Source organism: Streptomyces tauricus (genome assembly GCF_014650955.1).
Classification (GTDB): domain Bacteria; phylum Actinomycetota; class Actinomycetes; order Streptomycetales; family Streptomycetaceae; genus Streptomyces; species Streptomyces tauricus.
Genome location: NZ_BMVY01000001.1, coordinates 918,905 through 974,895, shown reverse-complemented (window position 1 = coordinate 974,895; position 55,991 = coordinate 918,905). Strand labels below are relative to the sequence as shown.

53 protein-coding genes and 1 pseudogene (2 of these 54 running past the window's edge) are annotated in these 55,991 nt (G+C 71.6%); 32 read left to right on the top strand and 22 right to left on the bottom strand.

Translation table 11 applies throughout. The features are described from left to right. Both IE278_RS04150 and IE278_RS04145 read right to left on the bottom strand, forming a co-directional pair. Positions 1-133, bottom strand: partial view of a carboxymuconolactone decarboxylase family protein gene (locus IE278_RS04150; protein WP_189768735.1) — the 5' portion only. 347 nt of this gene lie to the left of the window's left edge; 133 of the gene's 480 nt are visible here — the first part of the coding sequence; it begins with the start codon at positions 131-133; the stop codon falls past the left edge of the window. Between the two features lie 25 nt (positions 134-158). Next, positions 159-1,232, bottom strand: coding sequence for an NAD(P)H-dependent amine dehydrogenase family protein (locus IE278_RS04145; RefSeq protein WP_189768734.1), 1,074 nt, complete (start codon positions 1,230-1,232; stop codon positions 159-161). A gap of 338 nt (positions 1,233-1,570) precedes the next feature. Between IE278_RS04145 and IE278_RS04140 the strand changes: the two genes are divergently transcribed. The 4 genes from IE278_RS04140 (at position 1,571) to IE278_RS04125 (ending at position 5,074) form a co-directional block, all read left to right on the top strand. Next, a complete protein-coding gene (locus IE278_RS04140; RefSeq protein ID WP_055510728.1) occupies positions 1,571-1,774 on the top strand; it encodes a cold-shock protein in 204 nt (67 codons plus the stop codon). 318 nt (positions 1,775-2,092) lie between these two features. After that, the gene (locus IE278_RS04135) at positions 2,093-3,625 is read left to right on the top strand and encodes a DEAD/DEAH box helicase (RefSeq protein WP_189768733.1); all 1,533 of its coding nucleotides are present in this window, start codon (positions 2,093-2,095) and stop codon (positions 3,623-3,625) included. 125 nt (positions 3,626-3,750) lie between these two features. Continuing rightward, entirely contained in the window at positions 3,751-4,182 is a 432-nt protein-coding gene (locus IE278_RS04130) for a hypothetical protein (protein ID WP_107014972.1), read from the top strand. A gap of 121 nt (positions 4,183-4,303) precedes the next feature. Then, positions 4,304-5,074 (top strand): YqjF family protein, encoded by a 771-nt coding sequence (locus IE278_RS04125; RefSeq protein ID WP_189768732.1) that lies wholly within the window; start codon positions 4,304-4,306, stop codon positions 5,072-5,074. 91 nt (positions 5,075-5,165) lie between these two features. Here the strand turns inward: IE278_RS04125 and IE278_RS04120 are convergent, their stop codons facing one another. Next, positions 5,166-7,724: a SpoIIE family protein phosphatase gene (locus IE278_RS04120; RefSeq protein WP_189768731.1), complete on the bottom strand. Its 2,559-nt coding sequence runs from the start codon at positions 7,722-7,724 to the stop codon at positions 5,166-5,168. Between the two features lie 447 nt (positions 7,725-8,171). Between IE278_RS04120 and IE278_RS04115 the strand changes: the two genes are divergently transcribed. The 5 genes from IE278_RS04115 (at position 8,172) to IE278_RS04095 (ending at position 13,506) form a co-directional block, all read left to right on the top strand. Beyond that, positions 8,172-8,489 (top strand): hypothetical protein, encoded by a 318-nt coding sequence (locus IE278_RS04115; protein ID WP_189768730.1) that lies wholly within the window; start codon positions 8,172-8,174, stop codon positions 8,487-8,489. Between the two features lie 157 nt (positions 8,490-8,646). Continuing rightward, positions 8,647-10,347, top strand: coding sequence for a tetratricopeptide repeat protein (locus IE278_RS04110; protein WP_189768729.1), 1,701 nt, complete (start codon positions 8,647-8,649; stop codon positions 10,345-10,347). 92 nt (positions 10,348-10,439) lie between these two features. Next, the gene (locus IE278_RS04105) at positions 10,440-11,996 is read left to right on the top strand and encodes a hypothetical protein (RefSeq protein ID WP_246569818.1); all 1,557 of its coding nucleotides are present in this window, start codon (positions 10,440-10,442) and stop codon (positions 11,994-11,996) included. A gap of 248 nt (positions 11,997-12,244) precedes the next feature. Continuing rightward, entirely contained in the window at positions 12,245-12,907 is a 663-nt protein-coding gene (locus tag IE278_RS04100; protein WP_189768728.1) for a YceI family protein, read from the top strand. A gap of 107 nt (positions 12,908-13,014) precedes the next feature. Then, a complete protein-coding gene (locus tag IE278_RS04095) occupies positions 13,015-13,506 on the top strand; it encodes an ATP-binding protein (protein WP_189768727.1) in 492 nt (163 codons plus the stop codon). 27 nt (positions 13,507-13,533) lie between these two features. Here the strand turns inward: IE278_RS04095 and IE278_RS04090 are convergent, their stop codons facing one another. From IE278_RS04090 to IE278_RS04065, 6 genes are all read right to left on the bottom strand, one after another. Beyond that, positions 13,534-14,790, bottom strand: coding sequence for a GDSL-type esterase/lipase family protein (locus tag IE278_RS04090; RefSeq protein WP_189768726.1), 1,257 nt, complete (start codon positions 14,788-14,790; stop codon positions 13,534-13,536). 50 nt (positions 14,791-14,840) lie between these two features. Beyond that, positions 14,841-15,410, bottom strand: a complete 570-nt coding sequence (locus IE278_RS04085) for a TetR/AcrR family transcriptional regulator (RefSeq protein WP_189768725.1) — start codon at positions 15,408-15,410, stop codon at positions 14,841-14,843. Positions 15,411-15,730: 320 nt separating this feature from the next. Beyond that, positions 15,731-16,666: a hydroxymethylbilane synthase gene (gene hemC, locus IE278_RS04080; protein ID WP_189768724.1), complete on the bottom strand. Its 936-nt coding sequence runs from the start codon at positions 16,664-16,666 to the stop codon at positions 15,731-15,733. Between the two features lie 56 nt (positions 16,667-16,722). Continuing rightward, the gene (locus IE278_RS04075; protein WP_189769128.1) at positions 16,723-16,944 is read right to left on the bottom strand and encodes a hypothetical protein; all 222 of its coding nucleotides are present in this window, start codon (positions 16,942-16,944) and stop codon (positions 16,723-16,725) included. 153 nt (positions 16,945-17,097) lie between these two features. Then, positions 17,098-17,757: a fasciclin domain-containing protein gene (locus IE278_RS04070; protein ID WP_189768723.1), complete on the bottom strand. Its 660-nt coding sequence runs from the start codon at positions 17,755-17,757 to the stop codon at positions 17,098-17,100. A gap of 98 nt (positions 17,758-17,855) precedes the next feature. Continuing rightward, the gene (locus IE278_RS04065) at positions 17,856-19,472 is read right to left on the bottom strand and encodes a sulfite oxidase (RefSeq protein WP_189768722.1); all 1,617 of its coding nucleotides are present in this window, start codon (positions 19,470-19,472) and stop codon (positions 17,856-17,858) included. A 143-nt stretch (positions 19,473-19,615) separates the two neighbouring features. Here IE278_RS04065 and IE278_RS04060 point away from each other — a divergent pair, with 143 nt between their 5' ends. After that, complete coding sequence (locus IE278_RS04060; protein ID WP_189768721.1) at positions 19,616-19,993, top strand: DUF952 domain-containing protein; 378 nt, start codon at positions 19,616-19,618, stop codon at positions 19,991-19,993. Here the strand turns inward: IE278_RS04060 and IE278_RS04055 are convergent. Next, positions 19,963-20,568 carry a CGNR zinc finger domain-containing protein gene (locus IE278_RS04055; protein WP_189768720.1) on the bottom strand — a complete coding sequence of 202 codons (606 nt, stop codon included), beginning with the start codon at positions 20,566-20,568 and terminating at the stop codon, positions 19,963-19,965. The two genes, IE278_RS04060 and IE278_RS04055, sit on opposite strands and share 31 nt — an antisense overlap. 49 nt (positions 20,569-20,617) lie before the next feature. Here IE278_RS04055 and IE278_RS04050 point away from each other — a divergent pair, with 49 nt between their 5' ends. The 4 genes from IE278_RS04050 to IE278_RS04035 all read left to right on the top strand — a co-directional run bounded on the left by IE278_RS04050 (position 20,618) and on the right by IE278_RS04035 (position 24,454). Beyond that, entirely contained in the window at positions 20,618-21,412 is a 795-nt protein-coding gene (locus IE278_RS04050; RefSeq protein WP_189768719.1) for an AzlC family ABC transporter permease, read from the top strand. Continuing rightward, the gene (locus tag IE278_RS04045) at positions 21,409-21,726 is read left to right on the top strand and encodes an AzlD domain-containing protein (RefSeq protein WP_213089702.1); all 318 of its coding nucleotides are present in this window, start codon (positions 21,409-21,411) and stop codon (positions 21,724-21,726) included. The genes IE278_RS04050 and IE278_RS04045 overlap by 4 nt, the downstream gene beginning before the upstream one ends. A gap of 74 nt (positions 21,727-21,800) precedes the next feature. After that, positions 21,801-22,778 carry a pyridoxal-phosphate dependent enzyme gene (locus IE278_RS04040; RefSeq protein WP_189768717.1) on the top strand — a complete coding sequence of 326 codons (978 nt, stop codon included), beginning with the start codon at positions 21,801-21,803 and terminating at the stop codon, positions 22,776-22,778. Positions 22,779-22,918: 140 nt separating this feature from the next. Continuing rightward, a complete protein-coding gene (locus tag IE278_RS04035; RefSeq protein ID WP_189769082.1) occupies positions 22,919-24,454 on the top strand; it encodes a CYTH and CHAD domain-containing protein in 1,536 nt (511 codons plus the stop codon). Between the two features lie 11 nt (positions 24,455-24,465). Here IE278_RS04035 and IE278_RS04030 read toward each other — a convergent pair whose 3' ends face one another. Beyond that, positions 24,466-27,438, bottom strand: coding sequence for a SpoIIE family protein phosphatase (locus tag IE278_RS04030; protein WP_189768715.1), 2,973 nt, complete (start codon positions 27,436-27,438; stop codon positions 24,466-24,468). A gap of 369 nt (positions 27,439-27,807) precedes the next feature. On the opposite strand from IE278_RS04030, the gene rpmG reads away from it, so the two are divergent. The 4 genes from rpmG to IE278_RS04010 all read left to right on the top strand — a co-directional run bounded on the left by rpmG (position 27,808) and on the right by IE278_RS04010 (position 29,239). After that, the gene (rpmG, locus tag IE278_RS04025) at positions 27,808-27,972 is read left to right on the top strand and encodes a 50S ribosomal protein L33 (RefSeq protein WP_107014951.1); all 165 of its coding nucleotides are present in this window, start codon (positions 27,808-27,810) and stop codon (positions 27,970-27,972) included. Positions 27,973-28,018: 46 nt separating this feature from the next. Further along, a complete protein-coding gene (locus IE278_RS04020) occupies positions 28,019-28,279 on the top strand; it encodes a type B 50S ribosomal protein L31 (RefSeq protein WP_189768713.1) in 261 nt (86 codons plus the stop codon). 37 nt (positions 28,280-28,316) lie between these two features. Then, on the top strand, positions 28,317-28,439 hold the full coding sequence (gene ykgO / locus IE278_RS04015; RefSeq protein ID WP_189768711.1) for a type B 50S ribosomal protein L36: 123 nt from the start codon (positions 28,317-28,319) through the stop codon (positions 28,437-28,439). A gap of 233 nt (positions 28,440-28,672) precedes the next feature. Further along, the gene (locus IE278_RS04010) at positions 28,673-29,239 is read left to right on the top strand and encodes a snapalysin family zinc-dependent metalloprotease (protein ID WP_189768709.1); all 567 of its coding nucleotides are present in this window, start codon (positions 28,673-28,675) and stop codon (positions 29,237-29,239) included. Positions 29,240-29,488: 249 nt separating this feature from the next. On the opposite strand, the gene IE278_RS04005 is transcribed toward IE278_RS04010, so the two are convergent. Then, positions 29,489-29,959 carry an ATP-binding protein gene (locus IE278_RS04005; RefSeq protein WP_246569816.1) on the bottom strand — a complete coding sequence of 157 codons (471 nt, stop codon included), beginning with the start codon at positions 29,957-29,959 and terminating at the stop codon, positions 29,489-29,491. Between the two features lie 414 nt (positions 29,960-30,373). On the opposite strand from IE278_RS04005, the gene IE278_RS04000 reads away from it, so the two are divergent. Beyond that, entirely contained in the window at positions 30,374-32,035 is a 1,662-nt protein-coding gene (locus IE278_RS04000; RefSeq protein WP_189768707.1) for a serine/threonine-protein kinase, read from the top strand. A 130-nt stretch (positions 32,036-32,165) separates the two neighbouring features. Here the strand turns inward: IE278_RS04000 and ppk2 are convergent, their stop codons facing one another. Then, positions 32,166-33,140 carry a polyphosphate kinase 2 gene (gene ppk2, locus IE278_RS03995; protein WP_373311898.1) on the bottom strand — a complete coding sequence of 325 codons (975 nt, stop codon included), beginning with the start codon at positions 33,138-33,140 and terminating at the stop codon, positions 32,166-32,168. A 396-nt stretch (positions 33,141-33,536) separates the two neighbouring features. On the opposite strand from ppk2, the pseudogene IE278_RS03990 reads away from it, so the two are divergent. After that, positions 33,537-34,439: pseudogene (locus IE278_RS03990) on the top strand (winged helix-turn-helix domain-containing protein); the annotation flags it as partial. A gap of 158 nt (positions 34,440-34,597) precedes the next feature. Here IE278_RS03990 and IE278_RS03985 read toward each other — a convergent pair. Next, positions 34,598-35,788: a PP2C family protein-serine/threonine phosphatase gene (locus IE278_RS03985; protein ID WP_189768701.1), complete on the bottom strand. Its 1,191-nt coding sequence runs from the start codon at positions 35,786-35,788 to the stop codon at positions 34,598-34,600. A 259-nt stretch (positions 35,789-36,047) separates the two neighbouring features. Here IE278_RS03985 and IE278_RS03980 point away from each other — a divergent pair, with 259 nt between their 5' ends. Next, a complete protein-coding gene (locus IE278_RS03980; RefSeq protein ID WP_246569814.1) occupies positions 36,048-37,124 on the top strand; it encodes a protein kinase family protein in 1,077 nt (358 codons plus the stop codon). Positions 37,125-37,135: 11 nt separating this feature from the next. On the opposite strand, the gene IE278_RS03975 is transcribed toward IE278_RS03980, so the two are convergent. Continuing rightward, positions 37,136-37,747: a hypothetical protein gene (locus tag IE278_RS03975; RefSeq protein ID WP_189768699.1), complete on the bottom strand. Its 612-nt coding sequence runs from the start codon at positions 37,745-37,747 to the stop codon at positions 37,136-37,138. Positions 37,748-37,848: 101 nt separating this feature from the next. Here IE278_RS03975 and IE278_RS03970 point away from each other — a divergent pair, with 101 nt between their 5' ends. The 4 genes from IE278_RS03970 to IE278_RS03955 all read left to right on the top strand — a co-directional run bounded on the left by IE278_RS03970 (position 37,849) and on the right by IE278_RS03955 (position 42,388). Further along, positions 37,849-38,634 carry a cyclase family protein gene (locus IE278_RS03970; RefSeq protein ID WP_189768697.1) on the top strand — a complete coding sequence of 262 codons (786 nt, stop codon included), beginning with the start codon at positions 37,849-37,851 and terminating at the stop codon, positions 38,632-38,634. Beyond that, complete coding sequence (locus IE278_RS03965) at positions 38,631-40,274, top strand: thiamine pyrophosphate-binding protein (RefSeq protein WP_189768695.1); 1,644 nt, start codon at positions 38,631-38,633, stop codon at positions 40,272-40,274. Before IE278_RS03970 ends, IE278_RS03965 begins: the two co-directional genes overlap by 4 nt. Before the next feature lie 108 nt (positions 40,275-40,382). Continuing rightward, positions 40,383-41,612 (top strand): HEAT repeat domain-containing protein, encoded by a 1,230-nt coding sequence (locus IE278_RS03960; RefSeq protein WP_189768681.1) that lies wholly within the window; start codon positions 40,383-40,385, stop codon positions 41,610-41,612. A gap of 128 nt (positions 41,613-41,740) precedes the next feature. Then, entirely contained in the window at positions 41,741-42,388 is a 648-nt protein-coding gene (locus tag IE278_RS03955; RefSeq protein WP_189768679.1) for a CatB-related O-acetyltransferase, read from the top strand. Here IE278_RS03955 and IE278_RS03950 read toward each other — a convergent pair. Both IE278_RS03950 and IE278_RS03945 read right to left on the bottom strand, forming a co-directional pair. After that, entirely contained in the window at positions 42,385-42,927 is a 543-nt protein-coding gene (locus tag IE278_RS03950) for a hypothetical protein (RefSeq protein WP_189768677.1), read from the bottom strand. The genes IE278_RS03955 and IE278_RS03950 overlap by 4 nt on opposite strands. Before the next feature lie 36 nt (positions 42,928-42,963). After that, positions 42,964-43,227 (bottom strand): hypothetical protein, encoded by a 264-nt coding sequence (locus IE278_RS03945; RefSeq protein WP_189768675.1) that lies wholly within the window; start codon positions 43,225-43,227, stop codon positions 42,964-42,966. Positions 43,228-43,515: 288 nt separating this feature from the next. Here IE278_RS03945 and IE278_RS03940 point away from each other — a divergent pair, with 288 nt between their 5' ends. Both IE278_RS03940 and IE278_RS03935 read left to right on the top strand, forming a co-directional pair. Further along, positions 43,516-45,180, top strand: a complete 1,665-nt coding sequence (locus IE278_RS03940; RefSeq protein WP_189768673.1) for an alkaline phosphatase D family protein — start codon at positions 43,516-43,518, stop codon at positions 45,178-45,180. A gap of 196 nt (positions 45,181-45,376) precedes the next feature. Beyond that, the gene (locus IE278_RS03935; protein ID WP_189768671.1) at positions 45,377-46,738 is read left to right on the top strand and encodes an alpha-lytic protease prodomain-containing protein; all 1,362 of its coding nucleotides are present in this window, start codon (positions 45,377-45,379) and stop codon (positions 46,736-46,738) included. Between the two features lie 122 nt (positions 46,739-46,860). Here IE278_RS03935 and IE278_RS03930 read toward each other — a convergent pair whose 3' ends face one another. From IE278_RS03930 to IE278_RS03910, 5 genes are all read right to left on the bottom strand, one after another. After that, positions 46,861-48,054, bottom strand: a complete 1,194-nt coding sequence (locus IE278_RS03930) for a serine hydrolase domain-containing protein (protein ID WP_189768669.1) — start codon at positions 48,052-48,054, stop codon at positions 46,861-46,863. Next, positions 48,051-48,971: a DUF6895 family protein gene (locus IE278_RS03925; protein ID WP_189768667.1), complete on the bottom strand. Its 921-nt coding sequence runs from the start codon at positions 48,969-48,971 to the stop codon at positions 48,051-48,053. The genes IE278_RS03930 and IE278_RS03925 overlap by 4 nt, the downstream gene beginning before the upstream one ends. Beyond that, complete coding sequence (locus IE278_RS03920) at positions 48,968-50,014, bottom strand: DUF6895 family protein (RefSeq protein ID WP_246569933.1); 1,047 nt, start codon at positions 50,012-50,014, stop codon at positions 48,968-48,970. Before IE278_RS03920 ends, IE278_RS03925 begins: the two co-directional genes overlap by 4 nt. A gap of 110 nt (positions 50,015-50,124) precedes the next feature. Next, complete coding sequence (locus IE278_RS03915) at positions 50,125-50,841, bottom strand: hypothetical protein (RefSeq protein WP_189768666.1); 717 nt, start codon at positions 50,839-50,841, stop codon at positions 50,125-50,127. 12 nt (positions 50,842-50,853) lie between these two features. After that, complete coding sequence (locus IE278_RS03910) at positions 50,854-51,042, bottom strand: hypothetical protein (protein ID WP_107014931.1); 189 nt, start codon at positions 51,040-51,042, stop codon at positions 50,854-50,856. A gap of 295 nt (positions 51,043-51,337) precedes the next feature. On the opposite strand from IE278_RS03910, the gene IE278_RS03905 reads away from it, so the two are divergent. The 5 genes from IE278_RS03905 to IE278_RS03885 all read left to right on the top strand — a co-directional run. Next, complete coding sequence (locus IE278_RS03905; RefSeq protein ID WP_189768663.1) at positions 51,338-51,763, top strand: DUF6003 family protein; 426 nt, start codon at positions 51,338-51,340, stop codon at positions 51,761-51,763. Between the two features lie 119 nt (positions 51,764-51,882). Next, positions 51,883-52,623 (top strand): (2Fe-2S)-binding protein, encoded by a 741-nt coding sequence (locus IE278_RS03900; protein WP_213089701.1) that lies wholly within the window; start codon positions 51,883-51,885, stop codon positions 52,621-52,623. Continuing rightward, positions 52,620-53,612 (top strand): FAD binding domain-containing protein, encoded by a 993-nt coding sequence (locus tag IE278_RS03895; RefSeq protein ID WP_189768659.1) that lies wholly within the window; start codon positions 52,620-52,622, stop codon positions 53,610-53,612. Before IE278_RS03900 ends, IE278_RS03895 begins: the two co-directional genes overlap by 4 nt. A gap of 25 nt (positions 53,613-53,637) precedes the next feature. Then, positions 53,638-55,746: a xanthine dehydrogenase family protein molybdopterin-binding subunit gene (locus IE278_RS03890; RefSeq protein WP_189768657.1), complete on the top strand. Its 2,109-nt coding sequence runs from the start codon at positions 53,638-53,640 to the stop codon at positions 55,744-55,746. 107 nt (positions 55,747-55,853) lie between these two features. Beyond that, positions 55,854-55,991, top strand: partial view of a helix-turn-helix domain-containing protein gene (locus IE278_RS03885; protein WP_189768655.1) — the 5' end (the start) only. Its footprint extends 780 nt past the window's final position; only the first 138 of its 918 coding nucleotides appear in the window; it begins with the start codon at positions 55,854-55,856; the stop codon falls past the right edge of the window.

The following is a 55,991-nucleotide window of genomic DNA, read 5'->3' as shown; positions in this document are numbered from 1 at the left end:
ACTCACGGAGCCCGAGGGTCGTATGGGCGTAGACGGCCAGCGAGAAGTTCGCGGCGGCGGGCCCGATACCGGGGACCAGGTCGCCCCACACGTACTCGATCGGGTTCTTGCCCTCGGGTATGTCGACCTTCATCCGGGACTCCTTCGCGTGCGCGGTGTCACTTCCTGCCGAGCCTTCCGACCGCCGGCGCCAGCGGGACGTCGAGCGCGTCGTACAGTCCGGGTTCCGCGGCCACGAGCCATTCGATGGCGCCGACCAGCCGGCCGACCGCCGTGGCGTTCCCGCCCGCCGACCGGTTCTCGCCCTCGTCGGTCGCCTCGACGGTGATCTCGATCCGCGGGCGGCCCTCGATGATCACGCGATGGGCCCCGTCGCCGTTCGGCGGAACGGGCCAGTCGGGCGCGCAGGACGGATGGATCCGGGTGACGTGCTCGATCACGAGCCGGGGCTCACCCTCGACGATGCCCTGCACCTCGAAGCGCACCGCGCCCTGGGTGCCGGCCTCGAACTCGCCCATCGTCCGGGTGCGCACGGTGGCGTCGAGCGGACGGCGCTGCAGGGTCTCGCGGATCTCGTCGAGCTCGACGCCCAGCGCCCTGGCCATCAGCCGTATCTGGCCGCCCCACACCATGGTCGGGATCGACGGGGCGAGCATCAGCGGCTCGTACTCCATGGGCTGCCCCATCCCGACCAGGAACCGCACCGACTCCTCCTGCTCGTACGTGGAGTAGTCGAAGATCTCCTGGCAGCGGATGCCGTCGACGACCGTGCCGAGACCGCTCATCAGCAGGGGCAGTACGTCGTTTCCCCAGCCGGGGTCGACGCCGGAGACGAACAGCGAGCCGCCGCCGTGGGCGACGGCGGCCAGCACGGGGTCACGGAACTCGGGCGGGGCGTTGCGCTGGTCGTAGAGCGGATACAGCGAGGGGGTGACGACCACGGCACCGGCGCGGATCGCCCGGCCCAGGTCGGCCAGCGCCTCGTCGGGCCGGATGTCTCCGGAGGCCGCGTAGACGACGGCCCGGGGGGCCGCGGCCAGTACGGCGTCGATGTCGTCGGTCGCAGCGACCCCCAGGCCCCGGCCGAGACCGCCGAGGTCGCCCGCGTCGCGTCCGACCTTGTCGGGGCTGTGGACGAGCACGGCCGTGAGATCGAGCGCCGGGTGCGCGTCGACCGCACGGATCGCGGCGCGGCCGACATTGCCGGTACCCCAGACCACCGTGGGAATCATGCGCGGAGCGTAACCTGACGAGTCGTCAGTTTCCATAGTCCTGCACGGACCTCGCGCGGAGCGCTCCATGAAGGTTTCGCAAGGGCCGGTGATCCGTCCGGCGATCCGTAGGTAACGGTTTTCCGGGGGTGCGGCCGTGCCGTTGCCTGACGGGCCCTGCGTGATAGTCTTGATCCAGTTGCAGTTGTAGTTCCCGCACACTTCAAGTGCCGCAGGCGAATTCGTATTCGTCGGGCACTTTTGTATTTCCGGCGTTTCATTCCGGACGGGGTCAATTGCGGCGTCACAGGGGTCCACACAGTGCGGGCCCCCGGGTACTGCCCCGAAAGGGATATGACATGGCTACTGGAACCGTGAAGTGGTTCAACTCGGAAAAGGGCTTCGGCTTCATCGAGCAGGACGGCGGCGGCCCGGACGTCTTCGCCCACTACTCGAACATCGCCACCCAGGGCTTCCGTGAGCTCCAGGAGGGCCAGAAGGTGACCTTCGACGTCACGCAGGGCCAGAAGGGCCCGCAGGCGGAGAACATCACTCCTGCCTGATGCTGTAGCGCGCACGGCAGCTGGGGTCCCACTTCGCGGTGGGGCCCCAGCTTGTTGCTTTTTCAAAGGCCTCGGGACCGTCCCGCGGGCCCACCGACGGCCGGTCCGGTCCCCGTGTACTCCACGACCCCGATCCGGCTCTTCGATCCACCCCGGTTTCCACTCCGGGAATTCCCGCCGCCCGACACCGCTTCTCCGGTGTGCCGAGTCGGCCGGGCAGGCCTGTTTTTGTCTTTGTATCCGGCTCGTTCTTGCAATTCGTTCGGCTCGTACATGCCGAGAATTCCTCGATACGTGCCATATCGAGGAAGGTTCTTCATGAACCGCTCAGCTCGTACGAATGATCGTTTCTCAAACAACAACCGCAAGGACGGCTTCGGCGGCTCCGACCGCGGCGGCCGGTCCCGCTCGCAGAGCCAGGGACGCCCCGTCGGCCGCTCAGGCGGCGGCGGACGGCGGCCCGCGCCGCTCCAGGGCGAGTTCGCACCGCCGGCCACCCTCACCCCGGCCCTCCCCGCCGTAGCGACCTTCGGTGAACTGGGCCTGCCCGCCGAGCTGCTGGAGACGCTCACCGGCCTCGGCGTGGAGGAGCCCTTCCCGATCCAGGCCGCCACACTGCCCAACTCCCTCGCGGGCCGCGATGTCCTGGGCCGTGGCCGCACCGGCTCGGGCAAGACGCTCGCCTTCGGCCTGGCGCTCCTGGCCCGCACGGCCGGACGCCGTGCCGAGCCGAAGAAGCCGCTGGCGCTCGTCCTCGTCCCCACCCGCGAGCTGGCCCAGCAGGTCACCGACGCGCTCACGCCGTACGCCCGCTCCCTGAAGCTGCGGACGGCCACCGTGGTCGGCGGTATGTCGATCGGCCGGCAGGCCGGTGCGCTGCGGTCCGGCGCCGAGGTCGTCGTCGCGACCCCGGGCCGCCTCATGGACCTGGTCGAGCGCAAGGACTGCCGGCTGGACCGGGTCGGCATCACAGTCCTGGACGAGGCGGACCAGATGGCGGACATGGGCTTCATGCCGCAGGTCACCGCGCTCCTCGACCTGGTGAAGCCCGATGGCCAGCGGATGCTGTTCTCGGCCACCCTGGACCGCAACATCGACCTCCTGGTCCGCGGCTACCTCCACGACCCGGTGGTCCACTCCGTCGACCCGTCGGCCGGTGCCGTCACCACGATGGAGCACCACGTGCTGTACGTGCACGGCGCCGACAAGTACGCCACCGCCACGGAGATCGCCGCCCGCGACGGGCGCGTGCTGATGTTCCTCGACACCAAGCACGCCGTCGACCAGTTCACCAAGCACCTGCTCGGCAGCGGTGTGAAGGCCGCGGCCCTGCACGGCGGCAAGTCGCAGCCGCAGCGCAACCGCACCCTGGCCCAGTTCAAGAGCGGCGCGGTGACCGTGCTGGTGGCGACCAACGTCGCGGCCCGGGGGATCCACGTCGACGACCTCGACCTCGTCGTCAACGTCGACCCGCCCGGCGACCACAAGGACTACCTGCACCGCGGCGGCCGTACGGCCCGCGCGGGCGAGTCCGGCAGTGTCGTCACGCTCGTCATGCCCAACCAGCGCCGCGACATGACCCGGCTGATGTCCGACGCCCGCATCAGGCCGCAGGTCACCCAGGTCCGCTCCGGCGAGGCCGAGCTGAGCCGGATCACCGGCGCGCAGCGGCCCTCCGGTGTCCCCGTCGCCGGGAGCGGGCAGACCGCGGAGCGCCCCCCGCGCGGCGGCGCCCCCTTCCGGGGCATGGGCACCCGCCCGGGCCGGGCCGGCGGGGAGTCCCGCAGGACGGCCGAGGCGCGCCAGACGGCGGAGGCCCGCAAGGCCGCCAGGATCCGCCGAGGCGTATAGCTCGTACGTACGTGTTATCGCACGTCAGTGCGGGTGCGGGGTGCTTCGGGCGGCGGTGCGCGATGAGATCCACCATTCTGGACGCAGATGCGATCACATTGCCCACATCGGGGAAGTCGAGTCCCATGACTGAATCAGAGTTCCCGCCGGAAAGCCGCCCCGTGGACCTGTATCTGGATCTGCTGCGTGTCCGTATGAACCCGACCGACTACGCCATGCTGCTCCGCATGGTCGAACCCGTGCTCGAAGCGATGCAGGAGCAGCGTGCTGGACCGATCGAGCTGAGCCTCGACGGCGAGGAGGGTTCCAAGGTCTCGCAGGAGGTCCGCGACGAGGCCTCCCTCGTCGTCGCGGTCGCCGTCACCGGGCGCATGGACAACCAGATCGTCGAGATCGAGACCGAGCAGGGCGGCCCCGTCAGGGTCGTGACCGACTCGGGTACCGCCGCCGATCCCGCCCGGTGCCAGGAGATCGCCGACTTCATCGGTGAGCGCCAGCGTCAGGACGAGGAACTGCGCGGCATCGCCGAGGTGAGCGGCCTGCCCACGGACGTCTGACGCCGACTGCCCGGCATCGACAGCCCGCAACCGACCGTCCGGCGCCGCACGCCCGGCGCCCACCTGTGCCAGACACGTCACACGGCACGGGTTCTCGCCATGTCCGGGGTACGGCCCTGCGATGCTGGCGCCCGTGTCGATCATCTCGTCCGTGCCGGAACCCATCACGCCCGACGCCCCGGTCGTCCTCCGCCGTCCGCTGCTCACCCAGCGGTGGCTGGACCTGACCTTCGTGCACTGGGCCGTGGATCCGGCGGCCGTCGAAGGACTGCTGCCGGCCGGAACCGCCCCCGACACCCTGGACGGCGTCACCTACGTCGGTCTGGTCGCCTTCCGGATGCACCGGGTGGGCTGGCTGCGGCTGCCCGGCGTGCCCTACTTCGGCTCCTTCCCGGAGACCAATGTGCGGCTGTACTCGGTCGACGGGTACGGGCGGCGCGGCGTGGTCTTCCGGTCGATGGACGCGTCCCGGCTCGTACCGGTGCTCATGGGCCGCCTCGGGTTCCGCCTGCCGTACGTGTGGTCCCGGATGTCCGTGCGGACCGGCGAGGACACGGTCGGTTACACCAGCGCGCGGCGCCTGCCGGGCCCGCGGGGCGCGTACAGCCGTCTCGTCGTCAGGCCGGGGGAGCGCATAGCGCAGCCGACCCACCTCGAACACTTCCTGACCGCCCGGTGGGGCATGCACAACCCGTTCTTCGGCGACGCCGGATTCCTGCCGAACGACCATCCGCGCTGGCCGCTGCACCGCGCGACGCTGGTCGAGTGCGAGGAGAACCTCATCAGCTCGGCCGGTCTGCCCGCGCCGACGGGAGACCCGGTGAGCGTGCTGTACTCGCCGGGAGTCCCCGTACGCCTCGGCCGCGCCACGACAGGCCCTCCGCGCCGGTGAGAACGACCCCGCTCAGGCCCGTACGAGACCGGTACGAGGCCCGTATGGGACACGTGCGGGACCGGTCGGTCCCGGTGCAGTGGTCGGCTGCTCAGCGGTCGCGGTCGGGCTGTGGGCGGCGGGTGGCGAGGAGGAGGGCAATGTCGTCCGGGCGGTCGGCCACATGCCGGGCCTTGGCGGTGAGCCGGTCGGCGACCCCCGCGAGCGACCGGCCCCCGGGGCGACCGGCGGGGGAACCCGCCCGGGCCAGGGCGACGCGCAGCGCGGTGATGCCCTCGTCGATGTCGACGCCGGGCGTCTCCACCAGGCCGTCCGTGTACAGCGCGAGGATGGCGCCGGGGTCCAGCTGCAGCTCCGTCACCGGATAGTGGGCGTGCGGATCCACCCCTAGGACGACACCGCCGGGGATCTCCAGGACATGCGTGCGGCCGTCCGGGAGGCGGAGGATCGGCGGCGGATGGCCGGCCCGGGCCACCTTGGCGAGACCGGTGAGCGGGTCCAGCCGGATGTAGCAGCAACTGGCGAACAGACCGGGGTCGAGGTCGATCAGAAGATGGTTGGTGCCGCTCATGACCTCGTCCGGCGGCCGGTCGCCGAGCGCGAAGGCCCGTACGGCACTGCGCAGTTGACCCATCGTGGCGGCGGCCTGGACGCCGTGCCCCTGGACGTCGCCGATGACCAGCGCGAGCCCGTCGCCCGACTCGACGACGTCGTACCAGTCCCCTCCCACGTCCATCCCCTGCGTGCCCGGCAGATAGCGTCCGACGGTCTCCACCCGCGGATGGGCGGAGAGCCGCCGGGGGAGGAGCGCCTGCTGGAGTCCGCGGGCGAGGGCGGCCTCGGTGTCGTAGCGCTGGGCCTTCTCCATGGCGTGCGCGATCAGCCCGGCGAGGGCCGTGAGCACCGTGCGCTCCTCGGTGCTGAAGCCCCGGGGGCGGTCGAAGCCGAGGATGCAGGAGCCGACCGGACGCCCGGAGGCGATCAGGGGCAGAAAGGCGCGGGAGCCCTCGGTCGCGTCGAGGGGGACGCCCGGGTAGGCGGTCGCGAGCTGCTGCATCGACTCGAAGAAGAGCGGGCGGCCACTGGTGAGGGTCTCCACTCCCGGCAGCCGCGCGTCGAGGCCGACGCCTTCGAACGGCGCGAGGAATCCCTGGGGGAAGCCCGACTCCCAGGCCAGGTAGAGGTGCCGGTCCTGGAGCAGGTAGATGGCGAGCCGGCCGCCCCCGAAGGCCGGCAGCAGCTCCTGCATGACGACCGCGGACACCTGGCGCGCGGTGACCGCCTCGGTCAGCGCGATCGCGAGGACGATCGGCCGGTACAGCGGCGCCATGGGGGTGACCTTGGCAGCCGCCCCGTCGAGCGGGGGCACACCGTCCGCCGAGGGCCCCTCGGCCGGTGGTACGAGTTCGGGAGCCGGGTCGGCCACCCGGTTGGCGGGCACGATGGTGCAGGTCAGGATGTCGGGCCCGGGATACACGGAGACCGCCAGCCAGTCACCGCCCCCGTGGAACTCCGGGGGAGGGTCCTCGGTGAACCGCAGGGGGCGTACGACGTGGAAGTGCACCGGTTCCAGGGACAGCAGGGCCTCGCGCAGATGGTCCTCGTAGGCGGAGCGCTCCAGCCACGGCACCTCCTCGCCCAGGGGACGGCCCAGCAGCCGCGTCCGCGGGCGGCCCAGGAGCCGGGCGGCCTGCTCGTTCGCGTAGACGATGAGCCCCAGCCGGTCGAGGCAGAAGACGCCCTCGGGGAGCAGATCGGCCGCTCCGTCCGCCGCCGACGCGATGTCCGGGTCGAGGACGAGACCCCGGACCGTACACGGCCCGGGCGTCACGGCCATGTCCTGCGGGGTCCACAGTTCCAGCAGCCGCAGGCTGCCGTCGGGCGCGTGCACCGGCAGGGGCAGGGGTGGCGGTCTTCCCGCGGCGGTCTCCCGTAAGGCGGTCAGGATCTGATGGGAGTCGGCGGCGGCCACGGCGTCCGCGAGGGCCTGCGGGGTGTCCGTGGATCTGCCCGGTGCCACGCCGAGCAGGGCGTGCAGGCGGCCGTCCGCGGTCACGACGTCGGTCGCCGGATCCCAGGTGAACCGTCCGATGCGTCCGGCGGGCGGCTGCGTGGCCGGTGGCCGTACACAGAGCGGTTCACCGTCCCAGGCGATGTCCGGCTCGCCGTCCTGCTCCAGCTTCCACAGGGCTTGTCCCAGGTCCTCGGCCAGCTGTGCCATGCGGTCGCGGTCGGGCAGGACCTCGGTGGCGTCCGACGCCGAGGGCCGCAGAATGGTCAGTACGCCGTACGTCGTCGACCCGCCCACGACCGGCACGTACAGGGAGCCGAACTGGAACGGCAGGCCGGCCGCGAACTGGGGGTAGCGGCGCATCGTTTCTGTCGCGTCCGGGAGCACCACCTGGACACCCAGCCGGAAGGCGTCCGCGACGGGGAACCTGCGGTCCACGTGCAGCCGCCACCAGGGGCGGAACAGCGGTCCTGGCAGCCCGGAGAGCACGGCCAGCCGGAGCAGCCCCGGCGTGCCGGAGCGCAGGTACACCCCGCCCGCGAAGCCGCCGGCCGCGCTGATCGCCTCCGTGGTGATCCCGGTGAGCAGCGGGTCCAGGCGTCCGGGGGTCCGCGTCCCGTGCTCGGCTCTCCCAGTCATCGGCCCTACCTCGTCCGTGCGCCGCCCGGGTGGCTGACACAGCAAGAATGCGCCACGAGGCCCCCCGCCTGCACCCGGGAGAGGCACTGCGCGTATGAATCCGATGAGGCTACCGGGGTGGACGCGAACCGGGGGCGTCCGGTGGGGACTGCTGTTCCCCGGTTCACCCGCGCGAGGCGCCGGGACGCCCGAGGTGCGGGAAAAAGAGGCTGGTCGGGTGCCCTGTCCGCCCTCAAGCGGGACAACCCGCATTTCCCGCCGAAGGAGGGGAACGTGGAACGTGGATCACATACGAGCCGGGAGAGGCGGATCGAACAGCTCGCGGAGCAGATCACGGAGCGGATCCGGTCGAGGGAGCGGTCACATGGGTTCAGGACAACCCGCCGAACCTGTCCCGTACGGCCTGTTCCGCCCTCGACGACCCGGCGCAGCCTCGTAAGGAGTCCCATGACCACGTACGTCATCACCGTCCCCGGCACGTTCGTCAACGGCGTCGAGGACGCCGCGCGCTCCGACATCGAGCGCAGGCTCCGCCCCCGGGACCCGAAGAACACGGACCTGGGGGAGAGCGAGGAGCTGAGCCTGCTGACGGTCGAGGAGGGCGGTATGTTCTCCGCCAGGATCGAGGTCGAGGCGCCCGACCAGTCCAGCGCCGAGACCGAGGCGGTCCAGCTGGTCTCCCGGGCCCTGCGCGACAGCGGCTTCCCCGAGAAGGACGCTCCGCTGGGCCCGGCCTTCGTGACCGGCATCGACCGCGAGTTCTGAGGACGGACCGTCCGGCTCCGGTCCGTCCCCCGTACGACGAGGGGGGACGGACCGCCCGCGGCACTCGCCGGAAAGCGGGACGAATGCGCGCGCATCACCTCTAGGCTCGGAGCAACACACTTCGAGGGCCTCGGCCGTGTACGCGCGGGAGTTGCGGATGGACTACTACGACCTCGGTACGCACGGCCGTGCCGTGACCACGGCGTCCCCGCAGGCCCAACTGTGGTTCGACCGCGGGCTCGTCTGGTCGTACGCCTTCCACCACGAGGAAGCCGTCGCCTGCTTCGAGGCCGCCGCGGCGGCGGACCCCGACTGCGCCATGGCGTACTGGGGCATCGCCTACGCCCTCGGCCCGAACTACAACAAGCCCTGGGAGTTCTTCGACGGCGAGGACCTGGTCCGTACCGTCGACCGCACGCACGCCGCCGTGGAACTCGCCCAGGAGAAGGCGGCCGGCGCCACCCCGGTCGAGCGCGCCCTGATCGCCGCCCTGCGCGCCCGCTATCCGCAGCCGAAGGCCGTCGAGGACTGCTCGGTGTGGAACGAGCCCTACGCGATCAGCATGCGCGCCGTGTACGAACTCGCCCCGGACGACCTGGACGTGGCCACGCTCTACGCCGACGCGCTGATGAACCTCACCCCCTGGCAGCTGTGGGACCTGCGCACGGGCGAGCCCGCCAGCCGTTCGCGCGCGGCAACGGCCAAGGAGGTCCTGGAGCGGGCGATCGCCACCGACGCCGGGGTACGGCACCCGGGGCTCCTGCACATGTACATCCACCTGATGGAGATGTCCTCGGCCCCCGAGACCGCGCTGCCCGCGGCGGACCTGCTGCGCAATCTGGTGCCCGACGCCGGCCACCTCCAGCACATGCCCACCCACCTGGACGTGCTCTGCGGCGACTACCGGCGCGTGGTGGCCGACAACGGAGCGGCGATTGCCGCCGACGAGAAGTTCCTCGCACGGTCCGGGGCGATGAACTTCTACACGCTGTACCGGTCGCACAACTACCACTTCCGGATCTACGGCGCCATGTTCCTCGGACAGTCCAGGACAGCCCTGGAGACCGCCGCGCAACTGGAGGCATCCATCCCGGAGGACCTGCTGCGGGTGCAGAGCCCGCCCATGGCGGACTGGCTGGAGGGCTTCCTCGCCATGCGGGTCCACGTCCTGATCCGGTTCGGCCGCTGGGCCGACATCCTCGAACTGCCGCTGCCCGCCGACCCGCGGCTGTACTGCGTGACGACCGCGATGCTCCACTACGCCCGCGGGGTCGCGTACGCGGCCACCGGCCGGATCGCCCAAGCCGAGACCGAGCGCGCGCTGTTCGGGGAGGCGCGCACCCGGGTTCCGGAGACCCGGATGCTGTTCAACAACACCTGCGCCGACATCCTCGCGGTCGCGTCGGCGATGCTCGACGGCGAACTGGAGTACCGCAGGGGGAATCACGAGGCGGCCTTCGCCGCCCTGGAGCGGTCGATCGAACTGGACGACGGCCTTCCCTACGACGAGCCCTGGGGCTGGATGCAGCCCACCCGCCACGCGTACGGGGCCCTGCTGCTGGAACAGGGGCGCGTCGCCGAGGCGGAAGCGGTCTACCGGGCCGACCTGGGACTCGACGACACACTTCCGCGCGCGCTGCACCACCCCGGCAACGTCTGGGCCCTGCACGGATTCCACGAGTGCCTCGTCCGGCTGGGCAGGACGGGGGAGGCGCGGATCGTGGCCCAGCAACTGAAGACCGCCGCGGCCGTGGCCGACGTACCGATCGAGGCGTCGTGCTTCTGCCGCCTCGACGCCGGGACGCCCTCCGAGGCCGGGCTCCCCGTCACCGAGGCTCCCGGCGCGGGTTGTTGCTGACGGGCCGACGCTCCCCCTTGTCGCCGTTATATGGCTGACCGTACGCTGACAAGTCATAGAACTTCGGACGTGATCGACCGGGGGGAACCGTCATGTCCTGGCAGCACAACGACTTCAGCGACGGCTTTGTCATACCGCCGATGCCGACCGCTCCGCCGCCCGCACCCGCGGACGGCTGGAGAGCCGCGGGCGTGGCGCTCCTGAACCTCTGCGGACTGGGCGTCGGTTACGCGCTGGTGCGCCGCTGGTGGCTGATGGCGGCCTGCTGGGTCGCGACGGCGGTACTCCTTCTGGTGGCGCTGCCCGCGGATCCGGACGGTGTGCCCGGCGGAGCCCTCGTCGCGTACGTCGTCCTGCTCGCGCTCGCGGCCGTCCATGGCGCGGTCGTGGGTCTGCGGACCCGGCTGTCGTGGCCGCCGGCCGCCTGGATCGCCGTCGTCCTCGGGATCGTGCTCCTGGCCGTACCCGCCGGAGGCGTCGCCCTGTACGGCGGCGCACGCGACGAAGCCATCGAGCAGATGCTTCTGGACCGCCTGGAGCGCGCGGACAAGCTGGTCCGGGCGGCCGGGAAACAGCAGTTCCCGACGGCGGAACCGGACTACCGCCAGGCCCTGACCGTCTACAGCGGCCTTCGCGACGACCACCCCGGCTCGCGGGCGGCCGACCGGGTACCCGGCCGGCTCAAGACCTTCTACACCACGGTCGGTTCCGCCTACGAGGAGCAGAACTACTGTGGCGCCGTCGCGCCCCTGAAGTACCTGCGCACGATTCCGCGCACCATGGACGAGAAGGAACTCGGCTCGCTGGCGACCTGGCCCGACGACCGGCTGGCCACCTCGCTCTACGAGTGCGGCTCACGGTCGCTGTCCGGCGGCTCCGCGGACTGGGCGACGCACTACGGCGAACTCCTGACGACGTTCCCGAAGTCCGGGCAGAGCGCGAAGGTGGAGACCGCGGTCGGGACGGCCGTGGACAAGGCCGTGAAGGACGTGGGCGGCGACGACCCCTGCGCGGCCGTCGAGCGCCTCGACAGCCTCAACTCCCAGATCGTCGGACTGCCGGCTGAGCGCGCCGGACAGACCGAGGCCCTCGGCAGGACGGCCGACCGGGCGGAGAGGAACGCCGAGTCGGGCACGTACGCCTGCGGAGTGGACCAGTACAAGGAGAAGAGCTTCGCCGAAGCCGTCACCACCATGAACGACTTCGTCAAGAACGCCGGGCAGCACAAGAACGCGGCCCGCGCCAAGAAGATCGCCATTGCCGCCGAGGTCGCCCAGACCGTGCCCGCCGCGGGCAAGCGCCTGCCGACCACGGCATCGGGCGGGAGCATCTCCGTCACCGTCAAGAACGACAGCCCCGACGACATCACGGTGCTGTACACGGGCCCGGTGACGGGCAGCTTCACGCTCAAGGCGTGCGGGAAGTGCACCTCCTACTCCCTGGCCAGCACGGTGACCCTGGGCTTCGAGCCGTGCAGCGACAGCGGCAGGAACTACCCGCAGCGGACCATCCGGCTGCCCGTCGGCACCACCTACTTCGTGCACAAATCCAAGAGCGGAATCGGAAACTCGCCGGCCTCGGACACCGCCAAACTGTCGTCCGGCTACATCTACACCGAATGCGCGTATACGACGAAGTACGGCTACTGAGAAGTACGGCCACTGACCCGACATCAAAAGGGCGATATGCGCCGGGCGTCAGAATTGCGCTGATCCCGGGTCGGATGCGTGCAGGCCAGGCACTCAGTGCCTTCTGCGGGCCTGGTGACAGGTGTGTGGATTCTGTGACCCATTGGCAGGGCGGGGATGCCGGGCCGATCGGCGGGTAGGAATCCGGTAAACTTGTGGATCTTGGTTTGGCTTGCAGATATATCTATTGCGCAATAGCTAGGTGAGTCATGAATCTTTTTAATCGAGGTGCCTCTCCCCGCCGCTCGGCCACGCTTGTCGAACCACAACGGCCCGCCGGACCGCCCGATTTCCCCCAGGGCGGCCAGTCGGAACCGGACCTGAGAACCCTGACCGGGAACTGGGTCATCGACCCCGCGCACAGCCGGATCGGCTTCTCCGTCCGGCACGCCATGGTCACCACGGTGCGGGGCGCCTTCACGGACTACCAGAGCCGCCTCTTCTTCGACGGCCGCGACCCGTCCCGCTCGGGGGCCGAGATCATCCTGTCCACCGCCAGCGTCGACACGGGTGTGGACCAGCGCGACAGTCATCTGTCCGGCCGTGACTTCCTGGACTCCGGCACCTACCCGCACATGCGTTTCCTCAGCACCGCCGTGAAACTGGCGGGCCCCGACGTCTACCGGATGACCGGCGACCTCACCATCAAGGACAGGACGCGTCCCGTCGTCCTCGAACTCACCTACATCGGCTATGTCACCGACCCGTTCGGTTACGAGCGCGTCGGCTTCGACGGCACCACCACGATCAACCGCTCCGAGTGGGGCCTCACCTACAACACCAGGCTGGCCGAGGGCGGCGCCATGGTGAGCGACAAGGTCCGCCTCCAGCTCGACATCGCGGCCATCCGCACCACCCCGCAGCCCGGCTGACCACCGCCGGACACCCTTCGCACGACTCGTCGATGCCTGGGTGCGCGCCTGCCGGGTACCTGGTCCGTGGACATGCAGGTACGGACGGCTGGAACAGGAGTGATTCGGTGGGGGTCAAGGCAATGGGCTGGGCGCATTCGTTTCCGGTGTCGGGCGGTGTGCGCGCCGGGCGGGAGTGGACACGCGAGCATCTGGAGTCCCTGCCGTGGACCGCGGCCGAGCCGGACACGGTGGACGCCGTCGTACTGACCGTCTCCGAACTGCTCACCAACGCCCACGTCCACGCGCACAGCGACGCGCATCTGGTACTCACCTGGGACGGCGACTGCCTCCATGTGAGCGTCCACGACGAGGACCCGACGCTGCCGCGGCAGCGGGACCCGGCGGCCGGTGAGGTCTCCGGCCGCGGGGTGGGCATCGTACGGATGCTCGCCGACGAGTGGGAGATGCGCTGCCAGCGGCACGGCAAGACCGTGACGGCCTGCTTCCGCCCGGCCGGCGCGGACGCGCGGGACGAACACATGTGGGGCGACCGGTCGCGGGACGACAGTGCGCGGGGTGACTCCTCGCGGGACGGCCAGGTGCGGGGCGACCGCTGAGGTCCGCTCGGGGGCCGTTGTCCGCTGTCAGGCTCTGCCGGCCGCGAAGGCGCCTTCGGCGGTGAAGACCTGTTCCGCGAAGCGTTCGCCGATACGGCGATGGGTGGCCGCGTCCGGGTGGAGCTGGTCCGGCAGCGGCAGTTCGGCGAAGTCGGCCTCGCCGTAGAGGCGGAGCCCGTCGAGGTGGTGGAGGTTCGGGTCCTCCTTCGCCCGCTGGGCCACGATCCGGGCCAGCTCGTCCCGGATGACGCGCAGCGTCAGTTTCCCGGCCGCCTTCTCCGCCGGGTCGCCCATGGCCACGAACCGCAGCTGCCCCTCGCTCATGTTGGCGAGGTCCGGGGCGCTGGGTCCGGGCGTGTCCTCGTGAATGGGGCACAGGATCGGCGAGACGACCAACAGCGGTGTGTCCGGGTGGCCTTCGCGAATGGTGTCGAGGAAGCCGTGGACGGCCGGGGTGAACGCGCGCATGCGCATCGCGTCGGCGTTGACCACGTTGATGCCGATCTTGACGCTGATCAGGTCGGCGGGGATGTCCCGGAGGGTGCGGGCGGTGAACGGGTCGAGCAGCGCGCTGCCGCCGAGCCCCAGGTTGATCAGCTCCACACCGCCGAGTGAGGCGGCGAGGGCGGGCCAGATGGCGGTCGGCCCGGCGGCGTCGGAACCGTGGCTGATGGAGCTGCCGTGGTGCAGCCACACCCTGCGTCCGCGGTCGGTCGCGGGCTCGACGGGGGCGTTGGTGCGCAGGGCGACCAGTTCGGTGGTCTCGTTGTGCGGCAGCCAGATCTCGACCTCCTTGCCGCCGGTCCTGTCGCCGTCGCCGGTGCCGTCGCCCTCGGGCAGGTCGGTGAAGCGGACGGTGCCCACCGGGCCGGTCCGCAGTTCGGCGCTCCCGGTGGTCATGTCGATGGTCAGGGTGTTGCCGTCCCGCACACTGCCCCGGCCTGCCAGGACCCCGTCGACGAGGAGTTCGTACACGCCGTCCGGGCGGGGCGGGGCTCCCGTGTAGACCCGCTTGGTGGGCAGCGTGTCCAGTTCGACGGTGGTGGCGCGGGTGCGGAAGGCCAGCCGTACGCCCGACGGCTGGGACTCGGCCATGGCCAGCTGTCCGTCGGGGTACTGGGCGCGGACCCAGGCGGGCAGCCGGTGCGGCAGTACGCCGTGCTCGGTCCGCTCCAGGTCGATGGCACCCCGCAAAAGGTCCGCGGTGATGGGCGTGGTGATCCAGCCGGTTGTGCCGTCGGTCGTGCTGTCGGCCGGGTCGGCTGAGGTGTTCTCGCTGTGCATGGCTTCGACCTTGTCGGTTCAGGGGGCTTGCCGGGCGGGACTGCCGATGACTACCGGGCGGGCCAGTTCCGCAGGAGTGCGTCGAGGGCGTCGAGGATCCGGGTCCAGGTCTCCTGCGAGTCCGGGGCGCTGTGGCTGAATCCGCCGCCCATCTCCAGGCTGACGTAACCGTGGAACACGCTGCCGAGGAGGCGGACCGCGTGGGTCTGGTCCGGTTCGGTGAGGTCGTAGCCGCGCAGGATGGCCCGTGTCATCTGGGAGTGCCTGCTGCCGGCGCTGGCGGCGGCCGCCTCCGGGGTGAGTCTGAGCTGGGCGGCGGCGTAGCGGCCGGGGTGCTCTCGCGCGTAGTCGCGGTAGACGTTCGCCAGGGCGGTCAGGGCGTCCTTGCCGGCGCGGCCGGCCAGTGCGGTGGCGCCTCGGTCGGCCAGCTCTTCCAGGGCGAGCAGGGCGATGCCGGTCTTGAGGTCCTGGGAGTTCTTCAGGTGCGAGTAGAGGCTCGCGACCTTTACGTCGAAACGTCTGGCCAGGGCGGAGACGGTGACCTGGTCGAAGCCGACGTCGTCTGCGAGTTCTGCGCCTGCTTGGATCAGGCGTGTGGTGGTCAGGCCTGCGCGGACCATGGGGCTCCTCCCGGTCAGTGGGGTCGATTATGCATTTACCTAAAGGGTTTAGGCAAATGATCGATCCCTGAAGGGAGGGGGGTCGTTGGGGGGGTGCGGGTCGGTGGGGGCGGGGGTGCGCAGTTCCCCGCGCCCCTGAAAGACAAAGACTGCGCCGTTCCCCGCGCCCTTCAAAGGCAAAAGACTGCGCCGTTCCCCGCGCCCCTGGAAGCGGCCGGTGGGGGTGGGGCGTGCCGGTTCCCGTGCCCCGCCGCCCCTGGAAGGCGAAAGGTTGCGCCGTTCCCCGCGCCCCTGGGAAGCGGCCCGGCGCGTTCCGTCGGTCAGTGGGGGATTGTGTCGATCAGGTCGCGGGCGCCCTGGCGTAGGAGGGCTACCGCTACCGATGTGCCCAGGGTGGCGGGGTCCAGGCGGCCGGCCCACTCGTGGGCGTTGAGCTGGGTCTTGCCGTCCGGGGTGAACACGCAGGCGCGCAGGGACAGTTCACCGTTGCGCCCGGCCGTCGCGTAACCGGCGATCGGCGAGTTGCAGTGGCCCTGGAGGACGTGCAGGAACATGCGTTCCGCGGTGGCCTCGCGATGCGTGGCCGGATCGCCGAGGGCGCTGACCGCATCGATGACCGTGGTGTCGCCCTCCCGGCACTGCAGGGCGAGGATGCCCGCTCCGATCGGCGGAATCATCGTCTCGGGGGAGAGGATTTCGGTGATCACATCGGTGCGTTCGATGCGATCGAGGCCCGCGACCGCGAGCAGCAGGGCGTCGGCCTCGCCGGCGGCGAGCTTCGCCAGGCGTCGGTTCGCGTTGCCCCGGAACGGCACGCACTGCAGATGCGGGTGGGACGCGGCGAGTTGCGCGACCCGCCGTACGGAGGACGTGCCGATCCGGGTGCCGGGCGGCAGCTCGTCCAGGGTGAGCCCGCCGGGGTGGATGAGCGCGTCCCGGATGTCGTCCCGCTTGAGGAACGCGGCGAACATCGTGCCCGCCGGGAGCGGCCGGTCGGCGGGCACGTCCTTGACGCAGTGCACCGCCAGATCGGCCTCGCCGGCCAGCAGCGCGGCGTCGACCTCCTTGGTGAACGCCCCCTTGCCCTCGACCTGGGAGAGGTCGCCCATCCACTTGTCGCCGGTCGTCTTCACGGGGACGACCTCGGTACGCGTACCGGGATGGAGCGCGGCCAGTTCGGCCCGTACGCGCGCCACCTGCGCCAGGGCCATGGGCGAGTCGCGGGAGACGATGCGGATCAGCTCGGGAGCGTGCATACGCCCCACGATAGACCGTGCGGCACACGCGAACTGCGTCTCGCCCGCATGGGCTCTCAGCGGCCCGGGTGGTCCGGATCGTCCTCCGCCGACGGCAGGGTGTGGGAGCCCTCCGCCCAGTGGTTGACCCAGCCGCAGTACGAGCAGGCGTACCTGTTGTTGAGTCCGCTCACCTGGGCGCCGCACTGGCGGCAGTCCGTCGTGGTGATCTCCGCGCCGGGCGCCGAGGCCGGGACGGCGTCACTGGACCCGGCTTCCGGAGACCGCTCCTGCGTCATGCGGGAAGCGTACCCGCGGGTGCCGCGGCCCCAGAGGGCACGGGGAAGGGGTGGCCGGGACCGTTCGGTCCCGGCCACCCCTGTTTCCTCCCCGTCACGGGAGCCCGGCCGCCGGCCGCCGTCCCCGGTGGGCGGCCGGCCGAGGAAGGTCCGTCAGCTGGTGGGCATCAGGACGGTGTCGATGATGTAGACGTTGGCGTTGGCGGTCTTCACGTTGCCGCAGACGACCTTCGCGGAGTCGTTGACCTTGTAGGACTCGCCCGAGCCCGAGGTGGTCAGCTCCGACTTCTCCAGCGTCGGGAAGGAGCCGTTCTCCAGGTCCTTCGGGGCGAGCTTCTGACCCACGACGTGGTACGTGAGGATCTTCGTGAGCGTGGCCTTGTCGGCGAGGACCTTGTCCAGGTCGGCCTTCGGGATCTTCGCGAAGGCGTCGTTGGTCGGGGCGAACACCGTGATGTCCTTGGCGTTGTTCAGGGTGTCGACCAGACCGGCCTTCTTCACGGCCGTCACCAGGGTGGACAGGGCCGGGTTGTTGGAGGCGGCCGTGGCGACCGGGTCCTGGGCCATGCCGTCGAACGAGCCGGAACCGCTCTTGGGCACGGACGCACAGCCCGGGCCGAACGGCTCGTCGCTCGACGCGGTGTCGCCCGAGCTGCCCATGCTGTCGTCGGACTCGGTGGCGGCGGCCGACGCCTTGCTGGAGGAGTCCGACGAGGCGGAGTCGCTGCCGCTGTCGGAGCAGGCGCTGAGGGACAGCGGGAGAACGGTGGCCGCGGCCACGATCACGGCGATACGGCTGATGCGAGTGTTCATGGTGATTCTCCTATGGGTTGACACAGCCGCAGCTGCGTTCATTCGGGGGTGGGAAAAGTGGCTCTGGAGATGTGGCTGGGGAGAGTGGGCTCTTGGTTTCACTCGACGGTGACCACGACCGAGTGCCGGCCGCTCGCGCCGTCGGGGACGGTTCCGGTGCGCTTGTCGGTCTGCACCTCGCCGGTGCGGTCCGTGGCCCGGACGGTGAGGGTGTGACCGCCTTCGGTGGCCCGCCAGTCGAAGGACCACTGACGCCAGGTGTCGCGGGAGTCCTCGGCGGCGAGCCGCGCCTCCTGCCAGGGGCCGTCGTCGACACGCACCTCGACCTTGTCGATACCGCGGTGCTGTGCCCAGGCGACCCCCGCGACCATGACCGAACCGGCCCTGGGGCGGGCGAACGGCTTGGGGGTGTCGATCCGGGACTGGGTCTTGACGGGCGCCTGCCGCGCCCACTTCCGCTTGACCCAGTAGGCGTCGTAGTCGTCGAACGAGGTGAGTTCGACGTCCTTGATCCACTTGCAGGCCGAGACGTAACCGAACAGGCCGGGCACCAGCATCCGGACCGGGAAGCCATGGGCGAAGGGGAGCGGTTCCCCGTTCATCCCTACGGCGAGGAGGGCGTCGCGGCCGTCCATGACGTCCTCGACCGGGCTGCCGATCGTCATGCCGTCGACGGAACGGGCCACCAACTGGTCGGCGCGGCCGCCCTTCGAGGGCGGTTTCACCCCGCACTCGGCCAGCAGGTCGGCGAGCCGTACGCCGATCCAGCGGGCGTTGCCCACGTACGGGCCGCCGACCTCGTTCGACACACAGGTGAGCGTGATGTCGCGCTCGATCAGCTCGCGCCGCAGCAGGTCGTCGAAGGTGAGCGTGACCGGTTTGGTGACTCCCTTGCCGTGGATCCGCAGCTTCCACGTGCTCGCGTCCACCTTGGGCACCACCAGTGCGGTGTCCACGCGGTAGAAGTCCTTGTTCGGGGTGGTGAAGGGACTGACGTCGCGGATCCGCAGCTGGGCTCCCTTGGGCACCGCGTTCGCGGGAGACGCCGGGGCGGGCAGTACGACGTCCGCCCGTGAGGCCGCCGCTTCGCGGCTCTTCGATCCGCTCAGGGCGCGGCCCAGCAGCCCGGTTCCGGCGGACGCGGCGGCGGCAGCGGTCGCCAGGATCACGAAGCCCCGGCGGTCCCAGCCGGCGCCGTCGGACGAGTCGTCCCGCGGCGAAACCGCGTCGTCGGGTGCGGGGCCCCTGATCCGCAGCTTGCCGATCAGGAAGAAGAGCAGCGCCGCGGCGACCACCGCGCCCACCACGGAGGGCAACGCGTCGGTGGGCCCGGTCGAGTCGGGCCGGCTGAGCGCCGCCGCCGCCCCGACCACACCGAAAAGCAGAACTCCGGCGGCCCCGGTGCGCCGGTACCGCAGGGCGAATACACCCAGGGCGATCGCGAACAGCACCAGTGCGGCAAGAATCCCGAGCTGCAGGATCAGTTTGTCGTTGGTACCGAAATTGCGGATCGCCCAGTCCTTCACCGGGGTGGGGGTGCGGTCGATCGCCGCACCCCCGACCGCGATGACCGGACCGGCTTGCGGGCGCACCCCCGCGGCCACCAGTTCGGCGACGGCGAGCGCGGCGAAACCGGCCAGCAGGCCGCTCAGCGCACCGAGCGCCGGCCGCACCGGGCTGCGGGTATTTCGCGTTGGCTTCTTGTCGTCCGTCACGTGGGGAATCCGGTCCTGAAAGCCACCCGGATTGGTCGATCACCCGATCCGGCACACTTCTTTTTCGGACCAATCCGCGGGCCCCCGGGCTACGGATCAAGCAAATTCAGGTGGGCGGATTTCCGCTGTTGTATAACCGGATCATGATCTATCACGTAGTGACGCTCGGTGACTGGAGCGCCCGGCCCGAGGCCCCGTACGCGCCCGCTTCCCTCATGCGGGACGGTTTCATCCACTGCGCTCCCGATGCGGAGACCACCCTGGCCGTCGTGAACGCCTTCTACCGGGACTCGCCCAGGCCGCTGCTCGCGCTGGTCCTCGACGAGGCGCGGCTCACGGCCCGGCTGGAGTTCGAGGCGGCGGATCCCACCCCGCCGCCCGGCGTCGGCGCGGACGTCCTGTTCCCCCACCTGTTCGGTCCCCTGGACCGGGACGCCGTCGAGCGCGTCCTGGAGATCGAGTGGGACGACGACGGCCGGGCGGTCGCCCTTCAGCCCCGGGCGCCGCGCGAGCGTTCGTAGTGCCGCCGCACCCGCTCCCGATTGCCGCAGTCGCCGGTCCGGCACCACTGGCGGGTGTGGCTGCGGCTGCGGTCGAGGAAGAACCACCCGCAGCCCGGCCCCTGGCAGCGCCGGAGCGCGGCCAGCGGTCCGGCCAGCAGCTCCGCGGCCTCCAGAGCCAGTAGCCGTACGGCGTCCGCGGGCACCCTGGCGGTCAACTCGGGGCGCAGGGGCAGGGCCGACGCGAACTCCGCCCGGTGCCAGGCGTCCAGGAAGAGGCCGTGCACGACGGTCAGGTCCTCGCGGCGGGGCGGGCCGCCGTCCACCGCCGCGTCGAGAAGGCCGTGCAGAGCCGTCCTCAACCGCCGAGCCGACCGCAGCGCGTCCGCGGCGGAGTCCGGCTCGGCCGCGGCGACGGCCAGGAGCGCGTCGACCCGGCCGGCGGGCAGCAGACCGCTCGCGCCCGCCCAGGCGAGCAGGGCCGCGGGCTCGGACACGCGGTCGGCCATGCGTCGTTCGTCGAGCCGCCACGCGATCGTGTTGGCGAAGTCCAGCACCACATGACCGCCGATCAGAGCCGACGCGGTCGTTTCCATGCCCGTTATTCTAATGCCCATTGACGCTGATGGCTGTTAGCCTCGTGGCATGGACGGGACGGACCGGATACCTCCGCAGCAAGCCGAGGACCCCACGACACCGGCCGAGGCGACGGCACATGCCACGGTCCAGGGGGCGGCCGGCGCCTCCCGCCGGCAGGGCTTCGTCGCGGGCGTCAAGGTCGGTACGGGCCTGGCCGCCGCCGCTTTCGTCCTGGCCGTCACCTTCGGAGCGTTCGCCCGCTCGGAGGGCTGGGGAGTCCTCGCCCCCATCGTCTGCTCCCTCGTCGTGTTCTCCGGGTCCGCGCAGTTCGCCCTCGCCACCGCTCTGGCGGGCGGCGGGGGAGTGCCGACGGCCATCGCGGCGGCCGCGCTGATCAACGGCCGGTTCGTCCCGATGGGCGTGGCCGTGGCCAAGGACCTGCGCGGTGGCCGGTTCCGCCGGGCACTGGAGGGCCAGGCCGTCGTGGACGGTTCCTGGGTGGCCGCCCATCTGGGCGGCGGCCGGTTCGACCGCTACAAACTGTTCGGCGCCACCGCCGTCCAGTGGCCTGCCTGGGTGGCGGGAACCGCCCTGGGTGTCGTCGTGGCCCCGCCGGAGAGCCTGGTCGAGTCGCTCGGCCTCGATGTCGTCTTCCCGGCCTTCTTCCTGCTGCTCCTGATGGACGAACTGCGGGGGTCGCGGGCGGCCCGCACGGCGGCGGCGCTGGGCGCGTGCCTCGCCGCCGCTCTCGTCATCTGGGTACCGGCCGGTCTCGCGCTGCTGGGGGCGAGCGCGGCGGCCCTGCTCGGGCTGCGCAAGGGACTCGTACCGCGTGACACGAAGGAGGCGGGCGGGTCGTGAACCAGGCGCATCTGTGGTGGGCCATCATCTGCGTCGCGCTGATCAGCTTCACGTTCAAGGCGACCGGGCCCGCGGTACTGGGAGACCGCCAACTGCCTGCGGCGGCGCGCGGTGTCATCGCGCTGCTCGCACCGGTACTGCTCGCCGGACTCCTCGTCGTCGACGTGGCGGGCCCGCGGTGGACGGGACTGGACGGACCCCTGCTGATCGGACTCGCCACGGTGGCGGTCGTACGGCTGGCGCGGGCGCCGATGCTGCTCGCGATCCTCGCCGGGACGGTCGTCACGGCGCTCATCAGACTGCTGTGGGGCTGAGCCGCCACCTCCGCCCCCTACCGCCCCTTACGTCCATGTCGTCGCCAAGTCCAGTCAGTCACGGAGTCGCCACCATGTCCGAACCGATCACTCCGCTCTCGCTCGGCACCTGGCCCACACCGGTCGAGCCGATGCCCCGGCTGGCCGCCGCGCTCGGCCTCGGGCGCGACGACCTGCTCATCAAGAGGGACGACCTCACCGGTCTCGGTGGCGGCGGCAACAAGATCCGCAAACTGGAGTGGACGGTCGCCGAAGCGCTCGCGAACGACGCCGACACGCTCGTCACCACCGGCGCTCCGCAGAGCAACCACGCCCGGCTCACCGCCGCTGCCGCCGCCCGCCTCGGCCTGCGCGCCGTGCTGGTGTTCCCCGGCGAACAGGGGGCGGGGGCGGCCCGGTCCGGCAACCTCGTGCTGGACGCGTTCCTCGGTGCCGAGATCGTCTTCAGCGGTGTGACGGGACAGGAGGCGCTGGGCGACGCCGCCTCCCGGGTCTGCGCCCGGCTGCGCGCAGAGGGGGCGCGCCCGGCTCTGATCCCGTTCGGCGGTTCGAGCGTGCTGTCGGCCCGCGGCTATCTGCGCTGCGGCGAGGAGCTGAAGTCCCAAGTACCCGGTCTGCGTACGGTGGTTGTCGCCCTGGGGTCCGGCGCCACGATGGCCGGGCTCGTCGCGAGCCTGGGCGCGGAGCGTACCCTCGGCGTCGACGTGGGAGCCGTGGACGACGCCCGACGGAGGGTCGAGTCGTTCGCCGTCCCGCACGCCCCGGACGTGCGCGCCGACGATTTGCGCATCGACCGCGGCCACATCGGCGCCGGCTACGCGAGCCTCGGCAGGAGCGTCGAGGAGGCGATGACCCTGAGCGCCGGGCTTGAGGGGGTCGTCCTCGACCCCACGTACACCGGGCGCGCGATGGCGGGCCTCGTCGCGGCGGCCCGGCGCGGGGAGATCGTCCCGGGAGAAAGGACCGTCTTCCTCCACACCGGCGGGCTCCCCGGGCTGTTCGGCCACGCGGAGGCACTCGCGTTCGCCGAGGACATGCGGCGGACCGAATGAGTACGGCGGCGCGCCCTTCGGAGCAACTACCCCTGGACCGCGTACCCGTGGCGATCGGGTCCGCCGCTCGCCGGTAGCCGGAAAGACCGGCAATGTCCAAACTCGTGTTTCGTTCGGCGGATTGTGTCTACCGGTACTACATGGTCCAGTCGATGCGAGAGACAGAACGAAAGTACGAGGTCCCCTCACCCGCGGACACCTCCTGGCTGCCCGAGTTGGAGCGGGTGGACGGTGTCGCCGAGGTCGTCGACCGCGGCCCCGAGGAACTGGACGCGGTCTACTACGACACCGACGATCTCCGCCTGTCCGGCTCCTCGGCCGTGCTGCGCCGCAGGACCGGTGGCACCGATGCCGGCTGGCATCTCAAGCTGCCGCTGTCGGGCGACAGCCGGGAGGAGATCAGCTCGGCCCTCACCGACACCGTCCCGGCCGCACTGCTCGACCTGACCAGGTCACGTACCCGAGGGGCGGAACTGACCCCGGTGGTCCGTATCCGCTCAACACGCCAGGTACGCCACCTCGTTGACGCCGACGGCACGACGCGCGCCGAGCTGTGCGTCGACTCGGTCCGCGCGGAGTCCCTGCGCGCGGACGGCAGGCATGCCGCGTGGAACGAGCTGGAGGTCGAACTGGCCGAGGACGCCGACCCCGCCATCCTCGACGCCGTGGAGAAGAAGCTCCGCAAGAAGGGGATCGCGCGGGCGCACTCCCCGTCCAAGCTGATCAGGGCGCTCGACGAGACCGTGACCACCCCGGCCGGGGCATCCGAGGGGTCCGTCCGCCCTGACCCCGAGCAGGCCGGCGCACAGGTCCTCGCGTACGTGCGGGAGCAGATCAGTGCCCTGACGGCCCTCGACCCGGCCGTGCGGCGCAACCGGCCCGACTCGGTGCACAAGATGCGTGTCGCCTGCCGTCGGCTGCGCAGCTGTCTGCGGTCCTACCGGTCCGTCCTCGACCACGAGGCCACCGACGCGATCCGCGGCGAGCTGAAGTGGCTGGCCGGCGAGCTGGGCGCCGAACGCGACCACGAAGTACTGATGGAGCGGCTCAGCGGGGAGATCGAGGCCCTGCCGGACGAACTGGTCCTCGGTCCCGTCGCCGCGCGGCTGCGGGTGTGGAACGTCGTCGAGAGCACGGAGTCCCATCTGCGCACGCTCGAAGCGCTCGGCTCACGACGCTACCTCGACCTGCTCGACTCCCTCGCCGCCCTGGTGGAGAAGCCGCCGCTGCGCGCCAAGGCGGCCAAGGACGCCGAGAAGGTCATGGCCAAGGCCGTCCTCAAGGAGTACGGGCGACTGGACGCGCGTATGACCGACGCCCTGGAGCTGTCGCCCGGCCCCGAACGGGATGTGGCCCTCCACGAGGCGCGCAAGGCGGCGAAGAAGGTCCGCTACGCGGCGGAGGTGGCCCGTCCGGCTCTCGGTAAACCGGCCAAGAGCCTGGGCAAGCGGGTCAAGTCGGTGCAGCAGGTCCTCGGCGACCACCAGGACAGCGTGGTGGCCCGGGACGCTGTCAGGGATCTCGCCGTCGCCGCCCAGACCGCGGGCGAGGCCGGCTTCACCTGGGGCCTGCTGTACGGCACCGAGCAGGCCCGCGCGGAGAACAGGGAACGGGAGCTGCCCTCCGTATGGGAACTCGCCTCCGCGCCCGGCCCGCGAGAGAAGCTCGGCGGGTGACACCTCTGCCCCTATGAGCCCGCGCCCCCGGAGCCCGCGCCCCCGGAGCCCGCGCCTCCGGAGTCCGCGGGAGTGCCGGGATCCTCGGACAGGAGGGTGTCCAGGTCCGCCGCGAACATGTCCGGGGTGAACATCGGGTCCTGGGTGTCGGGCGCCGGGCCGTCGTCATGGCCGTCCGGGCCGAGCAGCACCTGCTCGGTCCAGATGCATTTGCCCGTCCGTGTGTACCGCACCCCCCAGCGCTCGGTGAGCGCCGTGACCAGCTGCAGTCCGCGCCCTCCCTCGTCGCTCTCGGAGGCGCGGCGGATACGCGGCATCGTCAGACTGCCGTCGAAGACCTCGCAGATCAGCTCGGCGCCGTACAGCAGCCGTAGCCGGACAGGCCCCTTGGCGTGCCGGACGACATTGCCCACCAGCTCGCTGACCAGCAGTTCCGTGGTCGGTACGAGGTCGTCCAGGCCCCAGTCGGCCAGTTGTCCACGGACATGGCGGCGGGCCTGGCCGGCCGCCTTCGGATCCCTGGGGAGCGGCCAGGCCGCCATCCTGTCCTCGGGCAGGGCGTGCAGACGGGCCACCAGGAACGCCGCGTCGTCGGCCGCCTGCTGCTCGGCCGGCAGCAGACCGGCCGTCAGGGTGTCGCAGAGGCGCTCCAGGTCCGTGTCGGTGCCGTCCTCATGGGTGGTGTGCAGGAGCCGGGCCAGGTCCGCCATGCCCGCGTCGATGTCCCGCTTCGCCGACTCGACCAGCCCGTCGGTGTAGAGCACGAGCAGACTTCCCTCGGGCACCGTGATCTCGACCGTCTCGAACGGCGGCTTCGCCGCGCCCAGCGGCGGATCGGCGGCCGGCTCCGGGAAGTGGACACTGCCGTCGGGGTGCACCAGGGCCGGCGGCGGATGGCCCGCACGGGCGATGGAACAGGTCCGGGTGGTGGAGTCGTAGAGCGCGTACAGGCAGGTGGCGTACGACTCCTCGTTCATGCCGGCGACGATGTCGTTCAGGTGGCTCATGATCTCGTCGGGGGGCAGTTCGAGGTCGGCCAGGGTGTGCACGGCGGTGCGCAGCCGGCCCATGGTGGCGGCCTCGGGCAGGCCGTGGCCCATGACGTCGCCGACGACGAGGGCGACCTGACCGCCGGAGAGCGGGATGATGTCGTACCAGTCGCCGCCCACGTCCATGCCCTGGCCCGCGGGAAGGTAGCGGGCGGCGGCCGTGCACGCGGCCAGTTCGGGCAGCCCTTGGGGGAGCAGGCTGCGCTGGAGTTCGCGGGACCGGGCGTGCTCGGCGTCGTACAGCCGGGCACGCTCCAGGGCCTGGGCGACGAGGGCACTGATCGTGGTCAGCAGGGTGCGTTCCTCGTCGGTGAGCAGGCGCGGCCTGTCGAAGGAGACCACGCAGACGCCGAACGTGTGCCCGGACGCGGCCAGCGGCAGGAACGCCCAGGCCTGTTTGCCGGACCGGGCGGCCGTGTCGACGCGGGTCGGCGCGTGCGCGGCGAACTCCTCCACGGAGGACAGGAACAGCGGGGTGCCGGACATGATCGGCTGCCAGGCCGGGTCGCCGGGGCCCCAGTGGCTGCTGTCGAGCAGGGCCAGGAACTCGTCCGGGTAGCCGACGGAACCGACGTGGTGGAGCCGGTCGCCCTCGACGACCTGCATCAGCAGCCCGGTGGCGGCGAACGGCGGCAGGACGCGTCGGGCGACCGCCTCCACCACGTCCTGGGTGGTCGACGCCTTGGCGAGATCCGTGGTCAGCTCGGCGATCCGCGCGGCCCGCTCGGCCGTGGCGAGCTCGGCCGAGCGGCGTTCCTCGTCCTGGCGCCGCTTGTCGGTCACGTCGGTGAAGTAGAGGGTGCGGCCGTCGGGTCCGGGGACCAGCCGCAGGTGGTACAGGAGCCCGGTGTCGGGCGAGCGGACGTCGAAACCGACGGGCCGCTCCTGGGCCGCGGCCTCCCGGCAGTGCTCCTCGAGGCCCGGGATCCGCCGCGCGGAGGGGAGGTCCCACAGGACGCGCCCGAACAACTCCTTCTCGGAGAACCCCAGGGTGCGTTCCGCCACCAGGTTGGCGAAGGTGATCCGCCACTGCTCGTCCACGGACAGGAAACCGTCGCTCATATGACGCAGGGCGCGGCTGAGGGCGTCACGGGCGCTGCGGGACTCGTTGCTCTCCCAGCCCACGCCGATCATCCGCAGGGCCTCGCCCCGGTCGTCGTACGTCGCCCGGCCGCGGGCCCGGGTCCAGCCGTACGAGCCGTCCAGCCGCCGCACCCGGTACTCGGCCTCGAACACGGTGCGGTCGCGGATCGCCCGCTGCGCCGCCGCGAGGGTGGGGGGCAGGTCGTCGGGGTGGACGATCCGCATCCAGTTCTCGATCCGCCCGGTGAAGTCGGCGGGCCTGGTGCCGTACAGCTCCAGCGCGGCCTCGTCCCAGCTCAGGTCACCGGTACGGATGTCCCAGTCCCACGAGCCGACGCTGACCTCCTTGAGTGCCTGCCGCAGGCGTTCCCCGTGCAGTTCGGTGTGGACGGGCCCGGACGGCATCGGCGCCTGAAGGATGCGTTCCTCGGCCCAGGCGACGACGGCCCGCAGGAACCCCCACTGCTCGGGGGTGGGTTCGCCCCGGTCGCCCGTCAGCAGGGTGAGCGCGCCGATACGGCGGTTCTCGCTGGACACCGGCAGGGCGGCGAGGCCGGACCCGGGCCGGAAGGGATCGCCGGGGTCCAGCGGGACCCATACACCGCTGCCCTGGTGGAGGGCGCGGGCCGGGGCCGACGGTCCCTCCTGGTCGACGATGTCCCAGGAACGGGTGAGGGCGGACGGCAGCCCGGCCGCCGACACCAGTCGCAGGGCGGACATGGGACCGCGCAAGTGGATCGCGCCACCCAGCGCGCCCAGCTCTCCCATCGCGTGCTGAAGCGCCAGCCGGAAGACCTCGCTTTCCGTGGCACCGGGGGCCACCGTGCGGAGAAGATCCAGCCGTGCGTTCATATTGCGAACCTTAACGCTGCGACCTTGAACGAAACCTTGCTTCGCAGGACCCTCACGCCTGGTTTCCGGCGGCCCGCCCTGCCCCGCCCTGGCTCGGCCCGGTCCTGGTCCGGCCGTCCGCCGGCCGTGCTCGGTCCGCGTTCCGCCCGACGACCCGGCCCCGTTCGCTCCGGTCGAGTTCCGGGGCCCGGGCGCTCGCGTTCGCGAAGGCCACCTTGTTCGGGCCCTTCTTCTCCACGAGGACACCCGGCGTCCTCGGACCCCGGGCGAGGTGGGGAATACATCCACCGGGGGCCGGGTTATACCGCACGTGAATGACATGGCCCCATCAATTGAGATGGGTGTCCGGGGGTGTGAAAGGAGGCGTTCATGGCTGCCAGAGGTACGCGTCCGGTGGTGACGTTGAAGTCCACGGCCGGAACCGGTGCGACCTATGTGACGCGGAAGAGCCGTCTGAACGACCCCGACCGGCTGGTCCTGCGCAAGTACGACCGGGTGGCGGGGGAGCACGTCCTCTTCCGCGAGGAGCGATGAACCAGGCCGTTGCCCTTCGGCGTACGGCTGCGAGGAAGGAAACCCCATGAAGCTCGGTATTCATCCCGTGTCCCGCCCGGTCGTCTTCCGTGACCGCGCCTCGGACGCCACGTTCCTCACCCTCTCGACCGCGTCCTCGGAGACGACGATCGACTGGGAGGACGGCAACACCTATCCGCTGATCGACGTGGAGGTCTCGTCGGCCAGCCACCCCTTCTACACGGGGACCGCGCGGGTCGTCGACAGTGCGGGCCGGATAGAGCAGTTCGAGCGGCGCTACGGCCGTACGGCGTCGACGACCCGATGACGACCGGCCGGAGCCCGAGCGGGAGGAGAACACGGTCATGAAGGTGCGCAACTCGTTGCGTTCACTGAAAACCAGGCCCGGAGCGCAGGTGGTGCGCCGGCGGGGCGTGGTCTTCGTCATCAACAAGAAGGACCCGCGTTTCAAGGCCCGTCAGGGCTGACGCGGCGCGGCGGTGCCGCTGGGCCCGGTCCCCGGAGAGGGGGGCCGGGCCCCTGTGTGTCACGGGGCCGGGCCCCTGTGTGTCACGGGGCCGGGCCCCTGTTCGGGTCACGGTCGGCGAAGCGCGGTCGCATGCGGCCGGATTGACGGATTGGCGTCCGTCCTCGCTGGGCAGGGAGCCAGGGAATGTCATGTCATGTGCACGACTACCTTCCCCCCACAAGGAGGTCGACCATGCACGTCCGTAAGCTCACCGGTGGACTCGCCGCCGTCCTGGCGGTGACCTTTTCCCTGCTGGGTGGCCAGGCCGTGGCCGCCCCGGCCCCGGTCGCGGACCACACCGCCGCCGCCCGGGTCCTGACCTACGACGCGAGCGGTTCCGCGGAGTTCAGGACCGCGGTGGACCGAGGCGCCGCGATCTGGAACGAAAGCGTCGACGCCGTCGAACTGCAGCCCGCCGCGTCCGGACAGCGCGCCAACATACGGGTCCTGGCGGACAACGGCTGGCCCCGCGCCCAGACCACCTCGCTCGGCAACGGAATCGTCTACATCGGACGGCAGGCGGTTGATCAGGGCTACAACACGATCCGCATCTCGGCCCACGAACTGGGGCACATCCTCGGTCTGCCGGACCGCAAGCCGGGCCCGTGTTCGAGTCTGATGTCCGGTTCCAGCGCGGGAACCGCGTGCACGAACCCCTACCCGAACGCGGCGGAGAAGGCCGAGGTGGAGGGCAACTTCGGCGGTGAACTCACGCGGACGGCCGGAGCGGTACCGGTCGGCGTGCTGATCGTGGACTGATTCGACACGACACGACACGACTTGACGCGCACCGAGCTGCCCAGCACCGGCCGAACGCCGGGTGAGGGCAGCCGTACGCCCCGGAGCAGAGGTCGTGTTCCGGGGCGGACGTCGCGTTCGGGGGCGTATGTCGCGGTCGAGGGTGGACGTCGCGGTCAATGGCGTACGTCGCGGTCGAGGGCGGACGTCGCGGTCGCAGCCGTACGAGCCCGGTCCGTGGTCCAGGTCAGGTCCGCCCGGGTACGCCCGTCAGTGGGTGTCGACGTCGGCGCGGGTGTCGGCGAGCAGCCCGATCCGGGCCGTGATGTGTTTGCCGACCGGCTCTCTTTGGACCTCGAAGCCCTCGCAGATGGCCATGACGATCTCCAGGCCGTGCTGGCCCACCCGCCCGGGGTCCGCCGCACGGGCCACCGGCAGTACCGGATCGCTGTCCCAGACGGCCACCTCGAGCAGGCCGCCGACAATTCGCAGAGCGAGCAGGACCGGCCCCGGCGCGTACTTCAGGGCGTTGGTGACCAGCTCGCTCACCACCAGCTGGGTCAGGTCCATCGCCCGGGCCGTGACCGGCACGCCGTGCTCGGCCTGGGCCTGTGACAGGAAGTCGGCCGCGAGATGACGGGCCTCGGCGATGCAGAGCGAATCGCCTTCCAGAGCAACAGTGGTCTCTATACGGCCACGCTGCGGCGCCATACGGCCTCCGCCCTTGATCAAAGAATCCATGCAGTCCGTCCTCGCCCGCATGTACCCCCTCTTTCGCAACCTACGCATCCGCTGTCGGCGAAATTCGCGGGGTGATCCGGCGAGGACTTCGGCCGGGTTCGAACGCAGGGTTCATACGGTGAAGCAGAGGTGGAGCAGCGGTGGAATACCGGTGGGAGTAAGCCCGGGAAGTGCGGGTAGTGGCCCCATGTCGCGGGAAAGCGGGACGTGGAGCCTGGGGAGGTCGCACGTCCCGCTTTCCCGCCGTTTTTTCGCTCGCCCGTTCTCCCCGCCGTGCGATTTCTTCCGAGGACGCCGCCGTGGCAAGGCCCGGCCGTCACATCGGCCGTCAGCGATTGCGGATCCTTTGAACGCAGGACATGCCTCACCGCGTATTCCTGGTGACCGGGAGCGAGGCTTCAGCGAGGGATGGGCATGGGCAACGCGGGTGCCGCTGCAAATGAGTTGGTCGCCGGAAGGTATCGGCTTCAGGAGGTCGTCCACCATGAAGTGGGCTGCGTCTGCTGGTACGGGGAGGACATCGAGTACGCGCGCCCGCGGCTGCTGACGCAGACGCAGCTTCCACCCGATCCGATGGAGGACTGGGCGGGGCCGGCTGTCGCACGTATCAGACACGCGTCCGAGCTGATGGGACTGCGGTGTCCGGGTGGCGCGGCGAGCGTCATCGACGTCGTCGAGGAGTCCGGCAGCCTCTGGACGGTCGTCGAATGGATCGACGGCATGCCTCTGGGCGAGTTCCTCGACCAGTACGGACCGCTCGACCACGCGCGGGCCGCCCGTATCGGGCTCGACGTCCTGGGCGTGCTGGAGGCCGCGCACGGCGAGGGCCTCGTGCACGGCGAACTGAGCCTGGGACAGGTGTTCGTGCGCGACCACGGAGGCGTGGTCGTCTCCGGGTACGGTCTGGCGGGCGCCGGTCCCGCCGCACGGATCGGCGCCCCGGCGTACGCGTCCCCGGAACAGGCCCGTGGCGAGGCGTACGGTTCGCCGGCCGACCTGTGGGCGCTGGGCGCGCTGCTCTACACGATGACCGAGGGGCGCCCGCCCTTCCGTGACCGCGGCCAGCCCGAGGCGACCCTCAAGGCGATCGTGAGGCTGCCGCTGCGCAGCCCGCGGCACGCCGGACCGCTCGCCCAGACCATGCAGGGACTGCTCCGCAAGGACTCCCGCGAACGGCTCACGGGGCCCGTGGTCCGCGACGCCCTCGTGCGGATCGTGAACGAGGACCCAGCTGCCGCGGAGGCGTCGCTTCCGCAGTCGCGGCCAGCGGTTCACCGTGTGCTGGGCCTGGCCCGGGGCAGAAAGAACCTCGGCCGCGCGGGGCTCATCGGGACCGCGGTCGCCGCCGCCGTCGCCGTGACGGTGACCGCGCTCGCGGCGACCGGCGACGGTTCGGGCGACGACGTCGCGGCGTCCGACGCGACGGCCTCGCGCACCGCCCCCGTACTCCCGACCGGCGCCGGGAACGGAGCGGGCACGCCGTCCTCCGGAACCGCGTCCCCCACGACCTCCCCCTCGCCCTCCGCGTCTCCTTCTTCCTCCGCTTCCGCCACGCCCTCGCCCCCGTCTCCTACCTCGTCCTCCTCCTCGTCCTCGGGTGCGGGGAAACTTCCGGCGGGCTTCCGTGTCTTCACGGCATCGGAGGGCTTCGCCGTCGCCCTTCCCAAGGGCTGGAAGCGACTCAGCACCAACCGCGCCGAGGACGGCTCCTACCGGGTCGTCTTCGGAGCCGACGGCGACCCGCGGGACCTCGCCGTCACCTACAGCACACGGGTCGGGTCCGACCCGGTGGCCGTGTGGCGGGACACCGTGGAGCCGGCGCTGCGCAAGGAGTCCGGCTACGACAGGCTGGGCGCGATCCGCGCGACGACGTACCAGGGCCGCGAGGCCGCGGACATGGAGTGGGTCGACGAGTCCGAGGGCACGCGCGTGCGTACCTTCGGCCGTGGGTTCCTCATCGGGGGCGGCGAGGGTTTCTCGCTCCGCTGGGCGACACCGGCCGCCGACTGGGAGAACGCGGGCAATCAGCAGGCGCTGAAGACGTTCCTGGAGACCTTCCGCGGACTGCCGGACTGACCGTGGACTCACGGATCGATCAGCCCGCCGAGGGGGATACCGGACCCAAAGAGTCCTTCGCGAAGACGTGTTTGCGAAGGACTCTTTGCGGAGGGTTCTCTGTGGTGGTGGCGCCGCTGGTCGTTCGCCCCTAGGGGTGGCGGCCGGGGCCCTCGGTCTGGGGGGCGAGCGGGGTGGGGGAGAGGTCCGTCGGTTCCTCGCCGCTCTCCAGGAGGGTGTTGGCGGAACCGATGATGCGCGGATCGGCCGTGCCGACGGCCTTCTCGTCCTTAGCCGCGTAGTCGCAGAGCAGGAGCAGATGACGCATGGCTTCGAGGCGGGCGCGGCGCTTGTCGTTGCTCTTCACCACGGTCCACGGCGCGTACGGCGTGTCCGTCGCGCGGAACATGTCGACCTTCGCCTCCGTGTAGGCGTCCCACAGGTCGAGGGAGGCGAGGTCGGTGGGGGACAGTTTCCACTGCCGGACGGGGTCGACCTGGCGGATGGCGAACCGGGTGCGCTGCTCGGCGCGTGACACCGAGAACCAGAACTTGACCAGCACGATCCCCTCGTCGGTGAGCATCTTCTCGAAGATCGGGGCCTGGCTGTGGAAGAGCCGGTACTCGGCCGGGGTGCAGAAGCCCATCACGCGTTCGACCCCGGCCCGGTTGTACCAGGACCGGTCGAAGAAGACGATCTCGCCGGCCCCCGGGAGATGGGGGACGTAACGCTGGAAGTACCACTGCCCGGCTTCCTTCTCGGTGGGCTTGTCCAGCGCCACCACATGGGCGCCACGCGGGTTCAGCCGTTCGGTGAACCGCTTGATGGTGCCGCCCTTGCCCGCCGCGTCGCGTCCCTCGCACACCACGACGATCCGCCGGCCGGTGTCCCGCACCCACTTCTGCAGTTTGAGCAGTTCGATCTGCAGGATCCGCTTCTGCCGCTCGTAGGACCGGCGGCGCAGCTTCGTCTCGTACGGGTAGTTCTCGCGCCAGGTGTCGAGGGGCTTGCCCTCGCCGTCCAGGAGGACGGGCTGCTCGGGTCGCTCCTCGTTCACCAGCAGCCCGGACAGCAACTCCGCCTCGACGGAGGATTCTTCTCTGCCGTCGGAGGCCGGCGTGTTCAGCGGATCAGCCACATGTGGTCCCTTCGTAGCCCGGGTGGCCGCGCCCGCCGACGGACCGGCGTGACGAGTCCCGCCTCCGTCGGAACGGCATGCGACCGAGCGCCCGGCGCCGTGCGCAACGGTCAAAGCCGCCCGTTCCGGATGTTCGTGTGACCAGTACCCCGAGGACGCGATCCATCACGGCGGATCCACCGCCACCGGCCGTCGACGCCCTACGGGGGGCGGCGTGCGCCGCGGGCCGTTCGGGCCGCACCGACGACGGGCCGCACCGACGACGGGCCGAACGGATCCGGCCATTGCGCGCCCGGTTCCCGGCCCCCGTGCAACTCCCGTCTCACCTGACGGCTCTTAAGTGGGTACGGGACGACGCAAGTGAGGAACGCACACGGGGGAACCATGCTCAAGTTCCACTTCACGGACGCAGATATGGCCCGCATCCGGATGGCGGGCGGACCGGATCCCCTGTGGGAACTGCTGCTCAGCCTGCATCTGCTCGGCGGGAACGACGGATCGGTGGTCTTCGGGGCGTGGAAACGGCGCATCCGCAACCGCCTGCCCGGCAGCACCCGGCTGCTGTTCGACCTGGCGCCGCCCCGTGGATATTCAGCCGACTTCCTCACCCCGGTGCCTGATCGAGGGGACCTCGAAACGGGTATCGACGCCGTTCTGTCCACCCCGCGCGGCGGGCTCAGGCGTGACATCGCCCGTCTCGCCGCGGCCCGCACCCTCGGGGCGCGCACCCTGTCGCTGGCCGAGGCGGGCTCCGACGCGATGCGCAGCCTCGGCGCGGCCATGCGCGGCTACTTCGACGTCGCGCTGCGGCCGTACTGGGCCGAGGTGCGGAACGCGATCGAGGCGGATCGCGCCGTCCGGGTGCGGGCGATCCTGGACGGGGGCACCGAGGGCATGCTGTCCACCCTGCATCCCTCCCTGCGCTGGCAGCCCGGTGTCCTCAGCGTGGCCAGCGCCTACGACCGCGACATCCGTCTCGACGGCCGCGGGCTGCTGTTGCTGCCCTCCTTCTTCTGCTGGCGGGCGCCCATCACGCTGCGCGATCCCGGTCTTCCGCCCGTGGTCGTCTACCCGGTCGCCCACGATCTCGCGTGGTCGCAGACCGATGACGGCGGCGGCCACGACGCCCGGGAGGCGCTGGGCACCCTGCTCGGGAAGACCCGCGCCGATGTGCTGGCGGCCGTCGCGGACCACGGCGGGTCGACCAGTGATCTGGCCCGGCGGCTCGTGGTCTCCCCGGCGTCGGTCTCGCAGCACGCCGCTGCGCTGCGCGACTCGGGCCTGATCGTCACCCAGCGCCGCGGCCAGAGTGTCCACCACAGCGCCACCACACTCGGCAGCGCCCTGCTGGGCGGCCACCGGCACATTCCGCAGGCGCCCTTGCTGAGGGGGTAGTGCTACTGGGGGCTGACCGGCGGGCCTTTACCGCGCCGCCGAACCCGTCGTCAGCTCGCCGCGGCCGTTTCCGGTGCCGGAGCACGGTTGCCGTGCCAGTCCAGGATCAGGACCGTGGCGTCGTCGCTGAGGTTGCCCTGACAGGCTTCCGAGACCGCGGCCGTCAGGGTCCGGACGGCCTCCCTGGGATGCAGCGCGCGGGTGTCATGGACGACCCCGGCCAGATCGACGGCGGCGGCACCCCGGTCCTGCATGCCGTCGGTGAGCAGTATCAGCCGGTCACCGGCCCGCAGATGCAGTTGCTGCTCGCGGTAGGGGATCGGCGCCGGTACGCCGAACGGCAGGTTGACGGCGAGTTGGATCTCCTCGACCGCCCCGTCGCGCAGCCGCAGCGGCCAGGGATGACCGGCGTTGACCAGCCGGCAGACACCCGAGGCGAGGTCTACGCACAGCAGCTGCCCGGTGGCCAGGCCACGGCTGTGCTTCAGCAGCGCCTGGTGGGCCTGCTGGGCCTGTCTGACCGGGTCGCAGCCACTGCGGCGGGCCCCGCGCAGCGCGCCGAGCAGCAGCGTGGCCAGCAGGGCGGAATCGGTGTCGTGGCCCATGGCATCGGTGATCGACAGATGCAGGGTGTCGCGGTCCAGGGTGTAGTCGTAGGTGTCGCCACCGATGTCGTCGGCCGGGACCAGCCCCGCGGCGAGTGTGAACTGCGACGACTCGCAACTGGACGCCGTGGGGAGCAGCTGGTGCTGGATCTCCGCGGCCAGGCTGGTCTCGGTGGTGCGCCGACGCAGGTGGTACAGGTCGGTGAAGCGGCGGTCCGTGACGATGATGTAGGCCAGCGCGTGTGCCGCTTCCCGGATCTGTCTCAGCACGGTGTCGTCCGCGTACTGCAGGGTGACCTCGAGTACGCCGATGCAGTCCCCGCGGTTGGACACGGGCGTGATGATGCGCTGGCTGCCCTGGTCGTCCGCCTCCACGTGCTGGCGCTGGCTCCGCAGCACCATGCCGTGCGTGCTGCCCTGCAGATCGATCGGCTCGGTCTGCTCCGGGACGCCGTCCTCCCCGGCCGCGGTCAGCCGTACGAGCCGGTGGCCGATGAGGTCGACGAACAGGAACGACACGTGCTCCGCACCGAATCGCTTCTGCAGGTTGCGTGCCACCACGTCGACCGACTCTCCGGGCGGCGCGGCCTCCGCAGAGGCCAAGAGCTCGCCCAATTCCAGATCTCCACCATCCACGACGACCTCCCATCGGATTCCGTTCCTTCTGCCCCGACTTTCTCCGACCTCACTTACGGTGACTCAGCACGGGGGTGTTCTCGAACACATATCCGAGCGCCGGGGGCGTGCGGAGAGGCACTAGATCCACGCGGTCGCCACCCCGCGTGCAACCCTCGGCGCGCGGGGGGCGGTCGGGACCGAGGGAGACAGCGGTGAAGCAGCGCAGTCACGGGGAAGCAGTCCAGTCACGGGAAGCAGCGGGATCAGCGGTGAAGCAGTGGAGTCGGCGGTGAAGGGCGGCGGTACGGGCCGCAGCGCGCGGCTCACGGCTCATGGAGCCGTTGCCACGGCCCTGGCCCTGCACAGCGACCGGGCGCTCCAGGAACTCCTGGACGACGCCGGGACCACCGGTGCCGGCATCGGAGGCAGGTCGACCGTGCTGGAGGTCGGCGGAACGCGCGTCTTCGTGAAGCGGGTGCCCCTCACCGACCTCGAACGGCAACCGGCGAACACACACTCCACGGCGAACCTGTTCGACCTGCCGCTCTTCAGCCAGTACGGCGTCGGCGGGCCGGGGTTCGGGGCCTGGAGGGAACTCGCCGTGCACACGATGACGACGAACTGGGTGCTGGCGGGCGAGTACGACGGCTTCCCCCTGATGCACCACTGGCGGGTCCTGCCGGACTCGGCGCCCCTGTTCGAGGAACTGGCCGACGTGGAGCGGGCCGCCGCGAGCTGGGGGAACGACGGATCAGCGGTACGCCGGCGGATCGACGCCCTGCGGCGGTCCTCGGCGAGCATCGCGCTGTTCCTGGAGTACGTCCCGCAGAACCTGCACCAGTGGCTGGGGCAACAACTGGCCGCCGGTGACGAGGCCGCCGACCGGGCCTGCGCCATGGTGGAGAGCGGCCTGGAAGCTGGCACCTCCTTCATGAACGGCCGAGGTCTGCTGCACTTCGACACCCACTTCGAGAACATCCTCACCGACGGTGAGCGCCTCTACTTCGCGGACTACGGCCTCGCCCTCTCCGCACGGTTCGAGCTGTCGCGGGAGGAGCGTGCCTTCTACGACGGGCATCGGAGCTACGACCGCTGCTACTCGGCCGGCTATCTGGTGAACTGGCTGGTCGCAGCCCTGTACGGGAGAGACAGGCGGGCGTACGCCGAGGGCGAGCGTCCCACCGGAGTTCCGGCGGGGGTCGCGGCGGTCCTCAGCCGCGACGCGCCGCTCGCCGCGGTGATGGCGGACTTCTTCCGCCGACTCACGGACGAGAGCAAGTACACGCCCTACCCGCTGAAGGAACTGCAGCGGATCGGGGCGGTCCGCGGCGCGTCCGGCGGCTCACCGGCGTGAGGCGTGAGGCTTCAGGCCGGCAGCCACTCGGAGAGGGCGTCGATGAGCCGGTCGAGCGGCGGGCGCTCGGCGGAGCGGTCGGTGACGACGGTCCTGCCGTCGAAGCGCAGCGTGTACTGGAACAGGTCGGCCGCGTTCCGGTCCACGGTGGACGCGGGGACGTCGTCCAGCGCCGGGTCGCCGAGGAGCGTACGCAACCGTGTGAACTCGGCCGCGCCGGCGCGGCGTACCTCGGCATCGCCCTTGTCGCTGGTGCGGACCGTGCCGTCGCCGCGCAGGATCACCTCCTGCCGGACACCGGCGAAACCGCCGCTGACGGTCATGGTCACCAGCTTCTGCTGCCGTCCGGCCGTGGGCACCGGAGACGGGCTCCCGCCGGCCGAGGCGGTGATCGAGGCGGAGGCCGCGTCCGTCGGGGCAGGGGGCGAGGGCGGGGGCGGCGGCGGGGTGGGGCTGGGGAGTTCGCCCGGCGGGGAGACGGAAGGGGAGTCGGAGAAGGAGGCCGTGGTGCCGGCGGAGGGGTCCGACGACCGCGCAGCGTCCTCGCCGCCGTCACCGGAACAACCGGCCACGCTCAGTACGGCGACCGCGAACACGGCCACCGCCGTCGTGCTCCTGGGCATCGCGCGCACTCCGCCTCCACCCGCCTTCGACTCGTCGGACCGGAGCCACTGTCGGTCCCGGCTGCCATGCTGTCAGTTCTTCCGTCGTACGAGGAGGCCGCATGTCCGAGCCGTCCGTTCTCGCCGCGCTGGTGGCCGGGTTGCGAGGGGGGTCCATCGAAGTCGTCGACCTCACCTCGCCGTTGTCGTCGTCGACCCCGGTGCTCCAGCTGCCGCCCGAGTTCGGCCAGACCCAGGTGTTCACCCTGGAGGAGATCAGCAGGTACGACGAGCGCGGACCGGCCTGGTACTGGAACAACTTCCGCACCGGCGAGCACACGGGTACCCATTTCGACGCCCCGAACCACTGGGTGACCGGCAAGGACCTCGCCGACGTGGCGTCCGTACCGGCGGGACGGCTGGTCGCGCCCGCCGCGGTGCTGGACTTCACCGCCGAGGCGGCCAAGGACCCGGACTTCCTCGTGGAGGTGGAGCACCTGCGGGCGTGGGAGGCCGGGCACGGGCCGTTGCCCGACGGCGGCTGGCTGCTGCTGCGGACCGGGTGGGACGCCCGCTCGCACGCGCAGGAGGCGTTCCTGAACGCGGACGAGAACGGCCCGCACACCCCCGGCCTTTCACCGGAGTGCGCCCGCTGGGTGGCCGAGGAGTCCCCGGTGATCGGCCTCGGCGTCGAGACGGTGGGCACGGATGCCGGACGCGGGCACGCCTTCGACCCGGCCTTCCCGTGCCACTCGTACCTGATGGGCAGTGACAAGTACGGGCTCACCCAGCTGCGGAACCTGGCGGCGCTGCCCCCGACCGGCGCCGTCGTCGTCGCCGGACCGCTGCCCATCGTGTCGGGCTCCGGCTCCCCGGCCCGGGTGCTCGCCCTGGTGGAGCGCTCATGAAGGTCGCGGAGGCCGTCGGACGGGCGCTGTACACGGCCGGGGTGGGCCAGGTCTTCGGCGTCGTCGGATCGGGCAACTTCCATCTGACCAACGCGATGATCGCGGCGGGATCGCGTTTCGTCGCCGCACGCCACGAGGGCGGCGCGGCGACCATGGCCGACGCGTACGCCCGCACGAGCGGCACCGTGGCCGCACTGAGCGTCCACCAGGGACCCGGCCTGACGAACGCCATGACGGGCATCGCCGAAGCGGCCAAGAGCCGTACGCCGCTGCTGGTGCTGGCGGCCGAGGTGACCGAACCGAGGTCCAACTTCCACATCGACCAGGAGGCGCTGGCCCGGGCGGTGGGCGCGGTCCCGCTGCGGATCACCTCGGGCGAGCACGCGGTGGAGCAGGCCTGCACGGCGGTCGAACGAGCCGTGCACGAGCGGCGGACCGTGCTGCTCAACGTCCCCCTGACCGTGCAGTCCCTGGATGTCCCCGAGGGCGCCCTGACCCGGGCGGCGCCACCTAGGGAACGGGAGGCGGTGGAGCCGTCGCCGGACGACGTGGCGGCATTGGTGCGTGTCCTCGAACAGGCACAGCGGCCGCTCTTCGTGGCCGGCCGCGGAGCACGCTCCCCGGGAGCACGGGCCGCCCTCGAAACGCTCGCCGACCGGTACGGAGCCCTGCTGGCGACGTCGGCCGTGGCGCGCGGCCTGTTCCACGGCAACCCGTGGTCGCTCGACGTGTCCGGGGGATTCGCGTCACCCCTGACGGCCGAGCTGATCGAGGCGGCGGACCTGATCGTGGGCTGGGGCTGCGCGCTGAACATGTGGACGATGCGGCACGGCCGGCTGATCGGCCCCGGCACGACCGTCGTCCAGGTCGACGACGACGCGTCCGCGCTCGGCGCACACCGGGACGTGCGGCTCGGGGTCACCGGCGACGTGGAACTCACCGCACGGCGTGCGTCGCAGACGGGCGGCGCCACGGCACGGCGGGGCTACCGGACCGCCGCCACGGCCGAAGCGATCACCGCACGCGTGCGGTGGCGGGACGTGCCCTACGAGGACACGAGCAGCCGTGAGCGGATCGACCCGCGCACCCTGAGCATCGCCCTCGACGACCTCCTGCCCGCGGAGCGTGTGATCGGCGTGGACTCCGGCAACTTCATGGGTCACCCGAGCATGTACCTGTCGGTGCCGGACGAGAACGGCCTGTGTTTCACCCAGGCGTTCCAGGCGATCGGCCTGGGACTCGCGACCGCGATCGGCGCGGCGCTCGCGCGGCCGGACCGGCTCCCGGTGGCGGCGCTCGGCGACGGCGGAGCGATGATGGGCGCCGCGGAGTTCGACACCGTCCGCCGGCTCGGGCTGCCGATGGTCGTGGTCGTGTACAACGACGACGCCTACGGGGCGGAGGTGCACCACTTCGGCCCGGACGGACATCCGCTCGCCACGGTCGAGTTCCCGCCGACGGACATCGCCGCGGTGGCCCGGGGCCATGGCTTCGAGGCGGTGACCGTGCGTGCGCCGACGGATCTGAAGGCCGTCGAGGACTGGGTCGCCGGCCCCCGGTCCGCGCCCTTGCTCATCGACGCGAAGGTGGCCCGGGACCAGGGGTCGTGGTGGCTCGAAGAGGCGTTCCGCGGCCACTGAACGGACACCGGCCCGGCGAAGGAAGCGCAACCCCACGGCGTCTCGTGCGTCTCCCTTGTCGGGGGTGCCATGGGGACGGAACAGCAAATCGCATACTTTCTGGGAGAGTTGGCGTCGGCCGGTCCGCACGCGGACCCGGCGCGACGCGCGGCGGCGGCGAAAGGCCTCGGCAGGATCGGCCGACCCGAGCACGCCGGAACGCTCGCCGAGGCCGCCGATGACCCCGTACCGGAGGTCCGCGCGGCGGCGGCCCGAGGACTCGGCCTGCTCGGTGTCCCGGAAGCGGCCGGCACCGTGCTGCCCGCTCTGATGCGTGACACGGATCCCTGGGTGCGGCGCAGGGCCTCGCTCGCCGCGATCCGGCTGGAGCTGACGGGCCGGGCGGTCACGACGGCCTTCGTCGACCTGCTCCACGACCCGGACCACCACCTGCGGATCAACGCCCTGGACGGCCTGTACGCGCTGGGCGTGCCGGGCGATGTCGCCCCGCTGGTACGGCTGCTCGGCGATCCGGAGGGCGCGGTGTGGGGACGCGCCCGGAGAGTGCTGTATCTCCTGCGCGACGACCCGGCCGTCCGCGCGGAGGTGCTCCGCACTGCCCGGGAGGGCGAGGCCGCCGCCCGGGCACAGGTCCTGGAGATGCTGCCGCGTACCTGCACCGAGCGGTTGCTCGACTCGCTGCTCACCGGAGTGCGCGACCCGTCCCCCGTGGTGCGGTACGCGGTGGTCCGGCGGCTGCTGAACCTGGAAAGGCCCTCGGTCGACGACACCCTGGTCGACGCCCTGCGGACGGAGCGGGACCCGGAGGTCGCAGGCCTCCTGCTGAGCGGACTCGGGTGGCGGGGCGAGCGGCGGTTGACCGACCTCGCGGTCCGGTGGCTCGGGGATCCACGGGCCGGACGGCGGGCCGCGGCCGCACTCGGACACCTCGACACCTGGACCTCCAGGGAGCATCTGCGCGCGGCCCTCACCGACGGGGCGCTGCCCGCGAGCACCAGGGGAGCCGCCGCGGTGGCAGTGGGCGGGGCCGGACGATGGGACGCGGTGTGGCTGCTCATCCCGCTTCTCGGCGACCCCGAGGCCGAGGTGCGTGCGGGGGCGGTGGACGGCCTGGGCACCCTCGTCCACGACGGCCTCCGCTTCTGGGAACGCCACGCCGTGGCGGACGCGCTCACCGCCCACCTCGCGTCCGGCAGGGACGTGCCCTCACGCACAGGCGACGCGCTCCACGGCCTCGACGAGGCCCTGCCCGCGCTGCGCCGCCTCGCGGACGAGGCCCCCTCCGAGGAGGTCCGGGCCGCCGCGCGGAAAGCGCTGGACGCGGCCGAACCCGACTGAGCGCACGCCGGGTTGGAGCCGGCCGCATCGCCGCCCCGGGCTCGTTTGCGATCATGGGATCCGTCATTGACGTACATCGGCCATCGACGTACAGCGACGCACATCGACGTACGAGGAGTTGATCCGTGATGCCGGCCGTTCCCGCAGACCCGAACGTGCTGCACCCGATGCCCGAGCAGCCCCGGGTGGTGCTGCTGCGCCCCTTGGTCACCTCGCCGTTGATCGAGGTGGGGGAGTACACCTACTACGACGATCCGGACGACCCGACGGCTTTCGAGACCCGCAACGTGCTGTACCACTACGGGCCGGAGAAGCTGGTCATCGGCAAGTACTGCGCGCTGGGCGAAGGCGTGCGGTTCATCATGAACGGCGCCAATCACCGGATGGACGGCCCCTCGACGTTCCCCTTCCCGATCATGGGAGGCGACTGGGCCGAGCACTTCGACCTGATCACCGGCCTGCCGGGCAGGGGGGACACCGTGGTCGGCAACGACGTCTGGTTCGGGTACCGGACCATGGTGATGCCCGGGGTCCGGATCGGGCACGGGGCGATCGTCGCCTCCGGGGCCGTCGTGGTCGACGACGTGCCCGACTACGGCGTCGTCGGCGGCAACCCGGCCAAACTCCTGCGGCGCAGGTACGCCGACGAGGACATCGCCCGGCTGCTGGCGGTCGCCTGGTGGGACTGGCCCGCCGAGCACATCAGCGAGCATGTCCGCACCATCATGTCCGGCAGCGTCGACGCCCTGGAGGCCGCGGCGCCGGGCTCGATCTAGGCCTTCGAGTAGGCGGGGCTCCGCGTGGCGCCCTCGCTCTCCAGGGCCGCGTCCATGGCGCGCAGGCGGCGCTGGTTCCTGGAGCCGCTGACGGTGAGCCAGCCGATGAAGAGCACGGTGAGCAGGGCGAGGCCGATGGTCGGGCGCAGCCCGCCGGTCATGGCCGTCAGGACGGTGACCGAGCAGAAGAGGACGACGAGGAAGACCAGGGCCGGCACGCGATGACGTGTGCGGTGCAGACGCTGGGCGACCAGCGCGCGCATGGCGTCGCGCTCCGCGGGGTCGGTGGGGACGTCACCCTTGCGCAGCTTCCGGTCCAGCACGACGAGGGTGTCCGTGCTGCCGGCGGCCCGCTTCTCCTTGCGCCGCGCGGCCAGTACGACGGCGATGCTGCCGATCGAGACGACGGTCATGCGGATCACGACGGAGAGTATGGAACGCCCCGGGAACAGAAGCACCATCAGGGCGCTGCCGACGAGGATCCCGAGGGCGAACTGCAGCCAGATGTGTTTGCCGAGAAGGGTGTTGACGCGTTCCATGGTCCGTCACTCCTTGGTTTCGGGTCGGCTCCCGGGTCAGACCCGGCTCCTCCGGCGGACGGTCGCGACACGCAGGGACAGCGCGATGGCGAGGAGGACCCAGGCCACGGCGGAGTAGGCCCAGTCGGTCGCTCCGTTCGCCACGCCGAAGACGCTCCATACGGCCCACAGGGCCAGGACGGTGCACAGCGCGGTCCACGCGATGTCCATGAGGCGCACCCGCAACTGCCCGCGTTGCCTGGTGCCGCGCTCCAGGGTGCCCAGCTCGGACGGCGGTGTCGCTCTGTCTCGCAGTGCCATGACTCGTCTTCCCTTCCATGTCCACCCGTGTGCGTACGGGGAGTCCGCGTACCCCGCGCCGGGGTCCGCAACCGGTCAATCCGGGCAGGACAAGCGGACGTTGACGGTCCGGGAACCCGGGCACGCCGACCCGCGCCCGGCCCGGACGCTCCGTGCGTCCCGCGCTTGCCGTATTTGTGAGCTTTATCCGTTTAATATGCGGTGATCCACTTCCTGCGGCCCTGTGACCTGGTCGCACGCAGCCGGTGGGTCCGTTGTGCGTGTCGTCAACCGCGAGAGGAGGCCTCCATGGCCCCGGCAGGCCGTCGCAGAGCGCTGACGCAGGACCCCTCGTCACGACACGACCCCGAACTGCGCGCCGCCGCACGGCATTTCGGGCGCCGCCGTTTCCTCACCGTCACCGCCGCGACCGCCGCCCTCGCCTTCGGCACCAACCTGCCGGCCAGGGGAGTGTCGGGCTCTCGCGAGCTGCAGGCGGCGCGTATCCCCTCGGATCCGTTCACGCTCGGCGTCGCCTCCGGAGACCCGCTGCCCAGCTCCGTGCTGCTGTGGACCCGGCTCGCGCCCGAACCGTACGAGCCGGGCGGCGGGCTGCCCGGGCAGTACGTGGCCGTCGAGTGGGAGGTGGCCGCCGACGAACTCTTCGCCGTGATCGTCCGCAGAGGCACCGCCGTCGCCTTTCCCGAGTACAACCACAGCCTGCACGTGGAAGTCGAAGGCCTCGAAGCGGGCCGGGTCTACTACTACCGGTTCAGGACCGGGACGTGGATCAGCGACACCGGCCGTACCCGCACGGCGCCCGCCACCGCGGCCGCCGTCGCGAAGCTCACCTATGCGGCCGTGGCCTGCCAGGCGTACCACGACGGGTACTTCACCGTGCACCGCCATCTCGCCCAGGACGACGTCGACGTGGTCTTCCACCTCGGCGACTACCTCTACGAGTACGCCGTCAACTCCGCGGGCGGCGCGCGCGACTACACGGACCGGGTGCTGCCGGACCTCTACAACCGGGAGACCAAGACCCTCGACGACTACCGGCTGCGCTACGCCCTCTACAAGAGCGACCCGGATCTGCGGGCGGTCCACGCGGCGCATCCCTTCGTCGTCACCTGGGACGACCACGAGACCGAGAACAACTACGCGGGCGCGATCAGTGAGAACAACGACCCGCCGCAGGAGTTCCTGCTGCGGCGCGCGGCGGCCTACCGGGCGCACTGGGAGAACCAGCCCCTGCGCAACGCCCAGATGCCCAACGGCCCGGACATGCAGCTCTACCGCCGGCTGCAGTGGGGCACCCTCGCCCAGTTCGACGTCCTCGACACCCGCCAGTACCGCTCCGACCAGGCGTACGGGGACACACTGCACGCTCCCGGCCCCGAGACGGACGACCCGGCGCGCTCCATCACGGGGGCGGCGCAGGAGAAGTGGCTGCTCGACGGCTGGCGCGCCTCGCGGAACCTGTGGAACGTCATGGCGCAACAGGTGTGCTTCTCGCAGCGCAAGTTCGAGCTCGGCGCCGAGGCGAGGACGTCCATGGACGCCTGGGACGGCTACCGGGCCTCCCGCCGGCGCGTCCTCGACGGCGCGGACGCGGCCGGGGTCGAGAACCTGGTCGTCATGACGGGGGACGTGCACGTCGGGTACGCCTTCGACATCAAGGAGGACTTCGACGACCCGGCGTCCAAGACGCTGGGCACGGAGATCGTCGCCACCTCGGTCGCCAGCGGCAAGGACGGCGCGGACAGGCCCGGCAACTGGGACACCTACCTCAAGGCCAACCCGCACCTGAAGTTCTACAACGGGCGCCGCGGTTATGTGCGGGTCGCCCTGGACCGCACGAAGGCCCGGGCCGACTACCGGACCGTCTCCGCCGTCACGACGCCCGGCGCACCGGTCACGACCGCCGCGTCCTTCGTGACCGAGGCGGGCGACCCGGGCCTCGAACCCGTGTGACGAGGACCGTCCGCCGCACCGGCGTTCTGCCCCGGACCGTCGCAGGACAGCGGTACCCGGTGAGGCGGGCCCTCGGCATCCGGTACTCCGCCGGGCGGGTCCTTCGTGTCGCCCGAAGCGTCGAACCCCAAGAAACCGGACATTTTCTGAGCCCATGTCGGCAAGGTCTAGATCCCCGAGAACGAGGAGTCACCCGATGGTCCCCAGACACGCCCGCGGAGCCGCCCGGACCGCCCTGACCGTGCTCGGCGCACTCGCGCTCACCGGGCTGCCCGCGGCCGTGGCCGCCGAGCCCCCCGCGCCGGGTCCCTCCTCAGCGCAGACGCTCGGCGCCGACCGGCCCTCGGCCGCCGTCCTGCGCGCGATGCAGCGCGACCTGCGGCTGACGGGTGCACAGGCCAAGGCGCGGCTGGTGAACGAGGCCGAGGCGGGCACCCGCGCCGGCCGGCTCCAGAACGCACTGGGCAAGCACTTCGCGGGCGCCTGGGTGCACGGCACGACCTCCGCGGGCCTGACCGTCGCGACCACCGACGCCGCCGGGGTCGCCGCCATCAAGGCCGACGGGGCGCAGGCGAAGGTCGTCAAGAACGCCCTGAAGGACCTGAACGCCGCCAAGTCGAAACTGGACGCCGCCGCGACGGGCAAGGCCCTCGACACGCCGGTCCGGTACGTCGACGTACGGACCAACCTGGTGACGGTGCAGGCGACGAGCCGCGCCGCCGCCGACAAGCTCATCGCGGCCGCCGGGATCGACCGGCGCCTCGTGGGCGTCAAGGTGTCGGCGGACCGGCCGCGCGCCCTGCACGACGTCCGGGGCGGCGACGCCTACTACATCGACGAGAAGGCCCGCTGCTCGGTGGGCTTCTCCGTGACCAAGGGCGAGCAGCAGGGGTTCGCCAGCGCCGGGCACTGCGGGAAGGCCGGCGCCAAGACCACCGGCTTCAACAAGGTCGCCCAGGGCACCTTCGAGGCCTCGGTCTTCCCCGGCCAGGACATGTCCTGGGTGAGCGTCAACAGCGAGTGGACCGCCACGCCCGCCGTCAAGGGCGAGGGCGAGACGAACGTGCAGGTCGCGGGCTCCGTACAGGCGTTGGTCGGTGCGGCGATCTGCCGCTCCGGCTCCACCACCGGCTGGCACTGCGGCACGATCGAGCAGCACGACACCACCGTGAGCTACGCCGAGGGCGACATCAGCGGAGTGACCCGTACGACCGTGTGCGCGGAACCCGGTGACTCCGGCGGCTCCTATGTGTCCGGCACCCAGGCCCAGGGCGTCACCTCCGGCGGCAGCGGCGACTGCAAGGCGGGCGGCGTCACCTTCTACCAGCCCGTCAACCCGCTGCTCACCACCTACGGTCTGACGCTCAAGACCGCCCCGGCCCAGAGCGGCACGCCCGCCCCGGAGGACGGCCAGACGGTCGGCTGGACCACGGGCCGGGTGTACGAGGTCGGGACCCGGGTGACCTACGACGGTGTCGCGTACCAGTGTCTGCAGACGCACCAGGCGCAGGGAGTGTGGCAGCCCCGCCTCACGCCAGCCCTGTGGCAGCGCCTCTGACGGTCACTCGGCCGCAGGGTCGCGGCGGCGCGAGGTGCCTGTCTGCGGACACGGCCCTCGCGCCGCTCCGTGCTGTCGGCCCACCCGCCGTACTCCTGGGTGCCGTTGCGTCCCGCCGTGTCTCACATCCCGGCCAGCAGCGCGTACGCCGTCGCCACGAAGGTGTCGCGGGCTCTGAAGCGGCGGGTGCACACGGCGGCCACTGCCGTTCCGGTGTCGGGCCTGAAGCCCAGGAAGGCCTGCTGGCCGAGCGTGGCCCCGCAGTGGAAGTACATCGGGCCGTGACCGGTGGGGTGCTGGAACCAGGCCATCGTGTGCACATGCCGGTGCCCCCACCCGCGCCGCAGCACCGGACGGCGTACGGCCCGCAACGCGTCGGCCAGCGACCTGTCGGAGGCGGAGGACGCGACGGACGCGACGGAGGCGGCGGGGGAGGCGGAGGGATCCGGGTCCGTCGGACGCCGATCCGGCGGGTTCAGATGGGCTTCGAGGAACGTCAGCAGGTCGGGCGGGGTGGCCCGGACGGCGCCGGCCGACTGGAATCCGCCGACCGTCAACGGGGGCACGGGAGTGGTGCCGTCCTTGCGGTGTCCCGTGGCGTCGGTGTCAGGCCCGCCGGGCCGGAGCGCGGTGCCGGTCAGCCCGAGTGGCCGCAGCACCTGCGTGCCGAGCAGGTCGTCCCAGGGCGTCGCGGTGGCCGCGGCCAGGGCGTGACCGAGCACGGCGACACCGAAGTTGGAGTAGTGCCAGCGGGTGCCGGGCCGCCGATGCTGCCGGTGGCGCAGAAAGGCGTCGACCACCCGCTCGTCCGGATAGGCGGCGTACGGGTCGGTGCGCCAGGTGGGCAGGGCCCGGAGGTAGAAGTCGGCGGGCAGGGCGGGCAGTCCGGAGGTGTGGGTGATCAGGTGCGCGAGGGTGACGGGGTCCCGGCCGACGCGCCGGGCCGGGTCCAGGCAGGTGGCGGCCGGCTCACCGGCGGACAGGGTGCCCGACTGTGTAAGCCGGGCGAGGAGCAGCCCGGTGAACGTCTTGCTGGCCGAGCCGGTCTCGTAGCGCAGCTGATCGCGGGGGACGGCCGGGGGTGGTCCGGTGCCTCCGCAGCGCACCGTGCGGTGACCGTCCTGGGAGAGGGCGAAGACGACATCGGGCGCGTCGACGGCGTCGACGGCGTCGTCGAGCAGGTCCCGTACCGCCTCGCCGTCCGGCTGCCGCTCCTCGGCGGCGCGCCGGGCGGCGAGGTGAGTGGTGCGGTGCGGCGGGAGGTCACCGGTGAGGCCGGGTGGAACGCCCGGCCAGGGCTCGGGTCGTGGAGTCATGCCGGTGCGTGCGCCAACTGCGTCAGGGCGCGGGACGTGGCCAGTACGGAGGCGAACGCGGCGACGAGTGTCGGGTGGTAGACGAGGTCGAACAGCTCCTCGGGGTCGCCCTGGGGCATCGTGCGCACGGCGGGCATCGCCCCGTCGGGCTGCTGGGCGGCGGCGAAGCCTTCCCAGGCCCGCTCGTCCAGCGTGGGGTGCGGCAGACAGGCGTCGACGACGAGCAGTTCGCCCAGCAGGTCCCAGCGCTCCAGGTCGAGCCAGTCGTCCAGCCAGGCCGGCAGCCAGGTGGCGAGGTAGTCGACGAGCGGAGCCGGGATGCCGTCGGGGTTCTCGCCCCAGTCGGTGAGGTGGAAGACGGTGTGCGTGATGTCGTAGGCGATGTGCCCTTCGACGGTCCAGGGCTCGGGGGTACGCCCGAGCCAGGTCCTGCCGATGACCTCGGACTCCGGCGGCCGGGCCGGCAGCCCGAAACGGCGTTGGAACGCGGACAGCCCGAGCCGGCGCGTCGGCGGCAGCTCGAAGGCGTGGAAGCTCTCCAGCCCTTGGTTGAGCCGGAAGGCCTGTTCGGCCTCGGGGTGGCTGTAGCCCAGCTCCTTGAACGGGAGATAGACCTCGAAGGGGATGGGGGACAGGGGTTCGATGCGCTGGCCGCGGAGCAGCATCCGGCCGCCGTCCAGCGTGTCGCGCCAGGCGTGGTCGATCAACTGCCGTGCCAGCTGGGCCTGTCGGGAACCGGCCACGCCTTCGCGGAACAACACCTTGCAGATGAGGGCCAGTTCGCCGACCGGCTTGAAGCGTTCCAGGAAGCCCACCTCGGGGTCGACGTCCTGCTCCAGACGGAAACCGTCCCGGTGGGCGTGCAGCCACTCCAGGGCGCCGGTCCCGACGGTGTGGATGAGGCGGGTGCTGGTCATCTCGACACTCCTTGCCCACCGGGTCCCGGACGCGCCGCGCGGGTCGCGCGGGCGGCGTGCTCGAAGACGCGTACCTTCGCCGTCGGTACGCTGCCGTCGTCGTCGGCGGCACCGGCGTTGCCGTTGGCGCCCCTGTCCGTGTGCGCGTCCTCGGCTGTGGCCGCGTCCGCCTCGTGCGCACGCAGGCGGTCGAGGGTGAGCGCGGCTGCGAAGGCCGTCATCAGGGTCGAGTGGTAGCAGCCGACGAAGTCGTGCGCGGGCGGGTGGCCGTCCCGTCCGGAACCGACCTCCGGGACGGCGCCGGACGCGTCCTGGGCCAGGGCGAGGCGCTCCCAGGCCTCCCGCAGCATGGTGAGGTCCGGTGGGCCCGGCAGGCTGCCGGCCACGGCCAGCAGTTCGCAGCTCAGGTCCCACTGCTCGTCCTCCAGACAGGTGTCCAGCCAGGGCGGGAGCCACTGATGGAGGTAGTCGGCGACCCGCGAGGGAACGCCCAGCGGGGTCAGGCCCCAGTCGGTGAGGTGGAAGACCACATGGGTGAGGGTGTACCCGGCGGCCCGTTCGAACGTCCAGGGCTCCGGCAGACCGCCCAGCCAGGTGCGCCCCAGCGCCCGATCCATGTCGGCATGGAGGGGGAGGCCGCTGCGGCGCTCGGAGTTGAGGACGCTGAGGCGCCGGTTGGGCTCCTGCTCGGTCACCTGCCAGCCGCGGGTGCGGGCCACCGTCGCGGTGGCCCTCTCGTAGTCGGTGTGGCGCAGTCCGGCCGACGCGAAGGCCGCGTAGATCTCCAGCGGGTACGTGGCGAACGGTTCGAGGCGCTGCAGTTCGTGGAAGAGGGCGCCCTCGCCGGTCTGCCGCCACGCGAAGGCCAGCAGGTCGCAGGCGGCCTCGTGCAGCGGGTCCGTGGTCTCGGTGTGCCTGCGGATGCTGACGCAGATCTGGGCCAGTTCGCCGAGGGGCTTCCAGGTGAAGTTCACATTGGCGTGCTCGGCGAGCGCGTCGTCGCCGAGGGCGAACTCGCCGCGGTGGGCGGACACCCAGGCCAGCGCGGCCTCACCGAGCTGTCGGACATCGAGCTGCCGGACATCGCGGTCCCGAGCATCGCGGTCCCGGACATCGCGCCCAGTGACCTCGTGCCCAGTGACCTCGCGCCCCGTCACACCGGTGCTCCGGTTCGCATCAGTCGCGCGGCCTCGACCTGCAGCGTCACGCGTGGGTCGGCGCAGCCCATCTGTGCCACGAAGGCGAGGCCGGCCTCCAGTCCGAGCGTGTCCGGTACTCCGTCGAGGAGGACGAGCCAGCGGCCCGCCCCCGCCGCCTGGAGCCAGTCGCGGCGACGGACCGCCCGGACGAATCCCCGGGCGACGTCGACGGGGCGGCCCCGGGCCACACGGGTCACCGCGCAGTCACCGCCGGGCACCGCGAGCGGCGCCAGTACGGCGAGTTGATGGGTCAACGACTGCCAGGAGGCGCCGTCGAGCCAGGTCGCCAGTGGTTCCGCGTCATGTTCCGGAGACCCGTTGTGTTCCGGCACACCGTCGTGGGGCGCGTCGAGCGTCCCGCCCAGTCGCAGAAGTGTTCGTTTCATGGCCCAGTGGCTCCACACCGAGGTGGGAGAGGCGCCTGGAGGCGGCGGGTAGGCGCGCACGGCCCCGCTGAACACGGCGAGGTCGTCGGGCCCGGCGGGTGTACGGCGCAGGACGCTCGGCAGGACGGCGTCGGCCCCCACCACCCGGACGGCGGCCGGTCCGTCGGCTGCCGAGACGGCGGCGGCCAGCGCGAACGGGCCCCCGCTCCGAAGAGCGGAGACCAGTTCCGACGTCAGGCCCTGCACTGCGTCCGCCAAGCGGGTCGAAGTGCCTGACTGTTCCATGTGGCTGTCCCGTCAACCCTTCTTCGGGCGGGGAGTCGGAGGCGACAGCAGGAGTGATGTCGATCCGGACGTCAGGGCGAGCGCCGCGCACTCGCGGCTGTCACGGTACGAGCCGTCGGCCTCGACGGGGTCAAGAGCCGCCTCGACGTCCACGCCCTGGACCTCGGTGAGCTCGTCGGTCAGAAACTCGGTGGAAGACATACCACCATCCCCTTTGCGAGAGACGTGTTGTTCTCTGTTCTCGACGTACGGGTGACCGTTATGCCAGGACTTATTCATAGAAGTTGCATTTGTCTTGTTAGGTAGGTTTTCAACTTCTCCCGCCTCGCGTGCGATCTGCCGCATCCCGGCAGCAAGCGGCGCCGCACGGGGCCCAGTTCGGTGGAGGAAAGTCGCCGGTCGGCAGCCGGTCCGGCCGGTGAAGGAGCGATGGCGGTAATCCGGAGGCGGCGGGGTAGAGGGAGGTCGACCAGTCCCCGTTGAGAAGGAGCCGAGGATGACCGACGACGCCTACCTGTTCCTGCTTGACGACGCGGCCGTGCGGCTCGGCGTGCCCCCGGCCGCCGTCGGTGACCTCGCCTGCATGGAGACTCCCGCGGTACGAGCATGGCTGGACGCCCAGGGCACGACGGCGACCGCGCCGGAACTGCGTCTGCTGCCTCCGGAGGAGACGGGCTCCGTCCCCGAGGGCGCGGAGCGGCTGCCGGTGCCGCTGAGCGACGAGGAACTGAGCCGTGTGCGGGGGCGGACCGGCCCGGAGGCGATCGCGCGGGTCGAGGAGCGGCTGCTGTCCTACCGCGACATCACGGACGGCCGGGACGAGCTGATCGGGCGGGCGCTGGCCGCGGGGGTGCCGCCGCACCGCATCGTGGAGCTGACCGGCGAGGACCCGGCGACGGTCACGGCCGCGGCAGGCGGCTGACGAAGGGGCCGCCCGCCGGACCTCGCCGCCCGGCTCCGGCGTGCGGGAATGTGTGGCGGGCCGCAGCCTGGATAAGTGAGCCGCGTGGTCCGGAGTGCCGTCGGAAGGTCATGAACAGCATGGGCAGCCCGAGAAACAGCCCGAAGAACAGCCTGAGCGGCAACCCGACGTACGGCTCGGCCGTGGACGGCGCGGCCTCCCGCCCCGGGAGCCCGGGCGCCGCCACGCGAGGCGAACGGATCCCCTCGTCACCCGATCGCCATCACTCCGAGGTGACCTTGCGGGTGAACGGCAGACCGCGCACGCTCGTCGTCGACCACCGCTCCGTCCTGCTGGACGTGCTGCGCGAGCAGCTGGGTCTCACCGGCGCCAAGAAGGGCTGCGACCACGGCCAGTGCGGTGCCTGCACGGTCCTGGTGGACGGCCGCCGCGTCAACAGCTGCCTGCTGCCCGCGGTGGCCCAGGACGGCTACGACATCACGACGGTGGAGGGCCTCGCCGGCGATGACGGCGAAGAGCGGGCAGTGGACGGCGAGGAGCGGGCGGCCGACGGGGAGGTGCGGACCGTGGACGGCCAAGAACGGGCAGCGGACGGCGGGCTGCACCCGCTGCAGCGGGCCTTCATCGACCGCGACGCCTTCCAGTGCGGCTACTGCACACCGGGCCAGCTCTGCAGCGCCGTCGGCGCGATCGCCGAGGCCGAGGCCGGTCACCCCTCGCATGTGACGGACCCCGCGACCCCGTCCGGGCAGCCCATGCCGCTCGGTCCGGACGAGATCCGCGAACGCCTCAGCGGGAACCTCTGCCGCTGCGGCGCCTATGCCCACATCGTGCGGGCCGTCGAGGACGTGATCCGGTGAAACCCTTCGCATACGCGCGCGCCGGCAGTGTCGAGGAGGCGGCCGAGCTGTACGCGGCCCACCCCGGTGCCCGCTATCTCGGCGGCGGCACCAACCTGGTGGATCTGATGAAACTCGGCGTGGAGGAAGCGTCCACGCTGGTCGACGTCAGCAGGCTGCCGCTCGACACGGTGGACGAACTGCCCGACGGCTCGGTACGGATCGGCGCCACGGTCCGCAACAGCGACCTCGCGGCCCACCCCGTGGTCCGCGACCGCTATCCGGCGCTCTCCCAGGCACTCCTGGCCGGGGCGTCCGGACAACTGCGCAACGCGGCCACCACCGGCGGCAATCTGCTCCAGCGCACCCGTTGCCCGTACTTCCAGGACACCGGCAAACCCTGCAACAAGCGTGCCCCCGGCTCCGGTTGCGGCGCCCTGGACGGCGTACACCGTGATCACGCGGTGCTCGGGCACTCTGCGCAGTGCATCGCCACGCATCCCTCCGACATGGCCGTGGCACTGGCCGCCCTGGACGCGGGTGTCGAACTGCACGGGGCCGACGGTGCGCGGACCGTTCCCGTCGCCGAGTTCCACCGGCTGCCCGGGGACCACCCCGAACAGGACACGGTGCTCCGCCCCGGTGAGCTGATCACCGGTGTGGTCCTGCCGGGCGCCCCGGCCGGGCTGCCCTCGCTGTACCGCAAGGCCCGCGACCGGGCCTCGTACGCCTTCGCCCTCGCCTCCGTCGCCGCCGTGCTCGGGGTGGAGGGCGGTGTCGTCCGGCATGTCGGTCTCGCCTTCGGGGGAGTGGCGCACCGGCCCTGGCGGGCGCGGCTCGCGGAAGAGGCACTGCTGGGCGCCGCGCCGACGACGGCCGCGTTCGAGCGGGCCGCCGACCTCGAACTCGCCGCCGCCCAGCCGCTGCGCGACAACGGCTACAAGGTCCGGCTGGCCCGCAATCTCGCGGTCGACGCCCTGCGACGGCTCGCGCCGCCCACCAGCACCTGACCGCAAACCAGCAGAAGGAGCAGTCATGGCCGACACCGGCACCGCGCTGGGCGCGCCCGCCGAGCGCCGGGAGGGCCGGGACAAGGTCACCGGCAGGGCTCGCTACGCCGCCGAACAGACCGACCCCGGCAGGGCCCACGCCTGGCCCGTGGTCGCCGGGATCGCCCGCGGAACGATCCGTACCGTCGACACGGGGGCCGCCCTGGCACTGCCGGGGGTCCTCGCCGTCCTCACCCACGAGAACGCGCCCCGGCTCGCCCCCGCCGACGACCCCACGCTCTCCGTCCTCCAGGACGGGCGCGTGCCGCACCACGGCTGGTTCGTCGGCCTGGTCGTCGGCGAGACCCTGGAGGCGGCCCGCGCCGGCGCCGCCGCGGTCCGTGTCGAGTACGACGTCGAGGAACACGACGTCACCCTGACCGTCGACCACCCCGAGGCCTACGCGCCCGAGGAGGCCAACGGCGGTTTCCCCGCGCGCCGCGAACAGGGCGACCCCGAGAGCGCGTTCGCGGCCGCCGAGGTCCGCGTCGACTCCCACTACCGCGTACCGCCGCTGCACAACCACCCCATGGAGCCGCACGCGGCCACCGCCCGCTGGGAGGGTGACCGGCTCGTCGTGCACGACTCCAGCCAGGGCGCCACGACCGTACGCGCCACCCTCGCGTCGCTGTTCGAGCTGTCTGAGGACGACGTCACCGTCATCTCCGAACACGTCGGCGGCGGGTTCGGATCCAAGGGCACCCCGCGCCCCCATGTGGTGCTCGCCGTGATGGCGGCACGGGAGACCGGACGTCCCGTCACCGTCGCCCTGCCCCGGCGCTTCCTGCCCGCGGTCGTCGGCCACCGGGCGCCCACCCTGCACCGGCTCCGCCTGGGCGCCACCGCGGACGGCACCCTCACCTCGTCCCTCCACGAGGTCACCACGTACACCTCCCGCATCAAGGAGTTCGTGGAGCAGGCCGCCGTACCCAGCCGGATCATGTACGCGGCGCCCCACCGGCTCAGTTCCCACCGGGTGGTGCCGCTGGACGTGCCCAGCCCGTCCTGGATGCGCGCACCCGGCGAGGCGCCGGGCATGTACGTCCTGGAGTCGGCCATGGACGAACTCGCCGTCGCGGCGGGCCTGGACCCCGTGGAACTGCGGATCACCAACGAGCCGGACACCGAACCCGACAGCGGCAAGCCGTTCAGCAGCCGCCACCTCGTCGACTGTCTGCGGGAGGGCGCGCGGCGCTTCGACTGGGCAGGACGCGATCCCCGCCCCCGGTCCCGTGCCGAGGGCCCGCTCCTCGTCGGCACGGGGGTGGCCTCCGCCACCTATCCGGTGATGGCCAGTCCCGCGCAGGCGGAGGCACACGCACGGCCCGACGGCAGCTTCGTCGTCCGCATCAACGCCACCGACATCGGCACCGGCGCCCGTACCGTCCTCGCCCAGGTCGCCGCCGACGCACTCGGCGTCCCCCTGGACCGCGTACGCGCCGAAGTCGGCAACAGCGACCTGCCCTCCGCACCCCTCGCCGGCGGCTCATCCGGTACGGCGTCCTGGGGCTGGGCCGTCCACGAGGCATGTACGCGGCTGGCCTCGACCCTGGCCGGACACACCGGGCCGCTGCCGGAGTCGGGGTTCACGGCGCACGCCGACACGGCGGGCACCGCCGACGCCGACAGCCCCTACGCCCGGCACGCCTTCGGTGCCCACTTCGCCGAGGTCACGGTCGACACGGTGACCGGGGAGGTCCGGGTACGCCGTCTCCTGGGCGTCTACGCCGCCGGGCACATCCTCAACGCCCGCACCGCCCGCTCCCAGTTCATCGGCGCCATGACCATGGGCCTGGGCATGGCCCTGACCGAGGGCAGCACGATGGACGCCGCGTCCGGCGACTTCGTGGAGTCCGACCTCGCCGCGTACCACGTCCCGGCCCACGCCGACGTGCCGGACATCGAGGCGCACTGGATCGACGAGGACGACCCCCATCTCAACCCGATGGGCAGCAAGGGCATCGGTGAGATCGGCATCGTCGGCACGGCCGCCGCCATCGGCAACGCCGTCCACCACGCCACGGGCACCCGCTTCCGCGAACTGCCCCTGACCCCGGACCGGGTGCTGGCCGGCCTGGAAGGCGGCGGGCGGTAGGCGGTCCGGGGTCAGGGGCAGGCGCCGGGGCCGGGTCTGGGGTTGGGTTCTATCCCTACCCCAGCGGGGTGAGGCGCGGCCCTGCGGCGGTCCGCATACTCGGTGACATGAACAAGCACGGGCACCTCGCCGAGTTCCTCCAGGCACGCCGGAGCCGACTGCGCCCCGAGGACGTGGGGCTGCGGACCTACGGCGAGCGGCGCCGCGTGCCGGGACTGCGCCGGGAGGAACTCGCGATGCTCGCG

Bases quoted from the DNA above. Each gene is read 5' to 3' on its own strand.
- IE278_RS04145 (WP_189768734.1), bottom strand. From the start codon at position 1,232: ATGATTCCCACGGTGGTCTGGGGTACCGGCAATGTCGGCCGCGCCGCG.
- IE278_RS04140 (WP_055510728.1), top strand. From the start codon at position 1,571: ATGGCTACTGGAACCGTGAAGTGGTTCAACTCGGAAAAGGGCTTCGGC.
- IE278_RS04135 (WP_189768733.1), top strand. From the start codon at position 2,093: ATGAACCGCTCAGCTCGTACGAATGATCGTTTCTCAAACAACAACCGC.
- IE278_RS04130 (WP_107014972.1), top strand. From the start codon at position 3,751: ATGACTGAATCAGAGTTCCCGCCGGAAAGCCGCCCCGTGGACCTGTAT.
- IE278_RS04125 (WP_189768732.1), top strand. From the start codon at position 4,304: ATGCTGGCGCCCGTGTCGATCATCTCGTCCGTGCCGGAACCCATCACG.
- IE278_RS04120 (WP_189768731.1), bottom strand. From the start codon at position 7,724: ATGACTGGGAGAGCCGAGCACGGGACGCGGACCCCCGGACGCCTGGAC.
- IE278_RS04115 (WP_189768730.1), top strand. From the start codon at position 8,172: ATGACCACGTACGTCATCACCGTCCCCGGCACGTTCGTCAACGGCGTC.
- IE278_RS04110 (WP_189768729.1), top strand. From the start codon at position 8,647: ATGGACTACTACGACCTCGGTACGCACGGCCGTGCCGTGACCACGGCG.
- IE278_RS04105 (WP_246569818.1), top strand. From the start codon at position 10,440: ATGTCCTGGCAGCACAACGACTTCAGCGACGGCTTTGTCATACCGCCG.
- IE278_RS04100 (WP_189768728.1), top strand. From the start codon at position 12,245: ATGAATCTTTTTAATCGAGGTGCCTCTCCCCGCCGCTCGGCCACGCTT.
- IE278_RS04090 (WP_189768726.1), bottom strand. From the start codon at position 14,790: ATGCACAGCGAGAACACCTCAGCCGACCCGGCCGACAGCACGACCGAC.
- IE278_RS04085 (WP_189768725.1), bottom strand. From the start codon at position 15,410: ATGGTCCGCGCAGGCCTGACCACCACACGCCTGATCCAAGCAGGCGCA.
- hemC (WP_189768724.1), bottom strand. From the start codon at position 16,666: ATGCACGCTCCCGAGCTGATCCGCATCGTCTCCCGCGACTCGCCCATG.
- IE278_RS04075 (WP_189769128.1), bottom strand. From the start codon at position 16,944: ATGACGCAGGAGCGGTCTCCGGAAGCCGGGTCCAGTGACGCCGTCCCG.
- IE278_RS04070 (WP_189768723.1), bottom strand. From the start codon at position 17,757: ATGAACACTCGCATCAGCCGTATCGCCGTGATCGTGGCCGCGGCCACC.
- IE278_RS04060 (WP_189768721.1), top strand. From the start codon at position 19,616: ATGATCTATCACGTAGTGACGCTCGGTGACTGGAGCGCCCGGCCCGAG.
- IE278_RS04055 (WP_189768720.1), bottom strand. From the start codon at position 20,568: ATGGAAACGACCGCGTCGGCTCTGATCGGCGGTCATGTGGTGCTGGAC.
- IE278_RS04050 (WP_189768719.1), top strand. From the start codon at position 20,618: ATGGACGGGACGGACCGGATACCTCCGCAGCAAGCCGAGGACCCCACG.
- IE278_RS04040 (WP_189768717.1), top strand. From the start codon at position 21,801: ATGTCCGAACCGATCACTCCGCTCTCGCTCGGCACCTGGCCCACACCG.
- IE278_RS04035 (WP_189769082.1), top strand. From the start codon at position 22,919: ATGGTCCAGTCGATGCGAGAGACAGAACGAAAGTACGAGGTCCCCTCA.
- IE278_RS04030 (WP_189768715.1), bottom strand. From the start codon at position 27,438: ATGAACGCACGGCTGGATCTTCTCCGCACGGTGGCCCCCGGTGCCACG.
- rpmG (WP_107014951.1), top strand. From the start codon at position 27,808: ATGGCTGCCAGAGGTACGCGTCCGGTGGTGACGTTGAAGTCCACGGCC.
- IE278_RS04020 (WP_189768713.1), top strand. From the start codon at position 28,019: ATGAAGCTCGGTATTCATCCCGTGTCCCGCCCGGTCGTCTTCCGTGAC.
- ykgO (WP_189768711.1), top strand. From the start codon at position 28,317: ATGAAGGTGCGCAACTCGTTGCGTTCACTGAAAACCAGGCCCGGAGCG.
- IE278_RS04010 (WP_189768709.1), top strand. From the start codon at position 28,673: ATGCACGTCCGTAAGCTCACCGGTGGACTCGCCGCCGTCCTGGCGGTG.
- IE278_RS04005 (WP_246569816.1), bottom strand. From the start codon at position 29,959: ATGGATTCTTTGATCAAGGGCGGAGGCCGTATGGCGCCGCAGCGTGGC.
- IE278_RS04000 (WP_189768707.1), top strand. From the start codon at position 30,374: ATGGGCAACGCGGGTGCCGCTGCAAATGAGTTGGTCGCCGGAAGGTAT.
- IE278_RS03975 (WP_189768699.1), bottom strand. From the start codon at position 37,747: ATGCCCAGGAGCACGACGGCGGTGGCCGTGTTCGCGGTCGCCGTACTG.
- IE278_RS03970 (WP_189768697.1), top strand. From the start codon at position 37,849: ATGTCCGAGCCGTCCGTTCTCGCCGCGCTGGTGGCCGGGTTGCGAGGG.
- IE278_RS03965 (WP_189768695.1), top strand. From the start codon at position 38,631: ATGAAGGTCGCGGAGGCCGTCGGACGGGCGCTGTACACGGCCGGGGTG.
- IE278_RS03955 (WP_189768679.1), top strand. From the start codon at position 41,741: ATGCCGGCCGTTCCCGCAGACCCGAACGTGCTGCACCCGATGCCCGAG.
- IE278_RS03950 (WP_189768677.1), bottom strand. From the start codon at position 42,927: ATGGAACGCGTCAACACCCTTCTCGGCAAACACATCTGGCTGCAGTTC.
- IE278_RS03945 (WP_189768675.1), bottom strand. From the start codon at position 43,227: ATGGCACTGCGAGACAGAGCGACACCGCCGTCCGAGCTGGGCACCCTG.
- IE278_RS03940 (WP_189768673.1), top strand. From the start codon at position 43,516: ATGGCCCCGGCAGGCCGTCGCAGAGCGCTGACGCAGGACCCCTCGTCA.
- IE278_RS03935 (WP_189768671.1), top strand. From the start codon at position 45,377: ATGGTCCCCAGACACGCCCGCGGAGCCGCCCGGACCGCCCTGACCGTG.
- IE278_RS03930 (WP_189768669.1), bottom strand. From the start codon at position 48,054: ATGACTCCACGACCCGAGCCCTGGCCGGGCGTTCCACCCGGCCTCACC.
- IE278_RS03925 (WP_189768667.1), bottom strand. From the start codon at position 48,971: ATGACCAGCACCCGCCTCATCCACACCGTCGGGACCGGCGCCCTGGAG.
- IE278_RS03915 (WP_189768666.1), bottom strand. From the start codon at position 50,841: ATGGAACAGTCAGGCACTTCGACCCGCTTGGCGGACGCAGTGCAGGGC.
- IE278_RS03910 (WP_107014931.1), bottom strand. From the start codon at position 51,042: ATGTCTTCCACCGAGTTTCTGACCGACGAGCTCACCGAGGTCCAGGGC.
- IE278_RS03905 (WP_189768663.1), top strand. From the start codon at position 51,338: ATGACCGACGACGCCTACCTGTTCCTGCTTGACGACGCGGCCGTGCGG.
- IE278_RS03900 (WP_213089701.1), top strand. From the start codon at position 51,883: ATGGGCAGCCCGAGAAACAGCCCGAAGAACAGCCTGAGCGGCAACCCG.
- IE278_RS03890 (WP_189768657.1), top strand. From the start codon at position 53,638: ATGGCCGACACCGGCACCGCGCTGGGCGCGCCCGCCGAGCGCCGGGAG.